This is a genomic window from Micromonospora sp. WMMA1996, assembly GCF_002573675.1.
In the GTDB taxonomy this organism is placed as follows: Bacteria; Actinomycetota; Actinomycetes; order Mycobacteriales; family Micromonosporaceae; genus Micromonospora; species Micromonospora sediminicola.
Genome location: NZ_PDHU01000007.1, coordinates 57,672 through 115,342, shown reverse-complemented (window position 1 = coordinate 115,342; position 57,671 = coordinate 57,672). Strand labels below are relative to the sequence as shown.

At 73.5% G+C, this 57,671-nt stretch carries 46 protein-coding genes (2 of these 46 cut by a window edge); 26 read left to right on the top strand and 20 right to left on the bottom strand.

Annotated features, from left to right (window positions below; genetic code table 11):
* On the top strand, nucleotides 1-4,253 hold the 3' portion of the coding sequence (pulA, locus tag COO58_RS28350; RefSeq protein ID WP_098747980.1) for a pullulanase-type alpha-1,6-glucosidase. 1,246 nt of this gene lie to the left of the window's left edge; only the last 4,253 of its 5,499 coding nucleotides appear in the window; its start codon lies off the left edge, out of view; its stop codon occupies nucleotides 4,251-4,253.
* 68 nt (nucleotides 4,254-4,321) lie between these two features.
* On the opposite strand, the gene COO58_RS28345 is transcribed toward pulA, so the two are convergent.
* The 3 genes from COO58_RS28345 to COO58_RS28335 form a co-directional block, all read right to left on the bottom strand.
* Nucleotides 4,322-6,244, bottom strand: a complete 1,923-nt coding sequence (locus tag COO58_RS28345; RefSeq protein WP_098747978.1) for a hypothetical protein — start codon at nucleotides 6,242-6,244, stop codon at nucleotides 4,322-4,324.
* Between the two features lie 351 nt (nucleotides 6,245-6,595).
* The gene (locus COO58_RS28340; RefSeq protein ID WP_098747977.1) at nucleotides 6,596-8,353 is read right to left on the bottom strand and encodes a hypothetical protein; all 1,758 of its coding nucleotides are present in this window, start codon (nucleotides 8,351-8,353) and stop codon (nucleotides 6,596-6,598) included.
* A 224-nt stretch (nucleotides 8,354-8,577) separates the two neighbouring features.
* The gene (locus COO58_RS28335) at nucleotides 8,578-10,053 is read right to left on the bottom strand and encodes an aminopeptidase P family protein (protein WP_098747975.1); all 1,476 of its coding nucleotides are present in this window, start codon (nucleotides 10,051-10,053) and stop codon (nucleotides 8,578-8,580) included.
* A gap of 112 nt (nucleotides 10,054-10,165) precedes the next feature.
* On the opposite strand from COO58_RS28335, the gene asnB reads away from it, so the two are divergent.
* Nucleotides 10,166-12,127: an asparagine synthase (glutamine-hydrolyzing) gene (asnB, locus tag COO58_RS28330; RefSeq protein ID WP_091573461.1), complete on the top strand. Its 1,962-nt coding sequence runs from the start codon at nucleotides 10,166-10,168 to the stop codon at nucleotides 12,125-12,127.
* A gap of 58 nt (nucleotides 12,128-12,185) precedes the next feature.
* Here asnB and COO58_RS28325 read toward each other — a convergent pair whose 3' ends face one another.
* Nucleotides 12,186-13,310: a lytic polysaccharide monooxygenase gene (locus tag COO58_RS28325; protein ID WP_091573462.1), complete on the bottom strand. Its 1,125-nt coding sequence runs from the start codon at nucleotides 13,308-13,310 to the stop codon at nucleotides 12,186-12,188.
* Between the two features lie 327 nt (nucleotides 13,311-13,637).
* On the opposite strand from COO58_RS28325, the gene COO58_RS28320 reads away from it, so the two are divergent.
* On the top strand, nucleotides 13,638-14,606 hold the full coding sequence (locus COO58_RS28320) for a carbohydrate kinase (RefSeq protein WP_098747973.1): 969 nt from the start codon (nucleotides 13,638-13,640) through the stop codon (nucleotides 14,604-14,606).
* 42 nt (nucleotides 14,607-14,648) lie between these two features.
* Here the strand turns inward: COO58_RS28320 and COO58_RS28315 are convergent, their stop codons facing one another.
* Nucleotides 14,649-15,872 (bottom strand): multidrug effflux MFS transporter, encoded by a 1,224-nt coding sequence (locus tag COO58_RS28315; protein WP_091573464.1) that lies wholly within the window; start codon nucleotides 15,870-15,872, stop codon nucleotides 14,649-14,651.
* A gap of 82 nt (nucleotides 15,873-15,954) precedes the next feature.
* Here COO58_RS28315 and COO58_RS28310 point away from each other — a divergent pair, with 82 nt between their 5' ends.
* Nucleotides 15,955-16,401, top strand: coding sequence for a MarR family winged helix-turn-helix transcriptional regulator (locus COO58_RS28310; protein WP_098747972.1), 447 nt, complete (start codon nucleotides 15,955-15,957; stop codon nucleotides 16,399-16,401).
* Between the two features lie 78 nt (nucleotides 16,402-16,479).
* On the opposite strand, the gene COO58_RS28305 is transcribed toward COO58_RS28310, so the two are convergent.
* Complete coding sequence (locus COO58_RS28305; RefSeq protein WP_098747970.1) at nucleotides 16,480-17,310, bottom strand: MBL fold metallo-hydrolase; 831 nt, start codon at nucleotides 17,308-17,310, stop codon at nucleotides 16,480-16,482.
* A complete protein-coding gene (locus tag COO58_RS28300; RefSeq protein ID WP_098747968.1) occupies nucleotides 17,307-17,711 on the bottom strand; it encodes a thioesterase family protein in 405 nt (134 codons plus the stop codon). The genes COO58_RS28305 and COO58_RS28300 overlap by 4 nt, the downstream gene beginning before the upstream one ends.
* A 127-nt stretch (nucleotides 17,712-17,838) precedes the next feature.
* On the opposite strand from COO58_RS28300, the gene COO58_RS28295 reads away from it, so the two are divergent.
* On the top strand, nucleotides 17,839-18,897 hold the full coding sequence (locus COO58_RS28295; protein ID WP_098747966.1) for a phosphatase PAP2 family protein: 1,059 nt from the start codon (nucleotides 17,839-17,841) through the stop codon (nucleotides 18,895-18,897).
* Nucleotides 18,898-18,986: 89 nt separating this feature from the next.
* Here COO58_RS28295 and COO58_RS28290 read toward each other — a convergent pair whose 3' ends face one another.
* The 3 genes from COO58_RS28290 to COO58_RS28280 all read right to left on the bottom strand — a co-directional run bounded on the left by COO58_RS28290 (nucleotide 18,987) and on the right by COO58_RS28280 (nucleotide 21,398).
* The gene (locus tag COO58_RS28290; RefSeq protein ID WP_091577250.1) at nucleotides 18,987-20,264 is read right to left on the bottom strand and encodes a PH domain-containing protein; all 1,278 of its coding nucleotides are present in this window, start codon (nucleotides 20,262-20,264) and stop codon (nucleotides 18,987-18,989) included.
* Between the two features lie 326 nt (nucleotides 20,265-20,590).
* Nucleotides 20,591-21,118 (bottom strand): PH domain-containing protein, encoded by a 528-nt coding sequence (locus COO58_RS28285; protein WP_091573469.1) that lies wholly within the window; start codon nucleotides 21,116-21,118, stop codon nucleotides 20,591-20,593.
* A 52-nt stretch (nucleotides 21,119-21,170) separates the two neighbouring features.
* Nucleotides 21,171-21,398, bottom strand: a complete 228-nt coding sequence (locus COO58_RS28280) for a hypothetical protein (RefSeq protein WP_098747965.1) — start codon at nucleotides 21,396-21,398, stop codon at nucleotides 21,171-21,173.
* Between the two features lie 239 nt (nucleotides 21,399-21,637).
* Here COO58_RS28280 and COO58_RS28275 point away from each other — a divergent pair, with 239 nt between their 5' ends.
* From COO58_RS28275 to COO58_RS28245, 7 genes are all read left to right on the top strand, one after another.
* Nucleotides 21,638-22,744, top strand: a complete 1,107-nt coding sequence (locus COO58_RS28275; RefSeq protein WP_091573471.1) for a MoxR family ATPase — start codon at nucleotides 21,638-21,640, stop codon at nucleotides 22,742-22,744.
* Nucleotides 22,723-23,715 (top strand): DUF58 domain-containing protein, encoded by a 993-nt coding sequence (locus tag COO58_RS28270; RefSeq protein ID WP_176559001.1) that lies wholly within the window; start codon nucleotides 22,723-22,725, stop codon nucleotides 23,713-23,715. The genes COO58_RS28275 and COO58_RS28270 overlap by 22 nt, the downstream gene beginning before the upstream one ends.
* A complete protein-coding gene (locus tag COO58_RS28265) occupies nucleotides 23,712-24,662 on the top strand; it encodes a VWA domain-containing protein (RefSeq protein ID WP_091573473.1) in 951 nt (316 codons plus the stop codon). The genes COO58_RS28270 and COO58_RS28265 overlap by 4 nt, the downstream gene beginning before the upstream one ends.
* Nucleotides 24,663-25,245: 583 nt before the next feature.
* Entirely contained in the window at nucleotides 25,246-25,950 is a 705-nt protein-coding gene (gene fabG, locus COO58_RS28260; RefSeq protein WP_091573474.1) for a beta-ketoacyl-ACP reductase, read from the top strand.
* A 24-nt stretch (nucleotides 25,951-25,974) separates the two neighbouring features.
* On the top strand, nucleotides 25,975-26,742 hold the full coding sequence (gene fabI / locus COO58_RS28255) for an enoyl-ACP reductase FabI (RefSeq protein ID WP_098747963.1): 768 nt from the start codon (nucleotides 25,975-25,977) through the stop codon (nucleotides 26,740-26,742).
* Between the two features lie 134 nt (nucleotides 26,743-26,876).
* Nucleotides 26,877-27,908, top strand: a complete 1,032-nt coding sequence (locus COO58_RS28250; protein ID WP_091573476.1) for a ferrochelatase — start codon at nucleotides 26,877-26,879, stop codon at nucleotides 27,906-27,908.
* A gap of 36 nt (nucleotides 27,909-27,944) precedes the next feature.
* Nucleotides 27,945-28,724 carry an HAD-IIA family hydrolase gene (locus COO58_RS28245; RefSeq protein WP_091573477.1) on the top strand — a complete coding sequence of 260 codons (780 nt, stop codon included), beginning with the start codon at nucleotides 27,945-27,947 and terminating at the stop codon, nucleotides 28,722-28,724.
* Between the two features lie 9 nt (nucleotides 28,725-28,733).
* On the opposite strand, the gene COO58_RS28240 is transcribed toward COO58_RS28245, so the two are convergent.
* Nucleotides 28,734-29,528 carry a hypothetical protein gene (locus COO58_RS28240; RefSeq protein WP_091573478.1) on the bottom strand — a complete coding sequence of 265 codons (795 nt, stop codon included), beginning with the start codon at nucleotides 29,526-29,528 and terminating at the stop codon, nucleotides 28,734-28,736.
* A gap of 161 nt (nucleotides 29,529-29,689) precedes the next feature.
* Here COO58_RS28240 and COO58_RS28235 point away from each other — a divergent pair, with 161 nt between their 5' ends.
* The gene (locus tag COO58_RS28235; protein ID WP_098748003.1) at nucleotides 29,690-30,502 is read left to right on the top strand and encodes a DUF3097 domain-containing protein; all 813 of its coding nucleotides are present in this window, start codon (nucleotides 29,690-29,692) and stop codon (nucleotides 30,500-30,502) included.
* Nucleotides 30,503-30,649: 147 nt separating this feature from the next.
* On the opposite strand, the gene COO58_RS28230 is transcribed toward COO58_RS28235, so the two are convergent.
* Nucleotides 30,650-31,963 carry a serine hydrolase gene (locus COO58_RS28230; protein WP_098748001.1) on the bottom strand — a complete coding sequence of 438 codons (1,314 nt, stop codon included), beginning with the start codon at nucleotides 31,961-31,963 and terminating at the stop codon, nucleotides 30,650-30,652.
* An 88-nt stretch (nucleotides 31,964-32,051) separates the two neighbouring features.
* Between COO58_RS28230 and COO58_RS28225 the strand changes: the two genes are divergently transcribed.
* From COO58_RS28225 to COO58_RS28205, 5 genes are all read left to right on the top strand, one after another.
* Nucleotides 32,052-32,525 carry an NfeD family protein gene (locus COO58_RS28225; RefSeq protein ID WP_098747961.1) on the top strand — a complete coding sequence of 158 codons (474 nt, stop codon included), beginning with the start codon at nucleotides 32,052-32,054 and terminating at the stop codon, nucleotides 32,523-32,525.
* Nucleotides 32,526-32,530: 5 nt separating this feature from the next.
* Nucleotides 32,531-33,637 (top strand): SPFH domain-containing protein, encoded by a 1,107-nt coding sequence (locus tag COO58_RS28220; RefSeq protein ID WP_091573480.1) that lies wholly within the window; start codon nucleotides 32,531-32,533, stop codon nucleotides 33,635-33,637.
* A gap of 130 nt (nucleotides 33,638-33,767) precedes the next feature.
* Entirely contained in the window at nucleotides 33,768-34,571 is an 804-nt protein-coding gene (locus COO58_RS28215; RefSeq protein WP_091573481.1) for a hypothetical protein, read from the top strand.
* 103 nt (nucleotides 34,572-34,674) lie between these two features.
* Nucleotides 34,675-36,876, top strand: a complete 2,202-nt coding sequence (locus COO58_RS28210) for a transglycosylase domain-containing protein (protein ID WP_098747959.1) — start codon at nucleotides 34,675-34,677, stop codon at nucleotides 36,874-36,876.
* Between the two features lie 236 nt (nucleotides 36,877-37,112).
* Nucleotides 37,113-37,673 carry a dihydrofolate reductase family protein gene (locus COO58_RS28205; RefSeq protein WP_098747999.1) on the top strand — a complete coding sequence of 187 codons (561 nt, stop codon included), beginning with the start codon at nucleotides 37,113-37,115 and terminating at the stop codon, nucleotides 37,671-37,673.
* A 4-nt stretch (nucleotides 37,674-37,677) separates the two neighbouring features.
* Here COO58_RS28205 and COO58_RS28200 read toward each other — a convergent pair whose 3' ends face one another.
* Nucleotides 37,678-39,516: a thiamine pyrophosphate-requiring protein gene (locus COO58_RS28200; protein WP_091573483.1), complete on the bottom strand. Its 1,839-nt coding sequence runs from the start codon at nucleotides 39,514-39,516 to the stop codon at nucleotides 37,678-37,680.
* A 111-nt stretch (nucleotides 39,517-39,627) separates the two neighbouring features.
* On the opposite strand from COO58_RS28200, the gene COO58_RS28195 reads away from it, so the two are divergent.
* The 3 genes from COO58_RS28195 (at nucleotide 39,628) to COO58_RS28185 (ending at nucleotide 43,759) form a co-directional block, all read left to right on the top strand.
* Nucleotides 39,628-40,437: an RNA methyltransferase gene (locus COO58_RS28195; RefSeq protein WP_091573484.1), complete on the top strand. Its 810-nt coding sequence runs from the start codon at nucleotides 39,628-39,630 to the stop codon at nucleotides 40,435-40,437.
* Nucleotides 40,438-40,481: 44 nt separating this feature from the next.
* Nucleotides 40,482-41,933 carry an argininosuccinate synthase gene (argG, locus tag COO58_RS28190; RefSeq protein ID WP_098747958.1) on the top strand — a complete coding sequence of 484 codons (1,452 nt, stop codon included), beginning with the start codon at nucleotides 40,482-40,484 and terminating at the stop codon, nucleotides 41,931-41,933.
* A gap of 74 nt (nucleotides 41,934-42,007) precedes the next feature.
* The gene (locus COO58_RS28185; protein ID WP_098747956.1) at nucleotides 42,008-43,759 is read left to right on the top strand and encodes a PucR family transcriptional regulator; all 1,752 of its coding nucleotides are present in this window, start codon (nucleotides 42,008-42,010) and stop codon (nucleotides 43,757-43,759) included.
* Nucleotides 43,760-43,891: 132 nt separating this feature from the next.
* On the opposite strand, the gene COO58_RS28180 is transcribed toward COO58_RS28185, so the two are convergent.
* A complete protein-coding gene (locus COO58_RS28180; RefSeq protein WP_098747955.1) occupies nucleotides 43,892-45,241 on the bottom strand; it encodes a hypothetical protein in 1,350 nt (449 codons plus the stop codon).
* A 35-nt stretch (nucleotides 45,242-45,276) separates the two neighbouring features.
* Entirely contained in the window at nucleotides 45,277-46,734 is a 1,458-nt protein-coding gene (locus COO58_RS30525) for a transposase (protein WP_255292801.1), read from the bottom strand.
* Nucleotides 46,735-46,935: 201 nt separating this feature from the next.
* Between COO58_RS30525 and murD the strand changes: the two genes are divergently transcribed.
* On the top strand, nucleotides 46,936-48,282 hold the full coding sequence (murD, locus tag COO58_RS28170) for a UDP-N-acetylmuramoyl-L-alanine--D-glutamate ligase (protein ID WP_098747953.1): 1,347 nt from the start codon (nucleotides 46,936-46,938) through the stop codon (nucleotides 48,280-48,282).
* Between the two features lie 2 nt (nucleotides 48,283-48,284).
* Here the strand turns inward: murD and COO58_RS31065 are convergent, their stop codons facing one another.
* The 3 genes from COO58_RS31065 to COO58_RS28155 all read right to left on the bottom strand — a co-directional run bounded on the left by COO58_RS31065 (nucleotide 48,285) and on the right by COO58_RS28155 (nucleotide 50,461).
* Entirely contained in the window at nucleotides 48,285-48,875 is a 591-nt protein-coding gene (locus tag COO58_RS31065; protein ID WP_255292800.1) for a DUF6114 domain-containing protein, read from the bottom strand.
* 1 nt (nucleotide 48,876) lies between these two features.
* Complete coding sequence (locus COO58_RS28160) at nucleotides 48,877-49,506, bottom strand: DUF6230 family protein (protein WP_091573490.1); 630 nt, start codon at nucleotides 49,504-49,506, stop codon at nucleotides 48,877-48,879.
* Between the two features lie 190 nt (nucleotides 49,507-49,696).
* The gene (locus COO58_RS28155; RefSeq protein ID WP_098747952.1) at nucleotides 49,697-50,461 is read right to left on the bottom strand and encodes a TetR/AcrR family transcriptional regulator; all 765 of its coding nucleotides are present in this window, start codon (nucleotides 50,459-50,461) and stop codon (nucleotides 49,697-49,699) included.
* A 313-nt stretch (nucleotides 50,462-50,774) separates the two neighbouring features.
* Here COO58_RS28155 and COO58_RS28150 point away from each other — a divergent pair, with 313 nt between their 5' ends.
* Nucleotides 50,775-51,461, top strand: coding sequence for a Tat pathway signal sequence domain protein (locus tag COO58_RS28150; RefSeq protein ID WP_098747950.1), 687 nt, complete (start codon nucleotides 50,775-50,777; stop codon nucleotides 51,459-51,461).
* 62 nt (nucleotides 51,462-51,523) lie between these two features.
* Here COO58_RS28150 and COO58_RS28145 read toward each other — a convergent pair whose 3' ends face one another.
* Nucleotides 51,524-52,483: a hypothetical protein gene (locus COO58_RS28145; protein WP_091573493.1), complete on the bottom strand. Its 960-nt coding sequence runs from the start codon at nucleotides 52,481-52,483 to the stop codon at nucleotides 51,524-51,526.
* A gap of 261 nt (nucleotides 52,484-52,744) precedes the next feature.
* Here COO58_RS28145 and COO58_RS28140 point away from each other — a divergent pair, with 261 nt between their 5' ends.
* Both COO58_RS28140 and COO58_RS28135 read left to right on the top strand, forming a co-directional pair.
* Nucleotides 52,745-54,046: an aspartate aminotransferase family protein gene (locus tag COO58_RS28140; protein WP_091573494.1), complete on the top strand. Its 1,302-nt coding sequence runs from the start codon at nucleotides 52,745-52,747 to the stop codon at nucleotides 54,044-54,046.
* On the top strand, nucleotides 54,043-55,533 hold the full coding sequence (locus COO58_RS28135; protein ID WP_098747949.1) for a CoA-acylating methylmalonate-semialdehyde dehydrogenase: 1,491 nt from the start codon (nucleotides 54,043-54,045) through the stop codon (nucleotides 55,531-55,533). The genes COO58_RS28140 and COO58_RS28135 overlap by 4 nt, the downstream gene beginning before the upstream one ends.
* Here COO58_RS28135 and COO58_RS28130 read toward each other — a convergent pair.
* Entirely contained in the window at nucleotides 55,505-57,097 is a 1,593-nt protein-coding gene (locus tag COO58_RS28130; RefSeq protein ID WP_098747947.1) for an acyltransferase, read from the bottom strand. The genes COO58_RS28135 and COO58_RS28130 overlap by 29 nt on opposite strands.
* 163 nt (nucleotides 57,098-57,260) lie before the next feature.
* Here COO58_RS28130 and ngcE point away from each other — a divergent pair, with 163 nt between their 5' ends.
* Nucleotides 57,261-57,671 carry the beginning of an N-acetylglucosamine/diacetylchitobiose ABC transporter substrate-binding protein gene (gene ngcE / locus COO58_RS28125; RefSeq protein ID WP_091573497.1) on the top strand. Its footprint extends 1,005 nt past the window's final position, so the window shows 411 of its 1,416 coding nt (coding positions 1-411); it begins with the start codon at nucleotides 57,261-57,263; the stop codon falls past the right edge of the window.

The following is a 57,671-nucleotide window of genomic DNA, read 5'->3' as shown; positions in this document are numbered from 1 at the left end:
ACCTCTACTCCGCCCGCGACACGAACGCGAACCGGCTGACCACGTTCCTCGGCAACCACGACATGGGCCGGATCGGCTCGTTCATCGCCGCTGCCGGCGGGGACGACGCCGCCCAACTGCGCCGCGACCAGCTCGCCCACCAGCTGATGTTCCTCACCCGCGGTCAGCCGGTGGTCTACTCCGGCGACGAGCAGGGCTTCACCGGCCCCGGTGGGGACAAGGACGCCCGCCAGGACATGTTCGCCTCGCGCACGGCGGACTACCTCGACGACGACCTGATCGGCACCACCCGCACCCACGCCGTGGACCAGTACGACACCCGTCACCCGCTCTACCGGACCATCGCCGAGCTGGGCAAGCTGCGGGCCGCGCACCCGGCGCTGCGCGACGGCGTCCAGGTCACCCGCCACGCCGCCGACGGCCCGGGCGTCTTCGCGTTCTCCCGCGTCCTTCCGTCCGATCGGGTGGAGTACGTCGCGGCGGTGAACAACGCCTCGACCCCGCAGACTGTCACCGTGGACACGTGGTCGGCCGGCACCCGCTTCACCGGCGTGTACGGCGGCGCCGCCACCGCCACGGCCGGCGGCGACGGCAAGCTGAGCCTCACCGTGCCGGCGATGTCGGCCGTGGTGCTCAAGGCCGACCGGGCCATCCCGGCGGCCGGCGCGGCCCCGCGGATCACGCTCACCGAGCCGGGTGACGCGCCGGTGCCCACCCGGACCGCGATCACCGCCCAGGTCGAGGGTGACCCGCTGGCCACCGTCACGTTCGCCGCCCGGGTCCCCGGCGGCAAGTGGACGCTGCTGGGCACCGCCGACCGGGCCCCGTACACGGTCCACCACGACCTGACCGGCCTGCCCGGCGGCACGAAGGTCGAGTACAAGGCGGTGGTCCGCGACGGCAAGGGCCGGACCGCCACCGCCCGCACCACCGGCACCGTCGGCACCCCGGCCCAGGGCGCGTCCCGGGACTGGGCGATCGTGCACTACCAGCGCCCGGCCGGCGGGTACGACGACTGGGGGCTCTACGCCTGGGGCGACATCGACCCGGCGTACGCCACCGAGTGGCCCAAGGGGCAGCCGTTCGCCGGTGAGGACTCGTACGGCCGGTTCGCCTGGGTGAAGCTCAAGCCGGGCGCGAAGTCGGTCGGCTTTCTCGTGGTCGACAAAGACGGCAACAAGGACGTGGCGAACGACCGCACCATCGACGTGACCCAGACCGGCGAGGTCTGGGTGAAGCAGGGCGACCCGACGCTCTACCCGACCCGGCAGGCCGCCACCGGCGAGCCCGACCCGCCGGTCGACCAGGGCACCGCGGTCATCCACTGGCGCAAGGCCGACGGCAACTACGACGGCTGGGGCCTGCACCTGTGGGACGGCGCGGCCAACCCGACCGACTGGGCCGCCCCGCTCAAGCCGGAGAAGATCGACGCCTACGGCGCGGTGTTCCGGGTGCCCCTCGCCGCCGGCGCGACCGGGCTGAGCTACATCCTGCACTCCGGCGACGAGAAGGACCAGCCGGACGACCAGCGGCTGGACCTGACCGCCGTCGGGCACGAGGTCTGGCTGCTGGCGGGGGTCAAGGGTCGGCTGCTGCCGGCCGCCACCACCGGCACCGCCAAGGACCTCGACCTGACCAAGCAGAAGGCGCAGTGGATCGACCGGTCCACCGTCGCCTGGGCCACCGGACCGACCGACGGCAAGCGGTACGCGCTGGTCGCCGCCCCGGCCGGCGGGATCGGCATCGCCGACGGCGAGCTGACCGGCACGTACACCACGCTGCCGCTGCGGGCGCAGCGCAACGGGCTGACCGAGGCGCAACGGCAGGCGTACCCCCAGCTCTGGACTTATCGCGCGTTCACGCTGGACCGCGCCGACCTGGCCAAGGTGCCGGCGGCGCTGCGCGGGCAGCTCGTGGTCACCGAGCGGGACGCCGAGGGCGCCCTGCTCGGCGCCACCGGGGTGCAGATCCCGGGCGTGCTCGACGACGTCTACGCGGCGGCCACCGGGGCGAAGCTCGGCCCGACGTTCGCCGGCCGGGTGCCCACCCTGGCCGTCTGGGCGCCGACCGCCCGGAAGGTGTCGCTGCAGCTGTTCGACTCGCCGACGGCACAGCCGAGCACGGTGGCGATGAGCCGCAACGACCGCACCGGCGTCTGGTCGGTGCGCGGCACCAGGGCGTGGACCGGCCGCTACTACCGCTACCAGGTCGAGGCGTGGCAGCCGGCGGCGCAGAAGGTGGTCACCGCGTCGGTGACCGACCCGTACTCGGTGGCGCTCGCGCCGAACTCGACGCACAGCCAGATCGTCGACCTGAGCGACCCGGCGCTCGCGCCGGCCGGCTGGTCGAAGCTGCGCAAGCCCGCGGCGGCGCCCGCGTCCAAGGCGCAGATCTCCGAGCTGTCGGTGCGCGACTTCTCCATCGCCGACAGCACGGTCCCGGCGGAGAGGCGGGGCACCTACCTCGCCTTCACCGACCCGAAGACCGCCGGGATGACGCACCTGCGGGCGCTCGGCGACGCCGGGGTCAACTACCTGCACCTGCTGCCCGCGTTCGACTTCGCCACCATCCCGGAGAAGCGGGCCGACCAGGCCCGGCCCGCCTGTGATCTGGCGAAGCTTCCGCCGGACTCGGAGGAGCAGCAGAAGTGCGTCGCGGCGGTGGCCGAGACCGACGGCTACAACTGGGGGTACGACCCGCTGCACTACACCGTCCCGGAGGGCGGCTACGCGGTCGACCCGAGCGGCGCGAAGCGGACCACCGAGTTCCGGCAGATGGTCGCCGGGGTGAACCAGGCCGGCCTGCGGGTGGTCATGGACGTGGTCTACAACCACACCTCGGCGGCGGGGACCGACGGAAAGTCGGTGCTCGACCAGGTGGTGCCCGGCTACTACCACCGGTTGCTGGACGACGGCGCGGTCGCCAACTCGACCTGCTGCGCCAACACGGCCCCGGAGCACGCCATGATGGGCAAGCTCGTGGTGGACTCGCTGGTCACCTGGGCCAAGGCGTACAAGGTGGACGGCTTCCGGTTCGACCTGATGGGTCACCACCCGAAGGCGAACATCCTGGCCGTGCGGGCCGCGCTGGACAAGCTCACGCTCGCCCGCGACGGGGTGGACGGCCGGAAGATCCTGCTCTACGGCGAGGGTTGGAACTTCGGCGAGGTCGCCAACGACGCCCGGTTCGTCCAGGCCACCCAGGCCAACATGGCCGGCACCGGGATCGGCACGTTCAACGACCGGCTCCGCGACGCGGTGCGCGGCGGCGGACCGTTCGACGCCAACCCGCGCGTGCAGGGCTTCGCCTCCGGCCTGTTCACCGACCCCAACGGGGACGCGGTGAACGGCTCGGCGGCCGAGCAGAAGGCCCGGCTGCTGCACGGCCACGACCTGATCAAGGTGGGCCTGACCGGCAACCTGCGCGACTACCGGTTCACCGACTCCTCCGGGAAGACGGTCACCGGCGCCCAGGTCGACTACAACGGCTCCCCGGCCGGCTACACAGCGGCGCCGGGCGAGGCGGTCACGTACGTCGACGCGCACGACAACGAGATCCTCTACGACGCGCTGGCGTACAAGCTGCCGCAGGGGACCTCGGCGCAGGACCGGGCGCGGATGCAGGTGCTGGCGCTGGCCACCACCGCGCTCGGGCAGGGCACCGGGTTCGTGACGGCCGGCTCGGAGCGGCTGCGCTCGAAGTCGCTGGATCGCAACTCGTACAACTCCGGTGACTGGTTCAACCAGATCCGCTGGGACTGCGCCCAGGGCAACGGGTTCGGCGCCGGCCTGCCGCCGGAGCAGGACAACAAGGACAAGTGGCCGTACGCGAAGCCGCTGCTGGCCGATCCGAAGCTGGTGCCGGACTGCGCGGCGATCGAGCTGGCCGACGCCCGGTACGCGGAGCTGCTGCGGGTCCGGCGCTCCTCGCCGGTGTTCGGCCTGTCCACCGCCGAGCAGGTGCAGAAGCGGGTCGCGTTCCCGCTGTCCGGGGAGAAGGAGACCCCGGGCGTGCTCACCATGACCCTGGACGCCCGCGGGCTGGACGGGAAGTGGAAGTCGGTGACGGTCGTCTTCAACGCCACCCCGGAGACGGCGAAGCAGACCGTGAGCGGTCTGCGCGGGGCGACCGTGGCGCTGCACCCGGTGCTGCGCGAGTCGGCCGATCCGGCGCTGCGGACGGCCTCGTTCGACCGGGCCAAGGGCACGTTCACGGTGCCGGCGCGCAGCGTGGCGGTCTTCGTCCAGAGCTGATCCACCAGCGGACCGGCCCCCCTGCCACGAGTGGCAGGGGGGCCGGTCCGTACCCCGGGACCGTCAGGTCAGTTGAAGCAGTCCTCGACGGTGTTGGCGCAGTTGGTGGGGTCGTTGTTGCTGATGAGGGACTCGTCGTCGAGCTTGACGTGTCCTTCGTTGTTGAGGACGCCGCCGGCGACGCGGTGCAGCTTGCTGGAGTCGGTGGCGGTGTTCTTGGTGACGTGGGTCTTGGTGAGGGTGATCTTCGCCTTGTTGTTGAAGATGCCGCCGCCGTTGAGGGCGGTGTTGCCCTTGACCAGGGTGTCGCGGATGGTGAGGGTGGCGTTGTCGTCCTCGTCGTGCTCGCGGGTGAGGAAGCCGTCCTCGATCTTGACGAGCCACTCGCCGTTGAAGATGCCGCCGCCGAAGCGGTTGGCGGTGTTGTCGACGATGACGCTGTCCGAGATGGTGGCGCTGGCCTCGTCCTTGTTGTTGGGGTAGCCCCAGTGCTTGCCACCGGTGACCACCACGCCGCCGCCGTTGCCGTCGGCGTGGTTCTTGGCGACGTGGACCTTGTCGAGGTCGAGGTCGGTGTTCTCGGCGTAGACGCCACCGCCGTTCTCGCAGGCGGTGTTGTCGGTGATCGCGGTGAAGGAGACGGTGACGGTGCCGCCGCTGCTGAACAGGCCGCCGCCGTTCTTCCCGGCGCGGTTGTGCGACAGGGTGGACTTGACGCCGTCCTTGCCGTGGTCGGAGCCGATGATCTCGACCGTGCCGGCCTCGTCGTGCTTGCCCTTCGGGTCGTAGCCCTTGAGCGCCGAGGCTTCGGCGTCGTGCTTGCCGGACAGGCCGTTGCCGTTGGCGATGCCGCCGCCGTTGCCGCCGGCGGTGTTGTCGTCGACGTGGGACTCTTCGACCTTGAGTACGCCCTGGTTGAAGATGCCGCCGCCGTCGCCCTGGGCGTGGTTGTCGTAGACCTTGCTGTCCTCGACCCAGACGCGGCCGTAGTTGGCGATCGCGCCGCCGTTGCCCTCGGCGTTGTTGTGGGTGAGCTTGACGTGGGACAGGTGGGCCTTGCCGCCGCGCTCGACCAGCAGCGCGCCGCCGTCACCCTCGCCCCGCTTCTCGTCCTTGCCCGGCGCGTCCGCGACCGGAGCGGCCACGGCCACCGGAGCGGCTGCGACCACCGGAGCGGCCGCCGCCATCGGAGCGGCCTGCGCCGGCGCCGTGGCGGCCTGCGCGGCGGCGGCGCCCTGAGCCCCCGCGACCGCCGGGGCGGCCGGGGCGGCCGGCTGGGCCGGCGTGAGCGCCGCCCCGTCGACCGGGGCACCGTTGGCCGGGGCCGGCGGCTGCCCGCCGCCGCCGTACTTGAACTCGTTGGCGTTGCCGCCCTTGACGGTGAGGTCCTTGAGGGTCAGGGCGCCGCCGTCGACGACGCGGAAGATCCGGAAGGTGTCCTCGGCGTCGCGCTTGATGGTGGAGCCGTTGCCCTTGATGGTGACGTCCTGCTTGATCTCGGGCAGGGCGGCGCCGAACTTGCGGTCCTTGACGCCGACCTCGTAGGTGCAGTTCTCGGCCAGCTTCAGGGTGCCGCCGTGGTCCCGGTTGGTCAGGTCGAGGGCGTCGACCAGGGCGTCGTCGTCGCAGGGCACGTCACGGACCTTGCCGTGGTCGCCCTTGTCGCCCCACTCGCCCCACTCGCCCTTGGCGCGGCCTTCCTGGCCACGGTCCTTGCCGTCCTTGCCGTGCTCGTCCCGGCCGTACTCGTCCTCGCCGTACCCGCCCTCGTCGTCGCCGTGGGCGTCGTCGCTGAGCTGCTGCGCGGTCGACCACTTCACGTCGGCGAGCCGGTGCGGACCGGTGACCCCGGTCGTCGCGTAGGCCACGCCGGCGAGGCTGACCGCTCCGGTCAGGCCCACGACGCCGGTGGCGAGCCAGAGCCGGCGGCGCCGGAGCGGGGAAACGGTCTCGCGGGTGGCGTCATCGTTATTGCGAAGGTAGTTGGACATCGGAGCTCTCTGCCCTCTCCTTGTACCTGACAAGGTCGCTTCGCCACAGCGAGGCGGCCTTCGCTACAAATCGGTTGTAGCTGCTGAACACGACCGTATGAGAGCCTTCTTCGCCTCGTGGCCATATACGAAAAAAACCCGCATAAGGGTGCGGGTGGGTCGGGGTGGCGCAGCAGGGACGGGAGGCCCCGGTCGGGGACACCGTGCCGGGACGGGCGGTGCGGGAGGTGGCGACGGTCGGTCGGGAGGCGAGCGGCGGGCGGCGGGCAGGAACCGCGACAGCGATGCCGGGTCCGGAGCCCTCCTCCCGCCGCGGTGGCGGGAGGAGGGCTCCGGCGGTTATGTGGTGGTTCAGTTGAAGCAGTCCTCGACGGTGTTGGCGCAGTTGGTGGGGTCGTTGTTGCTGATGAGGGACTCGTCGTCGAGCTTGACGTGTCCTTCGTTGTTGAGGACGCCGCCGGCGACGCGGTGCAGCTTGCTGGAGTCGGTGGCGGTGTTCTTGGTGACGTGGGTCTTGGTGAGGGTGATCTTCGCCTTGTTGTTGAAGATGCCGCCGCCGTTGAGGGCGGTGTTGCCCTTGACCAGGGTGTCGCGGATGGTGAGGGTGGCGTTGTCGTCCTCGTCGTGCTCGCGGGTGAGGAAGCCGTCCTCGATCTTGACGAGCCACTCGCCGTTGAAGATGCCGCCGCCGAAGCGGTTGGCGGTGTTGTCGACGATGACGCTGTCCGAGATGGTGGCCCCCGCCGCGCCGTGGTCCTTCCCGGCCCAGTGCGTGCCGCCGGTGACGACCACGCCGCCGCCGTTGCCGTCGGCGTGGTTCCCGGCGACGTGGACCTTGTCGAGGTCGAGGTCGGTGTTCTCGGCGTAGACGCCACCGCCGTTCCCGCAGGCGGTGTTGCCGCCGATCGCGGTGAAGGAGACCGTGACGAAGCCGCCGCTGCTGAACAGGCCGCCGCCGTTCCTGCCGGCCCGGTTGTGGCTCAGCGTGCTCAGGGAGGCGTCCTTGCCCTCGTGCGCCCCGATGATCTCGACCGTGCCGGCGTGGTACTTGTCGTGGCCGCCCTTGGCGTCCTTCTCCACCTCGGCGCCGGCGAGGTCGGCCGGACCGTGCCCGCCGTGCTGCTCGCCGTTGCCGTTGGCGATGCCGCCGCCGTTGCCGCCGGCGGTGTTGTCGTCGACGTGGGACTCTTCGACCTTGAGTACGCCCTGGTTGAAGATGCCGCCGCCGTCGCCCTGGGCGTGGTTGTCGTAGACCTTGCTGTCCTCGACCCAGACGCGGCCGTAGTTGGCGATCGCGCCGCCGTTGCCCTCGGCGTTGTTGTGGGTGAGCTTGACGTGGGACAGGTGGGCCTTGCCGCCGCGCTCGACCAGCAGCGCGCCGCCGTCACCCTCGCCCCGCTTCTCGTCCCCACCCATCGGGCCTGACGCCATCGGCGTGAGCGCCGCCCCGTCGACCGGGGCACCGTTGGCCGGGGCCGGCGGCTGCCCGCCGCCGCCGTACTTGAACTCGTTGGCGTTGCCGCCCTTGACGGTGAGGTCCTTGAGGGTCAGGGCGCCGCCGTCGACGACGCGGAAGATCCGGAAGGTGTCCTCGGCGTCGCGCTTGATGGTGGAGCCGTTGCCCTTGATGGTGACGTCCTGTTTGATCTCGGGCAGGGCGGCGCCGAACTTGCGGTCCTTGACGCCGACCTCGTAGGTGCAGTTCTCGGCCAGCTTCAGGGTGCCGCCGTGGTCCCGGTTGGTCAGGTCGAGGGCGTCGACCAGGGCGTCGTCGTCGCAGGGCACGTCACGGACCTTGCCGTGGTCGCCCTTGTCACCCCACTCGCCCCACTCGCGGCCTTCCTGGCCACGGTCCTTGCCGTGCTCGTCGCCCTTGCCTTCCTCGCGGGAGTCCTTGTCGGAGTGCTGCGGCGCCGCGGCGTGGTTGTCCGCCACCGGCTCCGTGCCGCCGGACTTGTCGTCCCGAGCGGCGAGGCCACCCAGCGCCGCCAGACCGACGACGCCGGTCAGCCCGGCCACGCCGGTGGCGACCCAGAGCGCCCGCCGCCTGCTCGTCGGCGGGGTGCCCATCGGGGCCCCGCCGTCGGGTGTCGTTACGTCGTTGGACATGAGAGCCTTCCGCCCTTTCGGTTCTTCCCAAACGGGTCGCACCGCCCCAGGCCGGGCGACCAGCTACAAACCGGTTGTAGCCTCTGTTCGACACCGTATGAGAAGGTTCCTCGCGAGGAAGACGTATCCGAAAAAAGCCCGCATTCGGACCTTGAAGGCGCAAAAGGCGGGCCCCACCACCGTCCTGCGGTGGTGGGGCCCGCAGTGGAACGCGGCCCGGAGGCTCAGCCGGGCAGGCGGGGTCCTGCCTCACGCTGCTCGGCCAGCCAAGTCTCCACCTCGTCCGAGCGGCGCGGCAGCCCGGCCGAGAGGTTCACCGGACCGTCGGCGGTGACCAGGATGTCGTCCTCGATCCGCACGCCGATGCCCCGCAGCTCCTCGGGGACCAGCTCGTCCTCCGGCTGGAAGTAGAGCCCCGGCTCGACGGTGAGCACGTAGCCCTCGCCGAGCGGGCCGTCGCGGTAGGTCTCCTTGCGCGCGTTGGCGCAGTCGTGCACGTCGATGCCGAGCATGTGGCTGGTGCCGTGCAGCGTCCACCGGCGGTAGACCGTGGAGGCCGGGTCCATCGCCTCGTCCACGCTCACCGGCAGCAGGTCGAGGTCCTTCAGCGCCTCGGCCAGCACCCGCATCGAGGCCAGGTGCACGTCGCGGAAGCCCACCCCCGGCTTGCACATGTCGATGCCGGCCTGCTGGGCGGCGTACACGGCGTCGTAGACCTGGCGCTGCAACGGGGTGAACCGGCCGTCGACCGGCAGCACCCGGGTCACGTCGGCGGTGTAGAGGTTGCGGTTCTCCACGCCCATGTCCATCAGCAGCAGGTCACCCGGACGGGTGGCGCCGTGGTTGTGCACCCAGTGCAGGATCGTGGCGTGCTCGCCCGCCCCGACGATCGAGCCGTAGCCCACGTCGTTGCCGTCGTGCCGGGCGCGCAGGGCGAAGACGCCCTCCAGCAGCCGCTCGGAGACCGCCCGGTCGGCCGGCAGCGCGCGGGCCACGTCCTCGAAGCCCCGCACGGTGGCGTCGCACGCCTCCTGGAGCTGCGCGATCTCCCACTCGTCCTTGACCAGCTTCAGCTCCGAGATGGCGATGGCCAGCTCCCGGTCGCGGCCCGGCTGGCCCTCGGCGCGCGGCCCGTCGTACCGGCGCACCGCGGCGTCCACCCGGGCGTCGAAGCCGCGCAACACCCGGGTCCGCCCCGGGGCCAGGTCGGCCAGCGCCGCGTCCAGCTCGCTCAGGTCGGCCGTCGGCAGGCCCAGCTCGGTCGACTTCTCCCGCAGCGTCGGCCGCCGGCCCACCCACAGCTCGCCGTGCCGGCTGCGGAAGAACTCGTCGGTCGCCCGGGACGAGCGGGGCCGCATGAACAGCGTCGCCTCGCCGCCCGGCCGCAGCACGAGGACGCTGTCGGGCTCCAGGTCGCCGGTCAGGTAGGCGAAGTCGCTGCCCGGCCGGAACCGGTGGTCGGTGTCGTTGGCGCGTACCTTCTCGGTGCCGGTGGGGATGACCAGCGTCTCGCCCGGGAAGGCATCAGCCAGCGCGGCCCGCCGCTTGGCGTGGTTGGGCACCTCGGGCCTCGGGGTGACCGACAGCTCGGTGTCCCGCCAGCCCTGCCGCATGAAGGACAGGAACGCCTCCGGGAAGTCCGGGTCGTGCGACTCCGTGCCGTCCGCCGGCTTGCCCTGCTGCGTCCGCTCCTCGGCCATGATCCGCCCTCCCTGAGCCTCGTCGCTGGTCCAGACGGTACCGCGCGCACGGGAGCGGGAGGTGCCTGCGGTGCCGCGACGGTGGCTTCCGGCGCGTGGAAAGATGGCCCCCATGTGCGGACTCCTGGCCTTCTTCAGCGCGCGCGGCGACGCCGCCGCCCACCGCGACCACATCGCCGGCGCACTGGAGTGCCTGCACCACCGTGGCCCGGACGAGACCGGGGTCGAGGTGGTCGGCGACGCCTCCGGCCGGTACGCGGACGGCGTGTTCGCGCACAAGCGCCTGGCCATCATCGACGTGGCGCTCAGCCACGAGCCCCTGCCCTACGCGGGCGGCCGCTACCTGCTCACCTTCAACGGCGAGATCTACAACTACATCGAGCTGCGGGACGAGTTGATCCGCGACTACGGGGCCCAGTTCGCCACCAACGGCGACGGCGAGGTGATCGTCGCCGGCTACCACTACTGGGGTGAGCAGGTGCTCACCAAGCTGCGCGGCATGTTCGCGTTCGTGATCTGGGACCGGCAGGAGCGGCGGGCCTTCGGCGCCCGGGACTACTTCGGCATCAAGCCGCTGCACTACCTGGAGACTCAGGACGGCCTCTACCTGGCCTCGGAGAAGAAGGCGCTGCTGCCGTTCGCGCACTCCGCCTACCAGGGCGACGCCGGCATCGACACCGCCAACCTGAGCCACTACCTGACCCTGCAGTACGTCCCGGAGCCGGGCACGCTGCACAAGGGGATCAGCCGGATCGGTTCGGGGGAGTACCTCACCTGGACCCCGGGCGGCCGGATCGAGGTGCGCCGCTGGTACCGGCCGGTGTTCCGCCCGGCGCCCGTCTCCGACGAGCAGAAGCTCTACCACGAGATCCGGGAGACGCTGCGCGAGAGCGTCCGGATGCACATGCGCTCGGACGTGCCGGTCGGTTCGTTCCTGTCCAGCGGCATCGACTCGACCGCGGTGGTGGCGCTGGCCCGCGAGTTCAACCCGAACATCCTCACCTTCACCGTCGGCTACGACGTGCCCGGCTACTCCGAGATCGACGTGGCCCAGGACTCGGCCCGGCACCTCGACGTGACCACCATCCCGACCAAGATCGGGCCGCAGGACATGATCGACGCGCTGCCGAAGATCGTCTGGCACCTGGACGACCCGGTCGCCGACCCGGCCCTGGTGCCGCTCTACTTCGTGGCGAAGAAGGCCGCCGAGCACGTCACCGTGGTGCTCTCCGGCGAGGGCGCGGACGAGTTCTTCGGCGGCTACACGATCTACCGCGAACCGCTCTCGCTCAGCTCCGTCAACGGCCTGCCGGACGGCGTGCAGAAGGGGCTGCGGGCGGTCTCCAAGGCCATCCCGCAGGGGGTCAAGGGCAAGAGCTTCCTGGAGCGCGGCACCACCCCGATCGAGCAGCGCTACTACGGCAACGCGCGGATGTTCACCGAGGAGGAGAAGCAGCACCTGCTGCGTCGCTACGACCCCTCGGTGCGCTACACCGACGTCACCGCGCCGATCTACGCCGAGTGCACCGAGCTGGACGACGTCACCAAGATGCAGTACGTCGACCTCTACACCTGGTTGCGCGGCGACATCCTGGTCAAGGCCGACCGGATCTCGATGGCGCACTCGCTGGAGGTCCGGGTGCCGTTCCTGGACCGGGAGGTGTTCAACGTCGCCGCCGGCATCCCGGTCGACCTGAAGCTGCCGCCCCGCTCCGAGGCCACCAAGTACGCGATGCGCCAGGCGCTGCAGGGCGTGGTGCCGCCGGCCATCGTCAACCGCAAGAAGCTGGGCTTCCCCACCCCGACCCGGGTGTGGCTGCGCGGCGAGATGTACGAGTGGGCCCGGCACGTGCTGTCCACCTCCGGCGCGGGCGACCTGGTCGACCTGTCGTACGCGCTGCGGCTGCTGGACGAGCACAAGCGGGAGGAGGCCGACCACTCCCGCAAGGTGTGGACCGTGCTGATCTTCTGCATCTGGCACGCGATCTTCGTGGCGAAGACGCTCGACCCGGGCATCCAGCGCAACCAGTCCGCGCTGCTGACCAAGCCGGTCGTCGGCAGCATGGTGCGCTGACCCGTACGCGGTGAAGGGCCCCCGGGGTGTTCCCCCGGGGGCCCTTCTCAGTGCGGGGTCACCGACCGGTGCAGGTGACCGTCGGCAGGGTGTTGGTGCCGGAGGTGTTCGCGGTGAAGCCGAACGTGGTGGTGCCCTCCGGTGGGACGCTGCCGTTGTAGGCGGCGTTGGTGACAGTCACCGACGCCCCGCTGCCGCTCAACGTGCCGTTCCAGACCTGGTTGATGGTCTGGCCGCTCGGCCAGGTCCAGTTCGCGGTCCACCCGGCGTACGTCCGGGTGCTGTGGTTCATGATCATGACCTCGCCCTGGAAGCCGCCCTGCCAGGCGCTGACCACCTTGTACACCGCCATGCAGGTGCCCGCCGGCATGGTCGGCGTCGAGGTGGGCGTGGGCGTCGGCGTGGTGGGCGTGGGCGTCGGGGTGGTGGGGGTCGGCGTCGGGGTGGTCGGCGTGGGCGTCGGCGTGCCGCCGCCCGAACCGATCCCGGTCACCTCGCCGTTGCCGCCGTCGAACGTCACGTCGGAGCAGCCGAAGAAGTTCTCCTGGCTGTCCGAGCGGACCCAGCGTGAGTAGATGATGTGCCGGCCGCTCTTGTTGGTCGGCAGGTTCCCGGTGAAGTAGTAGTGCCCGTCGTTGGTGCCGACCGCGCCGCGCTGCGGCGGGTTGGTCACCTGCAGGAACGGCTGCTCCTCCAGGTCGCTCCAGGCCAGCGGGCGGGTCGGGCTCCAGCTGTCCTTGGTGACGTAGAAGTAGAACGTGCCCGGGTGGTGGGCCCAGTTGCTGTAGCGGAACTCCATCGACCGCCCGGCCGTCAGGTGCGTGATCGGCCAGTCGTTGCGCGCCGCGTCGTAGCCGCTGAAGTTGGGGTTCCCACCGCTGCACAGCTTGCCGTCGGGGATGAACCCGACGGTGCGTCCGCCCGCGTCCGAGCGCAGCACGCTGAACCAGTTGTAGAGCGAGTTCGCCCCGTTCGCGGCGACCGCGGCGGAGCAGGCGGGGTTGTTCGGGCGGATCTCACCGGTGCCGGAGAGGCCGTCCTTCCAGCACAGGTAGGTCCGGGCGCCCGGCGTCATGGCCGCGCCGTGCGCGGCGGCCGGATCGGAGTGGGAGGCCAGGGCGAACGCGCCCAGGGCCAGGGTGAGGGCCGCGGTGACCAGCGCGGCCGTACGGGATCGGTGCACGGGGATCTCCTGACTGGCGGAGCGCGACCTGCTCTCGGCCCGCCCCGCTGCGACGAGCGGATGCGACGATCGCGGTGCCCGCGCCCGGCGGTCGGCGTGCGGCCGGAACCGTCGGGGGACGCGCACCGCCTGCGGTCCGTGCCACGGACCGTGGGTGCCCTCGCGTCGGCTCGACCCGGCGGCGCGGCAGCCCACCGCGCCCTCCCGGCAGCGCCATCCCATCACGTCCGGCCGCCGCGCGCAATAGCCGCTGGTCGATGCCCGGGTCCCGTCGCGCCGGATCCCGGCATGCGCCAGGATCGGGGGAGGACGAGGAGAGGAGCCAGGATGGGGTACGCGGTGGTGCTCGGCGAGGCGCTTGTCGACCTGCTCGACGCCGAGCACGACGGGGAACCCGTCTACCGGCAGGCGGTCGGCGGCGGGCCGCTCAACGTGGCGGTGGCGGTCGCCCGGCTCGGCGGGGACGTGCAGTTCGTCGGCTCGCTCGGCGACGACGCGCTGGCCGGACGGATCCGGGCCTTCCTCACCGGGGCCGGCGTGGGCGTGGCCGGCGCGGTGACCGTGCCCGCCCCGACCGCGCTGGCGGTGGCCACCTTCGCCGGGCCGGAGCCGGAGTTCCGCTTCTACGGCGAGCCCCGCTCGTACGCCCTGCTCGGCCCGGACGACCTGGACGTGGCGCTGGTCGAGGGCGCCGACGTGCTCTACTGCGGCTCGATCGTGCTGCTCGACCCGCCGGTGCTGGCCGCCGCCCGCCGCGCCTGGGCGGTCGCGGGCGGCCTGCGGGTGTTCGACCCGAACGTCCGCCCCAGCCTGCTCACCGCGCCCGACGCGCTGGACCGGCTGCGCGGGGTGGTCGCGGAGTTCGCCGCCGGGGCGCACCTGGTCAAGCTCAGCAGCGCCGATGCCCGGGTGCTCTACCCGCACGAGCCGGTCGCGGGCGTCGCGGCGTACCTGCGGGAACTGGGCGCGACCACCGTCGTGGTTACGCTCGGCGCGGACGGCGCCCTCGTCGCCGCCGCCGACGACGTGGTACGCGTGCCCGCCCCGAAGGTCGAGGCGGTGGACGCCACCGGCGCCGGCGACTCGGTGATGGGCGCGCTGGTGGCCGAGCTGCTCGCCGCCGGTGAGCCGCCCGACGCGCTCGGCTGGCGGGAGCGGGTGGCGTTCGCGCTACGGGTGGCCGGGCTGGTGTGCGAGTCGCCGGGCGGCGCCACCGCCATGCCCACCCGTAGCGCCGTCACCGCCCGCTTCGCTTCGCGTGAAAGGAGGGGCCCCTTCTTAACGCCTCCGGTATAGGAAGGGCCCCCTGTTAACACACCGGCCCTCGGGCGGCGGAGGTCAGCGGGGGCGGGTGAGGGTGAGGACGGCCGTCAGGGAGAGGGTGGCGGCGCCGGCCAGGACGGTGGCCATGGGGAGGGCGCTGCCCTCGCCGCCGAGGCCGACCAGGGGTGCGGCGAGCGCGCCGACCACCGACTGGACGCCACCCATCAGCGCGGCGGCGGTCCCGGCGTGGCGGGCGTGCGCGTCCAGCGCCAGCGCGGTGCTGTTCGGCATCACCATGCCCAGCGAGCCGACGAAGGCGAACAGCGCCACCGCCGTCACCGCCAGGCTGCCGGCGAGCGCGCCGGTCAGCACGCCCGCCGCCGTGACCAGGCCGACCACCAGCGTGGTGACCAGCAGCCGGCGTGGACTGAACCGGTCGAGCAGCCGGGCGTTGAGCTGCCCGGTGGCGACCAGGGCGAGCGCGTTCACCCCGAAGATCACGCTGAACACCGTGGCGGAGACGCCGAAGACGTCCTGGAACACGAACGACGACCCCGAGATGTACGCGAACAGCCCGGCGAACGCGAAGCCCTGGGTCAGCGCGTACCCGAGGTAGACCCGGTCGGCGGCCAGCGACCGCATGGTGCGGGCGGTGGCGCCCAGGCCGCCGGTGCTGCGGCGCTGCACCGGCAGGGTCTCCGGCAGGCGCAGCGCCACCGCGACGGCGAGCAACGCGCCGATCACGGCCAGGGCGACGAAGACGGCCCGCCAGGAGCCGAACCGGAGCACCAGGCTGCCCACGCTGGGCGCGGCCACCGGCGCCACGCCGAAGACCAGGGTGAGTCGGGAGAAGTACTTCGCGGCGTCCCGACCGGAGTAGAGGTCCCGGACCACCGCGCGGGCGACCACCACGCCCATGCCGCCGGCCACGCCCTGGACGAACCGCGCGGCGGCCAGCAGGGGAGCGTTCGGCGCCGCGGCGCAGGCCAGCGCGAGCACGGCGTACGCGACCACGCCGACCAGCACGGGACGGCGCCGTCCCCAGCGGTCGCTGAGCGGGCCGGTGACCAGTTGGCCCAGCGCCAGGCCGACCAGGCAGGTGGTCAGGGAGAGCTGGATGCCGGCCTGGTCGGCGCCGAGCTCGCGGGTCATCGCCGGGAACGCCGGCAGGTACATGTCCAGCGAGAGCGGACCGATCGCGGTGAGCGTGCCGAGCAGCACCAGCAGGGTGATGCCGCCGCCTGCCGCGGCGGGCCGGTCGACGGTCGGGCGCGCGGCGGCCCGCACGGTCTGGCTCACGAAGGTTCCCCCTGGATCTGGTGCGTTCCGGGTAACCTTATCTCTGTAGTCAGAACTATTGCGATGTGAAGCAGGTGACTCCGTGGCGACCGACGAGGAGATCGCGCGCTTCGGCGCCGTGCTCGGGGAGCTGCACCGGCTGCTGCGCCGCCGGACCGTCGCCCGCGCCGCCCGGGAGCCACTGCCCGAGGCCCAGGTGGAGCTGCTCCTGCTGGTGCGGGCCGCCCCGGGCATCAGCGGCAAGGAGGTGGCCCGCCGGCTCGGCACCGCGCCGAACACGGTCAGCACGCTGGTGCGCGACCTCACCGACGCCGGGCTGCTGGCCCGCGAGCGCGACCCCGCCGACCGCCGGGTGGTCCGCCTGCACGTCACCGAGGCGGCCCGCCGGCGGATGGCCGACTACGAGGTCCACCGCGCCGCGCTGCTGACCGAGTCCCTCGCCGAGGTGGATCCCGCGGCCCGCTCGGCCGTCCTGGCCGCCGCCCCGCACCTCGACGCGCTGCTCACCGCCCTGCGCAACCGCCCCTGAGGCGCGATCACCGCCGCCGCATCGACCGCTGCCGCGCCGACCGCTGCCGCGCCGACCGCCGCCGCGCCGGCCGCGCGCTCAGGCGGTGCCGTCGAGTTCGGCGTAACCGCGGCGGGCCGCGATCAGGCCGGGCCGGGCCCCGAACGGCGACTCGGCCGCCACCCGCTCCGGCGGGGCGCTGCCGGTGTGCCCGGCCCGGATCAGCCACGCCTGCCGCGCGAGCCGGGCGTGCTGCTCGCGGACGAAGTCCGCGTCGACCGGCTCACCGTGGCCCGGCACCACCACCGTGGCCGGCGTGGTCAGCCGCAGCAGGTCGGCCACCGCGTCCGGCCACTGCAACGGGTACGACTCCTCGAACGCCGGCGGCCCGCTCTGCTCCACCAGGTCACCGGCCACCAGGACGTCCGCGTCCGACACGTGCACCACCAGGTCGGCGTCGGTGTGCCCGTGCCCGGGGTGGCGCAGCAGCACCCGCCGCCCGCCCACGTCCAGCACGGTCTGCTCGTGCACCGCGTGCGTCGGCGTCGCCAGCTCGGTGCGCGCCAGCTCGTCGGCGAGTGCCGGCTGCTCGGCCCGCATCTCCTCGTACGCCGCCCGGCGCAGCGCGTCGGGGTGGTCCCGCAGCACCGCCACCGCCTGGGCGTGCGCGTACACCTCGGTGCCCGGCTCGGCGGCCAGCGTGACGTTGCCGAAGCAGTGGTCGAAGTGGTGGTGGGTGTTGACGATCGTCCACGGGTGCGGGGTCACCGCCCGGGCGGCCGTGGCCAGCTCGCGGGCCTGCCCGGTGGTGGAGAGCGTGTCCACCAGCAGCGCGGCGCCGTCGCCCACCACCAGCACCACGTTGACCCGCAGCAGCGGCTCGCGCAGCAGGTGCACGCCGGCGGCGATCTCCTCGAAGCGTGCGGTCATGACGCGCCGACGGCCCGCTCGACGAAGCGCTGCCGGTCGACCAGCGCCCGCTCGACGCGCCCCTGCGCGGCGACCGTGTGGCCGTCGGTCACGGTCACCTCGAAGACCAGCCGGCGACCGTCGACCTTGACCAGCTCGGCGTGGGCGGACACGGACCGCCCGACCGGGGTGGCCGCGCGGTGCTCCAGCTCGACCCGGACTCCGACGGTGGTGGACCCGGCCGGCATCCGGGGCGCCAGGGCCGCCACCGTGGCCGCCTCGGCCAGCGCCAGCACCCGGGGGGTACCGAGCACCGGCACGTCCCCCGAGCCGAGCGCCCGGGCGGTGTCGGCGTCGGTCACGGTCAGCTCGACGCGGGCGGTCAGGCCCGGCGCGAACGGCGACTCCGGCTGCTCCTGCATGCGGCCGAGCCTAGTGCAGCCGACGGCGGACCGTCCGGCGTCCGGGGCCCCCGCCGACCCCGCTCCGGGCCGGCCCCCCGACGGTCGGCGTCGGTCCGCCGGTCGCCCGCCGTTAACCTTGTCCGCGATGGCCGTGCTGACAGATCCCCCGCCCCCCGCCCCCGCCGGACCGACCGCGTCCCCTGACGGCGGGCGTCGCCGTGTGATCGCGATGACCGTCTGGGGCATCGCCTTCGTGGCCGCGTGGCTCGCCATCGGCCTGCCCACCGACCCGGCGTACGCGTTCCTGTGGATCTGGGCCGGCACGGTCGCCTGGAACTCGGCCCGGCCGTGGCGCAGCCACCTGCGCTTCGCCCGGGACTGGATCCCGGTGGTACTGCTGCTCGCCGCGTACAACCTGTCCCGCGGGTTCGCCGACAACGGCGCCACGCCGCACGCCATGGAGCTGATCGTCGCCGACCGGTTCCTGACCGGGTGGTTCACCGGCGGCGAGGTGCCGACGATCTGGCTCCAGCAGCACCTCTACGACCCGGACCAGGTTCGCTGGTGGGACGTGCTGGTGAGCTGGATCTACTTCTCCCACTTCGTGGCGACGCTCGCCGCGGCCGCCGTGCTGTGGATGCGCAACCGGGGGCGCTGGATCGCGTACATGTCGCGGTGGGGTTTCCTCTGCGCGGCCGGCCTGGTCACCTACTTCGCCTACCCGGCCGCGCCGCCGTGGTGGGCGGCGCAGAACGGGCTGCTCACCGAGGTGGCGCGGATCTCCACCCGGGGGTGGAAGGAGATCGGCATGCACGGCGCGGGCAACCTGCTCAACGCCGGGCAGATCGCCTCCAACCCGGTGGCCGCCATGCCGTCGCTGCACACCGCGTTCGCGCTGTTCGTGGTGCTGTTCTTCCTGCGCTCGGTGCGCAAGCGGTGGTGGCCGCTGATGCTGGCGTACCCGCTGGCCATGACGTTCACCCTGATGTACAGCGGCGAGCACTACCTGATCGACGTGCTGGTCGGCTGGGCGTACGTGGGGATGACGTTCCTGGTCGTCGGCCTGGCCGAGCGCTGGTGGCGGGCCCGACGGTCCCGCCGGGACGGGACCCCGACCGCCGTGACCGGCGTCACCGCGCCCGCCGCCGGCCCGGACGCCACACCCGGGGCCGACCGGGACGCCGTTCCCGCCGAACGTCGCTGACCGTCCTCCGGGCGGCCGGACCGGCGATACGCCTGGAGGGCGGTCAAGAAGGGGCCGGCTCCACCGACTGCGGCACGCAGGCCCTTCCCCTACGCCCCCCGGCGCGCGTGGCGCGCCCGCGCGGTCAGCTCGGCCGCCAACTCCCAGGCGTCGGTCAGGTCCCGGTCGACCGCCGCCGCGCCGGCCCCGCCGGCGGTGTCGGCGTGCACGGTGGCCAGCCGTAGCCGGCGCTGTGCCGGGCCCTGGGTGACCCGCACGCTCTGGATCCGGGCGTACGGGACCAGCGTCAGCCGGCGGGTCAGCAGCCCGGAGCGGGCCACGAAGACCTCGTCGTCGAGGCCGGCGCCGACCGCCGCCCGGCTCAGCGGGCGCAGCCAGCGAGCACGCGGGGGCGGCGGCGTGGCGGGCAACGCCCCCAGCCGTACGCCAGGTAGCACCTCCGCCACGACCAGCTCGCCGGTGCCGGTGTCGCCGACCGGGAGCAGCCGGTCCGGGCGGTTGCGGTCGTCCGGCTCACCGGCCGAGTAGCCGGCCACCTCCAGCCGCAGCCGCAGCCAGCCCCTGACCCGCCAGAGCAGCGGCCAGGTCACCCCGACGGTCTGCACCCGGTGCAGCGGCACGGTCTGCATCCGCGTCTCCAGCAGCCCGTTGTGCACCCGCAGGGTGCCGTCGTCGCGGTCCAGCCGGAAGCTCCAGTCGTCCAGCACCCGGCGGATCGGCTGGAGGAGCACACCGGCCATCGCGGTCAGCGTGCTGGCCACCGCGATGAACGACCAGGAACCCTCGGACAGGAACTGCGCCACCACGAACGCCAGACCGAACGGCAGCAGGAACGCCTGCGGCGTGAGCAGCTGGCTGACCAGCAGGTCCCGGTTGCGCACGGCGTGCAGCCGGCGGCCGGCCGGGGCGGGCGCCGGCGGCGTGGCCGGATCGGCGGGCGCGGACGCCGGCGCGCGACCGGCCACGGCGAGCAGCCGCTGCCGCAGCGCGGTGGCCTCGGCCACGCTGAGATAGGCCAGCGGCGCCTCGGTCTTGCCCCCGCCGACCACCTCCAGCCGCAGCTCCGCCAGGCCGGTGAGCTGGGCCAGCAGCGGTCGGACCACCTCGACCGCCTGCAACCGTTCCAGCGGGATGGCCCGGGTGCGCCGCCACAGCAGCCCCTCGTGCACCCGCAGCTCCCGGCCCACCACGTGGTAGCCGGTGTTCCACCAGCTGATCACCGACAGCACGGTGGCGCCGAGGACGAAGACCGCGACGAGCGCGGCGAACCAGCCGAACCCGACCCGGGACAGCGTCGACCAGGAGAGCCCGGCGATCACCACGACCAGTGACTTCGCGCCGTGCACGGCGGGGCTCAACGGGTGCAGGCGCTGCCGCGGCTCCTCGCCGCCGGCCGGCGGACCCCACGGGCCGGGCGGGGGCGCGGCCGGCGCGGCCCACGGCCCGGCAGCCGGTCGCGGCCCGTATCCCGGTTGCGGCCCGTACCCCGGGTGTTGCGGCCCGTACCCCGGTTGCGGTCCGTGACCGGGCGGTGGTTCGTGGCCGGGCGGTGGTTCGTGGCCCGGCGGCGGGGCGGGCGGGCCGTAGCCGGTCGCGGGCGGCCAGGGGTGTCCGTTCGTCGTCGGCTCCGGACCGGCGGGCCGGTCCTCCCGGGGCGGGGGAGCGCCGCCGGACCCCGGCTCGCTCCGCCCGCTCACAGGCCCTCCGCCCGGTCCTCGCCCAACGCGGTCAACCGGTCCCGCAGCCGGGACGCCTCGGCCGGGCGCAGGCCGGGCACCCGGGCGTCGCTGGCCGCCGCGGCGGTGTGCAGCTGCACCGTGGCCAGGTCGAAGGCGCGCTCCAGCGGACCCGCGCTCACGTCGACGAACTGCATCCGGGAGTACGGCACGATGGAGAGCCGCCGGACCAGCAGCCCGTGCCGGACGAGCAGGTCGTCGTCGCGTTCGGCGTATCCCCAGGCGCGGACCGCGCGCACGATGGTGACCGCGCGCCACGCGGACAGCAGCAGCGCCACGCCGATCGCGGCGCCGAGCAGCCAGTGCCCGGCGACGGCCCAGATCACGCCGAGCACCACCAGCGCCACGGCCAGCAGGATGCCGAGCCGGATCAGCTCCACCCAGATCAGGTCGCGGGAGATCGGCTGCCAGCGGACCGTCTCCGGCCAGGGCTCCAGCGGCCCGGGCGGAGTGGGCGGCGGGCCGGCGCGGTCGGCACCGGTCACCGGGCGGACCCGCCGTGGCGGCGGACGGCGCGTGGTCGGACGGTCTGCTCGTTCACGATTCGAGCGTAGGCGATTCCGGCAGCGGCACCACCTCGCGCAGGAAGCCGCGCGCGTCGAGGAAGTCACCGAGCGAGGCGCGGTGCGCCGCGCAGGCCAGCCAGGTCTTGCGCCGCTCGGGGGCGTGCAGCCGGGGATTGTGCCAGCGCAGCTGGAACACCGCGGGGGCGCGACATCCCCGCGCCGAGCAGATCAGCGCCTGGTCCGGGATGGGAGTCGTCACCGGGGCGAGTCTAGGGCCGCACGCCGGAAGTTTGAGCGCCGGGCGGCCACGGGGGGAGCCGCCCGGCGACGGGGTGAATCGTACACACGCCGGACCCCTTGTTGTCCACCCGTGTTCAGCGTTTTCCGCGCGGTGGGACGGCGCGGCGGAATCGTGCCTCTCCCGCCCTCGGCTCTCAGCTAGGCATGACAGTCTTAACGCGCACCACGCCACGACGACGACCCAGCTGTGGAGGACCGGTGGCCCAGCCGACCACGCCCGACGTGCCGAACCCGACCGAGGCGGCGCCGGACGCGCCGCCGCCGGCGACCACCACGCCGGCGCAGGACGCCACGCTGCTGGAGCGGGCGCTGTTCGAGATCAAACGGGTGATCGTCGGCCAGGACCGGATGGTCGAGCGGATGTTCGTCGCGCTGCTGGCCCGCGGGCACTGCCTGCTGGAGGGCGTGCCCGGGGTGGCCAAGACGCTCGCCGTGGAGACCCTGGCCCGGGTGGTCGGCGGTTCCTTCGCCCGGGTGCAGTTCACCCCGGACCTGGTGCCCGCCGACATCATGGGCACGCGGATCTACCGGCAGTCCAGCGAGAAGTTCGACGTCGAGCTGGGCCCGGTCTTCGTCAACTTCCTGCTCGCCGACGAGATCAACCGCGCGCCGGCCAAGGTCCAGTCGGCGCTGCTGGAGGTGATGAGCGAGCGGCAGGTCTCCATCGGCGGCGAGAGTCACCGGGTGCCCGACCCGTTCCTGGTGATGGCCACCCAGAACCCGATCGAGCAGGAGGGCGTCTACCCGCTGCCCGAGGCGCAGCGGGACCGCTTCCTCATGAAGATCGTGGTGGGTTACCCCACCGACGCCGAGGAGCGCGAGATCGTCTACCGGATGGGCGTGGCGCCACCGGAGCCGACCCGGGTGTTCGACACCCCGGACCTGATCGCCCTGCAGCACAAGGCCGACCAGGTCTTCGTGCACAACGCGCTGGTCGACTACGCGGTCCGGCTGGTGCTCGCCACCCGCGCCCCGGCCGAGCACGGCATGCCCGACGTGGCCCAGCTCATCCAGTACGGCGCCAGCCCGCGTGCCTCGCTCGGCCTGGTCCGGGCCACCCGCGCGCTGGCGCTGCTGCGCGGCCGGGACTACGCCCTGCCGCAGGACGTGCAGGACATCGCGCCGGACATCCTGCGCCACCGGCTGGTGCTCAGCTACGACGCGCTCGCCGACGACGTGCCGGCCGACCACATCGTGCACCGGGTGATGTCGACCATTCCGCTGCCCGCGGTCGCGCCCCGCCAGCAGGCCACGCCACCACCGGTGGCCGTGCCGCACAACGGTTGGCCCGGGCAGCGGCCGTGACCCCGCCCACCCGGCTGCCGGCCACCGGCGACCGCTCGGGCGCCGTGCTGGCCCGGCTGCAGCTCATGGTCACCCGCAAACTGGACGGGCTGCTCCAGGGCGACTACGCCGGCCTGCTGCCCGGCCCGGGCAGCGAGGCGGGGGAGTCCCGGGAGTACCGCCCCGGCGACGACGTCCGCCGGATGGACTGGCCGGTCACCGCCCGCACCACGATGCCGCACGTGCGGCGTACGGTGGCGGACCGCGAGCTGGAGACCTGGCTGGCGGTCGACCTGTCGGCCAGCCTCGACTTCGGCACCGGGCGGTGGCTCAAGCGGGACGTGGCGGTCGCCGCGGTGGCCGCGCTGGCCCACCTCACCGTGCGCGGCGGCAACCGGATCGGCGCGGTGGTCGGCACCGGGGCGCCGGCGACGCCCGGCCGGTGGCGGGGCGGCTCCCCGCCCGCCGGGCCGGGCTCGCTGCACCGGCTGCCCGCCCGGGCCGGGCGGAAGGAGGCGCAGGGCCTGCTGCGGGCGGTCGCCGGCACCGAGATCCAGCCCGGCCGCAGCGACCTCGGCGCGCTGGTGGACATGCTCAACCGGCCGCCGCGCCGGCGGGGCGTCGCGGTGGTGATCTCCGACTTCCTGTCCCCGCCGCAGCAGTGGGGTCGCCCGCTGCGCAAGCTGCGGGTCCGGCACGACGTGCTGGCCGTCGAGATCGTCGACCCGCGTGAACTGGAACTGCCCGACGTGGGCGTGCTGCCGGTCGTCGACCCGGAGAGCGGGGAGCTGCACGAGGTGCAGACCGCCGACCCGGGGCTGCGCCGCCGCTACGCCGAGGCGGCGGCCGCCCAGCGCGGGGCGATCGCCGCCGAGCTGCGCGCCGCCGGCGCGGCCCACCTGCGCCTGCGTACCGACCGAGACTGGCTGCTGGACATGGTGCGTTTCGTCGCCGCGCAGCGGCACGCCCGTACCCGAGGGACGACCCGATGATCCGATTTCTGCAACCGTGGTGGCTGCTGGCCGTGCTGCCGGTGCTCGCCCTCGCCGCCGCGTACGTCTGGCGGCAGCTGCACCGCCGGCAGTACGCGTTGCGCTTCACCAACGTGGACCTGCTGCGCACGCTCGCGCCCAAGGGGCTCGGCTGGCGGCGGCACGCCGCGGCCACCGCGTTCCTGCTCTGCCTGCTGGTGCTGGCCACCGGGCTGGCCCGGCCGGCGATCGACACCCGGGAGCCGCTGGAACGGGCCACCGTGATGCTCGCCATCGACGTGTCGCTGTCCATGCAGGCCGACGACGTGGCGCCGAACCGACTGGAGGCCGCGCAGGAGGCCGCGAAGCAGTTCGTCGGGGAGCTGCCGGAGAGCTACAACCTGGGGCTGGTCTCGTTCGCCAAGTCGGCCAACGTGCTGGTGCCGCCGACCAAGGACCGGGGCGCGGTGACCACCGCCATCGACGGGCTGGTGCTGGCCGAGGCCACCGCCACCGGTGAGGCGGTCTTCACCTGCCTGGAGGCGATCCGGTCGGTGCCGGCCGACGGCGCCGCCGGCATCCCGCCCGCCCGGATCGTGCTGCTCTCCGACGGCTACCGCACGTCGGGCCGGTCGGTGGAGGAGGCGGCCGCGGCGGCGCAGGCGGCGAACGTGCCGGTCTCCACCATCGCCTTCGGCACCGACTCGGGCCAGGTCGACATCGGCGGCCAGCTCCAGCGGGTGCCGGTGGACCGCAGCGCGCTCTCCCAACTGGCGGAGACGACCCAGGGCTTCTTCTACGAGGCCGCGTCGGTGAGCGAGCTGAAACAGGTCTACCAGGACATGGGCAGCTCGATCGGCTACCGCACCGAGCCCCGCGAGATCACCCAGTGGTACGCGGGGATCGCGTTGCTCCTGGCGCTCTGCGCCGGTGGGCTGAGCCTGCTCTGGACGTCCCGCCTGATCTGAGCCGGGCGCGGGTCGGCGGCGGTCAGTGACCGCCGCCGGCCAGCACGAACAGGACGGCCACCCAGACGGCGGCGAGGGTGAAGCCCAGCGGGGCGGCGTAACGGCTCATGATTGTGCTCCGTGGCGACGGTCGGCCCGGTGACGCGGGCCGCAGGGTGGACCGGGAGGGACGCACACGAAGTCGTGACCGGGTGCTCCGCCGCGCGGCAGGGCCGATCCCGGCGCGGGCCGGGGAGCGGATGCGGTGCGGGGGGCGGGAAGCGGGTCAGCCGCGTCGACCGAGCCGTGGCTCAGCGGGGCTGACGGTGGGCCCGGCCACGACTGGGAGGATCGCTATCTCGCACAGCGATCACCTCCTGCGTTCGGCGGGGCCCGGAGCGCGGGCGCAGAACGGCCCGCAGACGCGATCATCGTACACCGGGGGTGGGTCGGGCGCGCGCTCGGCCGACCGGCCCCGGGTGACCCCCGCCGAGCGGTGGATGCCCGCCGGCCGCGCGCGCCGCTGACCTGGTCGGGTTAGCGCTTACCTGTCGGTAACCCCTAGGCTCCGACCGACCGAGAGATCAGGAGCAGAGGGGGACCCGTGGCCCGTACCGTGCTGGTGACCGGCGGAAACCGGGGGATCGGCCTGGCCATCGCGCAGGCCTTCGCCAAGCAGGGCGACCGGGTGGCGGTGACCTACCGCAGCGGCGAGGCTCCCGAGGGGTTCTTCGGGGTGCGCTGCGACGTGACCGAGGCCGACTCCGTCGACGCCGCGTTCGCCGCCGTCGAGGCCGAGCTGGGCCCGGTCGAGGTGCTGGTCGCCAACGCCGGCATCACCGACGACACGCTGATCATGCGGATGTCCGACGAGCAGTTCACCCGGGTGGTGGAGACGAACCTGACCGGCTCGTTCCGGGTCGCCAAGCGGGCCTCCACGAAGATGCTCCGGGCCAGGTGGGGCCGGATGATCTTCATCTCCTCGGTGGTCGGCCTCTACGGCGGCGCCGGTCAGGTCAACTACGCCGCGAGCAAGGCCGGCCTGGTGGGCGTGGCCCGCTCCATCACGCGCGAGCTGGGCAGCCGCAACATCACCGCGAACGTGGTGGCGCCCGGCTTCATCGACACCGACATGACCGCGGCGCTGCCCGAGGAGCGCCGCACCGAATACCGCAAGGCCATCCCGGCCGGCCGGTTCGCCGAGCCGGAGGAGGTGGCCGCCGTGGTCACCTGGCTGGCCTCGGACGCGGCCGGCTACATCTCCGGCGCCGTCATCCCGGTCGACGGCGGCCTGGGCATGGGTCACTGAGAGAGAGCACGGAGGAACTGCGCAATGTCCGGACTCCTGGCCGGTAAGCGGCTGCTGGTCACCGGCGTCATCACCGACGCCTCGATCGCCTTCTCCGTGGCGAAGCTCGCCCAGGAGAACGGCGCCCAGGTCGTGCTCACCGGCTACGGTCGGCTCTCCCTGGTGGAGCGGATCGCCAAGCGCCTGCCCGAGCCGGCCCCGGTGATCGAGCTGGACGTCACGAACGACGAGCACCTCGCCGGTCTGACCGACCGGGTACGCGAGCACGTCGACGGCCTGGACGGGGTGGTGCACTCGATCGGGTTCGCCCCGCAGAGCTGCCTCGGCGGCGGCTTCCTCGACGCGCCGTGGGCGGACGTGGCGACCGCGCTCCAGGTCTCCACCTACTCCTACAAGTCCCTCGCCATGGCGGCGCTGCCGCTGATGTCCTCCGGCGGCTCGGTGGTGGGCCTCACGTTCGACGCGACCAAGGCCTGGCCGGTCTACGACTGGATGGGCGTGGCCAAGGCCGGCCTGGAGTCCGCCTCCCGCTACCTGGCGCTGCACCTGGGCAAGCAGGGCATCCGCAGCAACCTGGTGGCCGCCGGGCCGCTGCGCACCATCGCGGCCAAGTCGATCCCCGGGTTCGACCAGTTCGAGGAGGCGTGGGCCCAGCGGGCCCCGCTGGGCTGGGACCTCACCGACCAGGAGCCGGCCGCGCGGGCCTGCCTGGCGCTGCTCTCCGACTGGTTCCCGGCCACCACCGGCGAGATCGTGCACGTCGACGGCGGCTACCACGCCATCGGCGCCTGAGGTGTAAGGAGGGGCCCCTTGTTAACGCATTCTGCATAACAAGGGGCCCCTCCTGACATTGCCCGCTCGGGCGTTACCGCCATGAGCCGGGGGCGTCGCACGAGCGTCACGGCGGGCGGGGAAGAATAGGGGCCATGGCGTACGACGCGTTGGTGCTGGTCTCCTTCGGTGGTCCCGAGCGGCCCGAGGACGTGCTCCCCTTCCTGCAGAACGTCACCCGGGGGCGGGGCGTGCCGCCGGAGCGGCTGGCCGAGGTGGCCGAGCACTACCTGCACTTCGGTGGGGTGTCCCCGATCAACCAGCAGTGCCGCGACCTGCTCGCGGCGATCCGGGAGGACTTCGCCGCCAACGGCGTCGACCTGCCGGTCTACTGGGGCAACCGCAACTGGGACCCGATGCTCGCCGACACGGTGGCGCGGATGCGCGACGACGGGGTCACCCGGGCGCTGGCGTTCGTCACCAGCGCCTACGGCGGCTACTCCTCCTGCCGGCAGTACCAGGAGGACATCGCCTCGGCGCGGGCCGCGGTCGGCCCGGACGCCCCGCTGATCGAGAAGCTGCGCCAGTTCTGGGACCACCCGGGCTTCGTCGAGCCGCACGCCGACGCGGTCCGCGCCGCGCTCGCCCAGCTCGACCCCGCGAAGCGGGACAGCACCCGGCTGGTCTTCACCGCGCACTCGATCCCGGCCTCGGCGGCCGCCACCGCCGGCCCGCACGGCGGCCGGTACACCGCCCAGTTGGAGGAGACCGCCCGGCTGGTGCACGCCGCCGCGGCCCCGGACCTGCCCTACGACCTGGTCTGGCAGAGCCGGTCCGGCCCGCCTCAGGTGCCGTGGCTGGAGCCGGACATCAACGACCACCTGACCAGCCTGGCCGAGCAGGGCGTGACCGGCGTGGTGGTGAGCCCGATCGGCTTCGTCTCCGACCACCTGGAGGTGGTCTGGGACCTGGACACCGAGGCGCTGGAGACGGCCAAGCAGCTCGGCCTGGACTTCGTCCGCGCCGGCACGCCGGGCACCGACCCACGGTTCGTGGCGATGGTCCGCGAGCTGGTCGCGGAGCGCACCGCCCCCGACGGGGAGCGGCTGCGCCGCCGCCTCGGCGAGCTGCCGGCCTGGGACACCTGCCCGGCGCTGTGCTGCGTGCCCGCGGCCCGCCGGCCCTGAGCCCAACCGACCACCGACACCCCTGGGGACGACACGATGCATGACCGCAAGCCGGTGCAGAGCTGGCTCACCGACATGGACGGCGTGCTGGTGCACGAGGGGCAGCCGGTGCCCGGCGCCCCGGAGTTCGTCCAGAAGCTGCGCGCCTCCGGCAAGCCGTTCCTGGTGCTGACGAACAACTCCATCTACACCCCGCGCGACCTCCAGGCCCGGCTGGCCCGGATGGGGCTGGACGTGCCGGAGGAGGCGATCTGGTCGTCCGCGCTGGCCACCGCGCAGTTCCTGGCCGACCAACGGCCGGGCGGCACCGCGTACGTGATCGGTGAGGCCGGCCTGACCACGGCGCTGCACGCCGTGGGCTACGTGCTCAGCGACTTCGCCCCGGACTACGTGGTGCTGGGGGAGACCCGCACCTACAGCTTCGAGGCGATAACCAAGGCGATCCGGCTGATCAACGACGGCGCCCGGTTCATCTGCACCAACCCGGACGCCACCGGCCCGTCGGTCGAGGGCGCGCTGCCGGCGGCCGGCTCGGTGGCCGCGATGATCTCCAAGGCGACCGGGGTGGATCCCTACTTCGTCGGCAAGCCGAATCCGATGATGATGCGCTCGGCGTTGAACACCATCGACGCGCACTCGGAGTCCACCGCGATGATCGGTGACCGGATGGACACCGACATCCTCTGCGGCCTGGAGGCCGGGCTGGAGACGATCCTGGTGCTCACCGGCATCAGCAGCCGGGTCGAGGCGGAGCGCTACCCCTACCGGCCGTCCCGGATCGTCGACTCGGTGGCCGACCTCATCGACGAGATCTGAGCCGGGGCGTCACAGCCGCAGCGGGGCGTTGCAGGCGGCCACCAGGGCCTGTCGGCAGGCGGTGGTCAGCGGCCGCAGCGCCGCGTCCCGCTGCTGGGCCTCGAACGTGTTCACCGCGCCGCCGGGGGCGCTCTCTCCGGCCAGGGCGAGCACCCGGTCCAGCACGGCCGCGCGGGCGAACAGCCGGCGCGCCCGCGGGTCGAAGCCCGGGGGAAGGTCGGTGGTGCCGTCGGGGCGGCGCAGCGCGGCGAGCGCGCCGGCCAGCTCCGGGCGCCACTGGGCGACGTCCAGCCGGGTCAGCGCCGCGGTCGTCTCGGCCAGCGCGGCGGCCAGCTCCGCCTCCGCCTCGGCCGCGCCGGGCGAGGTGAGCGACGCCTTCGGCGCGTCGGCGGGCAGCGGGTGCACCCGCCAGAGCACCGTCTCCCAGGTCATGCCCGAGCCGGAGGTGTGGGTGCGGACCTCCGGCACCAGCCCGAGCCCGCTGGCCACCACGGCCTCGCCGGCGAGCAGGGCCGCGCCGGTGAAGTCGCCGGGGCCGGGCAGGCCGCGCGGGTCGCCGGGCGCGGGCAGCACCAGGCGGATCTCGTCCGGGGAGTGCCGGGCCAGGCTGGGCAGCGCCTCCCGCAGGGACACGTCGGTCCAGGTGCCGGGCGCGTCCGCGACCAGATGCTCCTCGTCGCCGGCGATGGCGTCGGCGACCTCGTCGAAGGGCACCAGACCGGCGCGCCAGGCACGTACCCAGGCGACGAACCGGCTCGACCGGCGCGGAGCCAGCGTGGCCGCGCCCGTTGCGGGGGAGGACATGCGGAAAGGGTACGTGCTCCCCGCCGCCGCTGTCTCGGCTGCCGCTCCGGCGGCGTGACCTGCCCCCAACTACCCCCTTCGCACCGTTTCGTGTCGCCCGGTGGCGTCACGGTCGGCGCGTCGGCGAGCGACACGCCGGGCCGGTGGTTAGCGTGATCGTCATGGCGGGGCGATACGACGGGGACGTGCTGGCGGGCGACTGGCGGCGACGGAAGGCGATCCCGGAGGTCGACGCCGAACCCGACCTGGTGGTCGAGGACGCCGACTCCGGGTTCTGCGGCGCGGTGGTCGGCTTCGAGTCCGGCGCCGTGGTGCTGGAGGACCGGCACGGGCGGCGGCGCAACTTCCCGCTGCTGCCCGCCGCGTTCCTGCTCGACGGCCGCCCGGTCACCCTGCGCCGGCCGGCCCGCGCGCCGGTGCCGGCCGCCCGGCGGCGCACCGCGTCCGGCTCGATCGCGCTGGACGGCGTACGGGCGCAGGTCGCCAAGGCCAGCCGGATCTGGGTGGAGGGCGTGCACGACGCCGCGCTGGTGGAGCGGATCTGGGGCGACGACCTGCGGATCGAGGGCGTGGTGGTGGAGCCGCTCGACGGCATCGACGACCTCCCCGCGGAGGTGCGCGCGTTCGCGCCCGGCCCGGATCGGCGGCTCGGCGTGCTGGTCGACCACCTGGTGGCCGGCTCCAAGGAGAGTCGGATCGTGGCGCGGGTGGACTCGCCGTACGTGCTGGTCACCGGGCACCCCTACGTCGACGTGTGGCAGGCGGTGCGGCCGGCGGCGCTGGGCATCGCGGCGTGGCCGGTGGTGCCGCCCGGCCGGCCGTGGAAGGAGGGCGTCTGCGCCGCGCTCGGGGTGGCCGAGCCGGCGGACATGTGGCGGCACATCCTGTCCCGGGTGGACAGTTTCGCCGACGTCGAGACGCCGCTCATCAACGCCATGGAGCGGTTGATCGACTTCGTGACCTCGCCTGCGTAGTGGTTTCAGTGCTGCCGTCGACCACGAGACCGTGGCCCAGCCGGCCCGATCCCCGCCCCGCCCTCCCTGCTCCGTGATCAAGGAGTTCACGCCCGCCTGGAGATCCACACCGACCCAAACCCCTTGATCACCGCCCTCGCGGGTGGGTCAGGGGGTCTGGTGGGGGGTGCGGGTCAGGACGAAGGTGGCGATGTCGAGGGCGACCGCCGTTCCGGTCTCGTCGCGGATGACGGTGAGGATCTCGCCGTGCTGGGAGCCGGCGTGGCCGCGCCAGCGGTCCGGTCCCTCCGGGGTGAAGCGCAGCGGCGCCCGCCCCGCCGGACCGCCCACCAGGTCGCCGGCGGCGTCGACGTGGAACTCGTGCGCCAGGCCCATCCACCACCAGTGACCGGTCAGCTCGGCCGCCTCGGCGCCGGGCGGCGGGGCCGGGCGCCACGGGGCGGGCAGCGGCGGCTCGGCGTCGAGCACGTGGGTGAGCACGTCGCGGCCCAGCCCGGAGACGTGGTGCCCGCCGCGCAGGCCGTACGAGTTGGCGAAGTCGACCACGGCGGTGCCGGTGGGCCGGTGCACGGTCAGGCCGGCGACGTAGCCGGGCATGGAGCCGCCGTGGCCCACGTAGACCCGGTCGCCGACCCGGTAGAGCTCCACGCCGAGGCCGTGCCCGCCGGTCCAGGAGTCCAGGTCGCTGATCGACACCGGCGCGCACATCTCGGTCAGGGTGGTGGGATCGAGCAGCCCCGGGTCCGGGTCGGCCAGGAACGTCGCCCAGCGGGCCAGGTCCGCGACGGTGGACCAGAGCTGCCCGGCCGGCGCCATCGCCCCGGTGTCGGTGCGCGGCTCCTCCCGCAGCGTGTCGTGCCAGGGGTGCACGACGTAGCCCGGGGCGTACGGCTCGGTCGGGTGGTAGGTGGTGCGGCGCATGCCGAGCGGCTCCAGCAGCCGCTCCCGCACCAGGTCCGCCCAGGGCGTGCCGGTGATCCGCTCCAACGCGCCGCCGAGCAGCCCGTACGCCAGGTTCGAGTAGTGATAGACGCGGTGCGGCGGGTGGGCGATCTTCGCCGGCGTCAGACCGGCGAGCAGCGTGTCCAGGTCGGCGCCCTCGGCGCGTTCCCACCAGTGGCCGTCCGGCTCGCGTTGCAGGCCGCTGGCGTGCCCGAGCAGCTGGCGCACGGTGAGCGCGCCGACCGGGGTGCCGGGCAGGTGGGTGTCGAGTGGGTCGTCCAGCGCCAGTCGCCCGGCGTCGCGTTGCTGCATCACCAGCACGGCGGTCATGGTCTTGGTGATCGAGCCGATGCGGTACTGCAGGTCGCCGTCCGGGCGGGGCTGCTCGCCGGCGACCGCCAGGTGTGCCAGCCCGCCGTCGCGGACCACGCCGAGGGCGAGCGACGGGGCGTGCCCCTCGGCCTGGGCCCGGGCGACCAGCAGGTCCACCCGGCGTGCGGTCTCGGGCAGCAGAGCCATCTCGTCCTCCTCGTCGGCGGGCACTGGGCCGAGCCTAGCGATCATGACAGTTCGATGACACGTGCGTTGACGTGTCACGATTGGTCTCGTGGACGCCGTGTTCTGGATCGTGCTGGGTGTGGTGCTGGCGGTCGCCGAGATCTTCACGACGACGCTTTTCCTGATCATGTTCGGCGTCGGCGCATTCGCCGCCGCCGGCGCCGCGGCGCTGGGCGCGCCGGTGGCGCTCCAGGCGGTGATCTTCGCCGTGGTCTCGGCGCTGTCGGTGGCGGTGGCGCGGCCGGTGATCCGCCGCAACGCCCGCTCGGCGCTGGAGACCGGCGAGCAGCCGTTCGGGGTCGAGGCGATCGAGGGGTCGAGCGCGGTGGTCCTGGAGCCGGTGGACGCCGACCACGGGATGGTCAAGATCGATGGTGAGCTGTGGACGGCCCGGTCGTACGACGCGACGCAACGCTACGCGCCGGGTGAGCGTGTGCAGGTGATAAAGGTCCGGGGCGCGACCGCCCTGGTCTGGCAGGACGACATTTCCGCCCCGGGCGAGCTGCCCGAAGCGAGAGGGTGAACCATATGGAGTTTGCAGCGATCCTGTTGATCGCCGTGGCGGTCATCGTGGTGGTGACGCTGGCCAAGGCGGTGCGGATCGTGCCGCAGCAGCGTCAGGACGTGGTGGAGCGGCTCGGTAAGTACAAGCGGACGCTGAACCCGGGTCTCAACCTGTTGGTGCCGTTCGTGGACGCGGTGCGCACCAAGGTCGACCTGCGCGAGCAGGTGGTCAGCTTCCCGCCCCAGCCGGTGATCACCTCGGACAACCTGGTCGTCTCGATCGACACCGTCCTCTACTTCAAGGTGGTCGACTCGGTCCGGGCCACCTACGAGATCTCCAACTTCCTCCAGGCGATCGAGCAGCTCACCGTCACCACGCTGCGTAACGTGATCGGCTCGCTGGACCTGGAGCGCGCGCTGACCAGCCGCGAGGAGATCAACCGGCACCTGTCCGGCGTGCTGGACGAGACCACCGGCCGCTGGGGCATCAAGGTGACCCGGGTCGAGATCAAGGCGATCGAGCCGCCGCCGAGCATCCGTGACTCGATGGAGAAGCAGATGCGAGCCGAGCGGGACCGCCGCGCCGCCATCCTCAACGCCGAGGGGCACAAGCAGTCGCAGATCCTCACCGCCGAGGGTGAGAAGCAGGCCGCGGTGCTGCGCGCCGACGGTGACCGGCAGGCCAGGATCCTCCAGGCCGAGGGTCAGGCCAAGGCCATCCGCACCGTCTTCGACGCGATCCACACCGCCAACCCGAGCCAGAAGGTGCTGGCCTACCAATACCTCCAGGCGCTGCCGCAGATCGCCAACGGCACGGCCAACAAGGTGTGGATCGTCCCGACCGAGCTGACCAAGGCCCTGGAGGGCATGGGCGGCGCGCTGGGCGGCCTGGCCAACATGGCCGGCGACGCGCCGGCGCCGGGGGCCAGCCAGACCGCCGGCGAGGTCGAGCGGGAGGCCGCCGAGGCGGCCCAGGCCGCGGCCGTCGCGGCCCAGGAGATCCACGACGAGGTACGCGTCGCGGAGGCGCAGGCCACCGGTGGCAACGCCCCCCAGGGCCTGCCGGCCCCGGAGCCGGTCTCCCCGGCGAGCCTGCTCAACGACCCGTCGGACCAGCGCGAGCGGGGCTGACCGGCAAATCCGAGAATCGCTCATACGGCGCTCCGGCGCCTGCCACCATCGGTGCAGAGGACGGATGGTGACCAGGCCCGGAGCGCCGTTTGCGTGTCCCGGGCGGCCCGTGGCGCGAGCGAGGTGACGCATGAAGGAACCGGCGAACCGGCTCTTCTCCCGGACCCCGGTCCCCGGCGCGCACGATCCCGGTGGACCGCTCGGCTCGCGGCGTACCGGGGGTGGGTTCGGGGTCCTGCCGTTCGTCTCCGAGCCGGGGCGGGGCGCGCCGGCCACGGACGCGAGCTGGGCCTGGTCGGTACGCCGGTTCGCCCGCGCGGCGGTCTGGCTGCTGCCCGCGTACGCGGTCCTCTACGGCGTGGTGGCGATGGCCAGCGACGGCGGGGTGGGCAACGACCCCTACCCGGCCGACGGGCAGCCGCTCTACCTGGTCGGCTGGGTGGCGTCGGTCTGGCTCGGGCTGCTAGCCCTGCTCGCGCTCACCGGCCTGCTCGCCGCCACCCGCTGCCGCCGGATCGCGCTGGCCGGGCTGCTGGCCAGCATCGGCGGGATGGTGCTGATGCTGCCGTTCGCCGGGCTGGCCGAGCAGACGCCGGTGTTCGGGCTGACCGCGCGCGGCATCGTGCTGTTCGGGGCGACCTGCTACAGCGTGGGGTGGTTCCTCACCGGCTGGTCGGTGGCCCGCTCGGGGATGTTCTCCTACGGCGACGGCACCATGCTGATGATCGCCGCTCCGCTGCTCGGTCTGGGCGGCGCGTTGATCGGTTCGCTCCAGACGTTCGGGGCGATCTTCGTGCTGGTCGCCGGCATCGGCATCGGCTACCGCTCGGGTCGCCTCGTCCCGGAGACGATCGCCCGGGACGCGGCCACCGCCAGCGTCGCCGCCGCCCCGGCCGCGCCCTCGTCACCGGACGGCCCGCTTGCCGCCGGATGACCGGTTCGGCGCGGGCGGCGGAAGCTGAGCGGTTGCCGTGAGGTAACTGACAGTTGCCTGGCGAAGTGGCCGGTAGGCGGCTTTCGCGGCAATCCTGGAGCCCATGCCGTCTCCCCGGTCGCCGCTGTCGCGGCTCCTCACCGTGCTGCTCGCCGGCGTGCTCGCCGGGCTCGTCCTCGCGCTGGCCGCGCTGCCGACCGGCCTGCTCGGCGGGCTCGTCGCCAAGGCGAGCCTCGGGGCGTACGAGGAACTGCCCGACGCGCTGCGCACCCCGGTCCAGCCGCAGCGCTCCTACCTCTACGCGAACGACGGCAAGACCCTGATCACCACGTTCTACGACGTGAACCGCACCGACGTGCCGCTGGCCGAGATCGCCCCGGTGATGCGGCAGGCGATCGTCGCGGCCGAGGACCGGCGGTTCTACTCGCACGGCGGCGCCGACCTGCGCGGCATCGCCCGCGCGCTGGTCGCCAACGTCAAGGGCGGCGGCACCGAGCAGGGCGGCTCCACGCTGACCATGCAGTACGTCCGCAACGTGCTCAAGACCGACCCGACCCGCACGGCCGAGGAGCGGCAGGCGGCCACCGAGCAGACCGTCGGGCGCAAGCTCCAGGAGATCCGGTACGCGAACGCGCTGGAGCAGTCGCTGAGCAAGGATGAGATCCTCAACCGCTACCTCAACATCGCGTACTTCGGCTCCGGCGCGTACGGGGTGGCCGCCGCCGCCCAGCGCTACTTCGGCAAGGCCCCGGCCGACCTGACGCTCGGCGAGGCGGCGCTGCTCGCCGGCCTGGTCCAGTCGCCGGACGCGTACAGCCCGATCGACGGCGACAAGAACCAGGCCACGGCCCGCCGGGCGTACGTGCTGGACTCGATGGCGGAGACCGGCGCGATCACCGCGCAGCAGGCGGCGGCGGCCAAGGCCGCGCCGCTCACCCTGCGCCCGACCGCCCAGCCCAACGGCTGCACCGCGACCGCGCAGGGCCGCGACGACTGGGGCTTCTTCTGCGACTACCTGCGCCAGTGGTGGCTCACCCAGCCGGCGTTCGGCAGCACCCCGGAGGAGCGGGAGCAGGCGCTGCGCCGCGGCGGCTACCGGGTGACCACCACGCTCGATGCCAAGGTCCAGCAGACCGCGCAGCAGCAGGCCACCAAGGTCTACGGGTACGACGACAAGCGCGCGCTGCCGATCGCGGCGGTCGAGCCGGGCACCGGCCGGGTGCTTGCCATGGCGGTCAACCGGCACTACAGCCTGGCCGACAACCCGGCCGGGCAGGCCAACCACCCGAACACGGTCAACCCGCTGATCTCCGGTGGCGCCAGCGTCGACGGCTACCAGGCCGGCTCGACGTTCAAGCTGTTCACCATGCTGGCCGCGTTGGAGGCCGGCAAGCCGCTGGCGACCGGTTTCGACGCCCCGAGCAAGCTGCCCACCCGCTACGCCTCCGACGACGAGGGCAACTGCGACGGCACGTGGTGCCCGGCCAACGCCAACCCGGAGTGGATGGACGGCTACCGGATGATGTGGGACGGCTTCGGCCGCTCCGTCAACACGTACTTCGTCTGGCTCGCCGAGCAGGTCGGCGAGGACAAGGTGGTGGAGATGGCGCAGCGTCTCGGCATCACCTTCCGGGCCGACTCGGATGCCGCGTTCGCCCGGAACGACGCCGCGGACTGGGGCGCGTTCACCCTCGGCGTGGCCGCCACCACGCCGCTGGACCTGGCCAACGCGTACGCGACGGTGGCCGCCGAGGGCACGTACTGCTCCCCGCTGCCGGTGGTCTCGGTGACCGCGCCGGACGGCGGGAAGGTCGACGTCGGGCAGCCGAACTGCAAGAAGGTGCTGGAGCCGGACGTGGCCCGGGCGGCCACCGACGCGGCCCGCTGCCCGGTGGGCCAGCAGTCGGCGTACGGGCAGTGCAACGGCGGCACCGCCACCGGCGTCGACCGGATCGTGGACCGTCCGGTGGCCGGCAAGACCGGCAGCTCGGAGCGGAACGCCACCGAGACGTTCGTCGGGTTCACCCCGCAGGTCGCCGTCGCCGGCATCGCGGCCAACCCGGACGACTCCACCGACCTGGTCGGCTCCGCCGTGCAGGCGAAGGTGATCGACGCGGTGGCCCGGACCATCAAGGCGGCCGTCGCCGGCAAGCCGGTGCGCGACTTCACCGCGCCCAGCCGGGAACTGGCCGGTGAACCGCGGCGCCCGCAGCCGCGCGAGGAACCCCAGCGTCCCACCCCGCGCGACGAGAACCGCGACAACCTCCCGTCGGACCTGCTCCGCTGGCTCCAGGGCCGCGGCTAGCGGTCAGGCGGGTTCCCGCCGCTCACCGCGTCCGGTAGCGGCGGGGGCCGCCTGACCCGGCAGGGCGGCGTCCCGCGCGCAGGTGCGCCGGAGCCCCGATGTCGGTGCGGGTCACGCACCCGGAGGCCGGCCGTCCTGGACAAGAATCGTCGCGGGGGTGTCGGATCCGTCGCGGCGGCTCCGACCCACCGGTGAGCGCGCCCGTCGGGGCGCACCGGTACGCGGAGGAACACACCATGGGCAAGATCATCTACTGGGTGCACCAGTCGGTCGACGGCTTCATCGAGGGGCCGAACGGCGAGTTCGACTGGCCGGAGATGGGGGAGGAGCTGTCCGCGTACTCCCAGAAGCTGTCCAAGCGGGCCGGCGCGTTCCTCTACGGGCGGCGGGTGTGGGAGATGATGTCCTCCTACTGGCCTCGGGTCGAGTCGATCTCCGACCACCCGCACGACCTGGCGTTCGCGCCGATCTGGCGGCGTACCCCGAAGGTGGTCGTCTCCCGCACGCTCGCCGAGGCCGACCACGGCGCCCGGGTGGTCGGCGGCGGCGACCTGGCCGCGGAGGTGGTCGAGGTGCGCGACCAGCTCGACGGGGATCTGCTGCTCACCGGCGGCACCGGCGCGGCGACCGCGTTGGCCGCGCTCGGGCTGGTCGACGAGTTCCAGGTGGTGGTGCACCCGGTGCTGCTCGGCGGCGGACGGCAGGTGCTGCCCGACCTGGCCCGGCAGGACCTGCGGCTGGTCGACACGCGCGGTTTCGACGGCCGCTCGGTGCTGCTGCGCTACGCGCGGGCGTGACCGGTCACCGGCCGCGGCGGCGGGGGCGGTAGGTGGCGAGGGCGGCGGGCACGCCGCGACGGAGGATGCCGGCGCGGTCGCTGTCCCCGCGCAGCACCGCGGCGGCCGTCTTGCGGGCCTGTTCGGCGGTGAAGTGCGGCGGCAGCATCAGCTCCGCCGGGTCGACCACCGCGTTGATCACGGTCGGCCGGTCGGCGCGCAGCACCCGCTGCCACATCTCCGGCACCCGGTCCGGGGAGTCGACCAGCTCGCCGCCGAGCCCGAGCACCTCGGCCCACCGGTGGTACGCCACGTCCGGCAGGTCCTGGCTGTCCGGGAACATCGGCGTGCCCTCGCTCGACCGCTGCTCCCAGCTGACGAACGCCAGGTCCCGGTTGTTGAGCACCAGCACCACGAACCGGGGGTCGGCCCACTCCCGCCAGTACTTCGCCACCGTGATCAGCTCGTTGACGCCGTTCATCTGCATCGCCCCGTCACCGATCAGCGCGATCACCGGGCGGTCCGGGTGGGCGAACTTCGCCGCCAGCGCGTACGGCATGCCCCCGCCCATCGACAGCAGCGTGCCGGAGAGGCTGGCCAGCATGCCCGGGCGGACCCGCAGGTGCCGGGCGTACCAGGCGGTGGCGGTGCCGCAGTCGACGGCGAGCATGGCGTCGTCGGGCAGCGCGTCGTCGAGCGTGGCGAACAGCAGCTGCGGGTTGAGCGGCTCGGCCGGTTGCTCGGCCAGCTCGCGCTGCGCCGCCCGCCACTTTCCGGTGGCGTCGGCGATCGTGGCCCGCCAGGCGGTCGGCGCCGGGCCCGGGCCCAGCTCGTCCAGCAGGGCGCGCAGCGTCGGCCCGGCGTCGCCGGTCAGGTTGACCTCGGTGGGGTAGCGCAGCCCCATCCGGCTGCCGTCCCGGTCGATCTGCACCGCCCGGGCCTGCCCCTCCGGCGGATAGAACTCGGAGTACGGCATCTGGCTGCCGACGATCAGCAGCCGGTCGCACTCCCGCATGAGCTGCCAGCTCGGGCGGCTGCCGAGCAGGCCGATGGCGCCGGTGACCCAGGGCTGCCGGTGGTCGACGGCGGCGAAGCCGAGCAGCGCGGTGGCCACCCCGGCGCCGAGCCGGTCGGCGATCCGGCGTACCTCGTCCTCGGCGCCGAGCGCGCCCTGGCCGACCAGCATCGCGACCCGTTCGCCGCCGCGCAGCACCTCGGCCGCCCGGCGGACGTCGTCCGCCGGTGGCACGGTCGGCGGGCTGCTCGGCACGGCGCTGGTGTGGTAATAGCCGTGCGCGTGCGGCGGCTGCGGCACCGCCGGTTCGTCCTGCACGTCGGAGGGGAGGACCAGGGCGGTCACGGTACGCCGGGCCAGCGCCGTGCGGCAGGCCCGGTCCACCAGGTGCCGGGCCTGGGACGGGTCGTCGAGCTGGGCCAGGAACGCCGACGCCACGTCCTTGTAGAGCGCGAGCAGGTCCACCTCCTGGTAGTAGCCGCCGCCCTCGGCGGGCAGCGCGGTGTGTCCGAGCAGCGCCACCACCGGCTGGTGGTCGAGCTTGGCGTCGTAGAGGCCGTTGAGCGCGTGGATCGCGCCCGGGCCGCTGGTCACCACCACGCAGCCGAGCGGGCCGCCGCCGTACTTGACGTGCGCGCCGGCCGCGAAGCCGGCGGTCTCCTCGTGGCGCACCTGGATGAACCGGGCGCGGTCCTGGGCGCGTTGCAGGGCCGAGGTCATCCCGTTGATCCCGTCGCCCGGGTAGCCGTAGTAGCGGTGCACCCCCCACTCGGCGAGACGGGCCACCAGGTAGTCGGCGACCGTGGCGTTGCGGGGCAGCCCGCCGTCCCCGCTGTGGTCCGCGCCCATCGTGGTGGTCCCTTCGTCGCCGCTGTCCGCTTCCCCGGTCCCTTCCCCGCCTCGGGCGGGGGAAACCGGCCCGCGCCGGGGCGGCCGGGCGGGTCGGGGCAGAATCGTCGGGTGCCCGTCCACGAGATCACCGACCCCGACGACGACCGGATCGCCGACTACCGCGCCCTGACCGACGTGGAGCTGCGGACCCGCTGGGAGCCCCCGCACGGGTTGTTCATCGCCGAGGGGGAGCTGGTGCTGCGGCGGGCGCTGCGCGCCGGCTACCCGGCCCGGTCGTACCTGGTCGACGCGAAGCGGGTGGACCAGCTCGCCGACCTGGACACCGGGGACGCGCCGGTGTACGCCGCGACGCCGGACGTCCTCCAGCGGGCCACCGGCTTCCACGTGCACCGGGGGGTGCTGGCCTCGTTCCACCGCCGGCCGCTGCCGTCGGCCGACGAGGTGCTGGCCGCCGCCCGGCGGGTGGTGGTCCTGGAGGACGTCAACAACCACACCAACCTCGGCGCGATCTTCCGCGGGGCGGCGGCGCTCGGCGTCGACGCGGTGCTGCTGTCGCCGACCTGCGCCGACCCGCTCTACCGGCGCAGCGTACGGGTGAGCATGGGCGAGGTGTTCGCGGTGCCGTACGCGAAGCTGGAGCGGTGGCCGGCGGGCCTGGACCAGGTGCGGAAGGCGGGTTTCACGGTGCTGGCCATGACGCCGGCGCCGGACGCGGTGCCGATCCAGCGGCTGACCCCGGCGCAGCGGGAGCGGGCCGCGTTGCTGCTGGGGGCCGAGGGGCCGGGCCTGACCGAGGCGGCCCAGTCGGCCAGCGACGTGCGGGTGGTTCTGCCGATGCGGCGCGGAGTGGACTCGCTGAACGTGGCCGCCGCGGCGGCGGTGGCGTTCTGGGAGCTGGGTCGCGACGACCCGCTCTGAGGATTCGCTTGCATGACCATGCGCCTTGACGCATAATCTTTCCTGTGTCCAAGGTTCTCACCTCCCTGCCCATCGGTGAACGCGTCGGCATCGCCTTCTCCGGCGGCCTCGACACCTCCGTCGCGGTCGCGTGGATGCGCGACAAGGGCGCCGTGCCCTGCGCCTACACCGCCGACATCGGCCAGTACGACGAGCCCGACATCGCCTCGGTGCCCGGCCGCGCGCTCAGCTACGGCGCCGAGGTCGCCCGGCTGGTCGACTGCCGCGCCGCCCTGGTCGAGGAGGGACTCGCGGCGCTGACCTGCGGCGCCTTCCACATCCGCTCGGGCGGACGGGCCTACTTCAACACCACGCCGCTCGGCCGGGCCGTGACCGGCACCCTGCTGGTGCGGGCGATGATCTCCGACGACGTGCAGATCTGGGGCGACGGCTCCACCTTCAAGGGCAACGACATCGAGCGGTTCTACCGCTACGGCCTGCTGGCCAACCCGCAGCTGCGCATCTACAAGCCGTGGCTCGACACCGAGTTCGTCACCGAGCTGGGCGGACGCACGGAGATGTCCGAGTGGCTGCTCGCCCACGGCCTGCCCTACCGCGACAGCACCGAGAAGGCCTACTCGACCGACGCCAACATCTGGGGCGCCACCCACGAGGCGAAGACGCTCGAACACCTCGACACCGGCATCGAGACGGTCAGCCCGATCATGGGGGTCCGGTTCTGGGACCCCGCCGTGGAGATCCCCACCGAGGACGTCACGATCGGCTTCGACCAGGGCCGCCCGGTGACCATCAACGGCAAGGAGTTCGGCAGCGCGGTCGACCTGGTGCTGGAGGCCAACGCCATCGGCGGCCGGCACGGTCTCGGCATGTCCGACCAGATCGAGAACCGGATCATCGAGGCCAAGAGCCGGGGCATCTACGAGGCACCCGGCATGGCACTGCTGCACGCCGCGTACGAGCGGCTGGTCAACGCCATCCACAACGAGGACACGCTGGCCAACTACCACACCGAGGGCCGCCGCCTGGGCCGGCTGATGTACGAGGGACGCTGGCTGGACCCGCAGGCGCTGATGCTGCGCGAGTCGTTGCAGCGCTGGGTCGGCACCGCCGTCACCGGCGAGGTGACGCTGCGGCTGCGCCGCGGCGAGGACTACTCGATCCTGGACACGAGCGGTCCCGCGTTCAGCTACCACCCGGACAAGCTGTCCATGGAACGCACCGAGGACTCGGCGTTCGGCCCGGCCGACCGGATCGGCCAGCTCACCATGCGCAACCTGGACATCGCCGACTCGCGCGCCAAGCTGGAGCAGTACGCCTCCCTCGGCATGGTCGGCGGCGCGACCCCGCAGCGGATGGTCGGCGCCGCGCAGGCGGCCTCGACAGGGCTGATCGGCGCGATGCCCGAGGGCGGGGCGGAGGCCATCGCCTCCCGGGGCGTCCCCTCCGCCGAGGACGCGGCGCTCGACCGCGCCGCGATGGAGTTCGGCGTCGACTGAGCGGGGCGCGGTGCGTCGACGGGCGGGCCGGCTCCCGGGGCGGGCCTTCGGCAGCGGCGGTGACGCAGGGTAGCGTGTCGCCCGTGTTCCCTACCGTGCGTGAGGTGCTCGCCCTGGTGCCGGTGCGCCACGGCGCGCCCCGCCTGGTCGCCGGCGACGCCGGGCTGGACCGCCCGGTGCGGTGGGTGCACGTGGCCGAGGTGCCGGACATCGCCACCCTGCTCGGCGGCGGGGAACTGGTGCTCACCACCGGCATCGGGCTGCCCGCCGACGACGCGGGGCTGCGCGCGTTCATCGGCGACCTGGCCGACGTCGGGGTCTCCGGGCTGGTCGTCGAGCTGGGCCGCCGTTACGTCAGCGGGGTGCCCCGGGTGATGGCCGCCGCCGCCGAGCGGCGCGGACTGCCCCTGGTCGAGCTGCGCCGGGCCACCCCGTTCGTGCGGATCACCGAGGCGGTGCACGCGCTGATCGTGGACGCCCAGCTCACCGAGCTGCGCGCCACCGAGGAGATCCACCAGCGGTTCACCGAGCTGTCCGTGGAGGGCGCCGAACCGACCGAGGTGCTCCGCCAGGCCGCCGAGCTGGCCGGCTGCCCGGTCGTGCTGGAGAACCTGTCCCGCCAGGTGCTCGCGTACGACCCGGCGGGAGAGAGCGCGGAACTGCTGCTGGACGGCTGGGAGCAGCACTCCCGGCAGATCCGCCCGGCCGGCCGGACCGCGTACGACCCGGACAGCGGCTGGCTGGTGACCACCGTCGGCGCGCGCGGGCAGGACTGGGGACGGTTGCTGCTGCGCTGGCCGGCGGCCGAGGCGACCCCGCCCACCCGGCTCACCATCCTGATCGAGCGGGCCGCCTCCACGCTGGCCCTGGGCCGGCTGATCCGGCGCGACGCCGAGGGCCTGGAACGGCAGATCCACCGCACCCTGCTGACCGCGCTGATCGACCATTCCCGCCCGGTGGACGAGGTGGCCCTGCGCGCCAAGGCGCTCGGCGTCACCCTGGACCGCCGGCACCTGGTCGGCGTGGTGGTCCGGCACCGCGCCGACGACGCGGCCGGCGACGCCGCCGACCTGCCCGAGGACTCCGGCCCGGCCCGGTTGCGCGACCTGGCCGAGGCGGTCGGCGCGGCCCTGCGGGAGGCCAAGCTCACGGCCCTGACCAGCGCCGTCGACGACCAGGCGGTGGGCGCGCTGCTGGCGCTGGCCGACCCGGCCGACGAGGAGAAGGCACTCGCCGCGTTCGCCGCGGCGTTGCGCCGGGTACGCCTCGACGCCGCCCCGGCCCGCCCGCCCGCTGTCCGCCCGACCCGCCAGGGCGACCCCGGTGGCCGGGGCGGATCGTCTGGGGCGGCGCGGTCCGTCGACGCGGTGACCCGCCCGTCGGTGGTCGTCGCGGCCGGGTCCGGCGTGGGCAGCCTGCGCGAGGCGCGCCGGTCACTGGTCGAGGCGCGGCAGATCGCCGAGGCGGCCCGGCGGGACCCCCGCGACCTGCCCTGCTTCCGGCTGCCGCACGTCGGGCTGGCCGGTCTGCTGCACCTGCTGCGGGACGAGCCCCGGTTGCAGACGTTCGTCGAGCGTGAACTCGGCCCGCTGCTGGCGTACGACGCCCAGCACCCTCGGGAGCAGTTGCTCGGCACGCTGCGGGCGTACCTGGAACAGGGGCGGAACAAGTCGGCGGCGGCGTCGGCGGCGCACCTGTCCCGGCCGGCCTTCTACGAGCGGCTGGCGCGCATCGGCCGCATCCTCGACGCCGACCTCGACTCCGTCGAGCAGTGCCTCTCCCTGCACGTGGCCCTGCTGGCCCTAGACGCCGTCCGCACCCCCTGACCCCCACCCCCCGCCCCCGCCCCCGCCCCCGCGCGGACCGACGGTCGATCATGAAGTTGGCCGGGACGAATCGGGCGTAACGCCGGCTCAACTTCATGATCGACGGCGGGGGTCGGGGTGGGGCGGGGTGGGTCAGGCGAGCGCGGTGAGGGCCTTGGCGTAGGGGGCGGGCACGAAGTTCGGGCCGCCGGGGGTGAAGACGTCGGAGGTGGACGCCGCCTGCCAGGCGGTGTTCGGCAACGCCGTCACCAGGGCCCGGACCACCGCGGCGTCGCGCCACTGGTCCTGCTGGGCGAGCAGGCTCAGCGCGACCACCGACTCCTCCACCTCGCCGACGCACTCGAACGGCTTGTGGCCGTCGACGCCGAGCAGCTCCCGGTAGCCGGGGATCTGGGACTCGTCGGCCAGCAGGTCGCCGCCGAAGATGCCGGTGAGCCGCTCGCGGGGCATGAACGGGGCCATGGCCAGGAAGACGAAGCGGCACTTCGGGCAGTCGCGGCACCAGCGCTCGCTCGCGTCGCGCAGCTTGAACGCGGCGTTGCAGCTGGTCACCACCGCGTCGTACCGGTCGATCTCGGCGAAGAGCCGGGCGATGTGCAGCTCGGACAGGGAGCGCAGGAGCGAGAAGTACGGCTCGGTCAGCCCGGCGTGCTCGGCCAGCGCCGCCCGCAGCAGCCCCTCCGCCTCGACGCCCTTGGACCACTGGTGGTTGATCTCATGGCCCTGCCAGACCAGGTTCGGGTCGGACGCGGACCGCTCGTTCGACATCACCACCGGGCCGAGCCCGTGCAGCACGGCGGTGGCGACCGCGATCAGCGAGTTGATCGCGGTGACCGGGATGTGCCCGTTGCGCGCGCCGGCGGCGTTCAACTCGAACAGCACCGGGTCGAGCCGACGCCGGGCGGCCAGCGGCACCAGGTCGGACGCCTCGTTGACCGAGACGATCACGTGGTTCGGGTTGACCGAGAACGGCACCGGGTCGAGGCCGGCCCGGCGCAGCGCCTCCAGCGTGACGATCGAGTCCTTGCCACCGCCGACGGCGGACAGCGGGCGGCGGTCGGAGTTGTCCAGCGGCGTCGCCGGGTCCACGGTGCCGGAGGGCACCTCGGGGCGCAGCTCCAGCACGTGCGGCAGCTGGTTGCGGTACGCGTACTCGGCGAGGCCCTTGCGGTAGACGGCGGTGACCAGCTCGACGGCGGCGGCGCCCAGCGGCGCCGGCAGCACCAGCCGGGGCGGCGCGGCGGCCTTGTAGTAGCTGACGCCGGCGACCACGTGCAGCAGCTCCAGGACCCGGGCGAGGGTGGCCGCGGTGGCGTCGGACACCGGCTCGGCCGGCAGCGGAAGCGTGATCACCTCGGTGAACCGCTGCTCGCCGTCGGGACCGGTCAGGGCGTAGTCGAACAGGACCTCGCCGGTGGCGAAGTCGATCGAGTAGGACGGGAAGGTGAAGGCGTCCATCCGCCGCAGCTGCTCGTTGGGCACACGCAATACTACAGCGCGTCTCAAGGTCCGTTGGGTCATGAGACACCGCCCTTCTCGGGCGTCCCTGCCGTTACGGGTGTTCGTGGCGGCGGGGTTCCTCCGTCGTCAGGGCTGGTTGCACCGGCGCGTGAGCGCTGGCCAGAGCCGGTCCCTCGGGAGGCGTTGGTGATCGGGCCTCGTGCTTCGGGGTCCCGAGTCCGGGCATGGTGTTGCTCGGCCCACACGGCGAGGTTGACCGCTGCGTTGACGTCCCGGTCCGCCGTGTGCCCGCACTCGTCGCAGCGGAAGACCCGCACGGACAGGGGTAGGGCGGGGCCGGTGACGCGGCAGGCACTGCACATTCTGGTGGACGGGTACCAGCGGGGTGCCCGGATGGCCTGCCCGCCCCGCCAACCTTGTTTGTAGCCGATGATGCGGGCCAGTTCAGCCCAACCCGCATCGGATATGGCGGCGGCAAGACGCCGGTTGCGCAGCAGACCGGCGATGTGCAGATCTTCCAGAGCCAGCCGGTCGTGGGTCTTGACCAGCTGGTTGGCGACCTTGTGCAGAAAGTGACGACGCACATGCGCAACACGATGGTGGGCACGAGCTAGCCGGGTGACAGCCTCGGCCCGATTGCGGGAGCCTCGCCGTTTGCGAGTGACCTGGCGCGACAGCCGGCGTAGCCGAGGCAGGGCCGTCCGCAGCGGGCGCGGTGGATCAGTGACGCGTAGCCGCTGTCGGCCGGTGGTGTCGGCGGCCACCACGAGGGCAGTGAGGCCGCGGTCGATGCCTACCCAACCACCGCTGTCGGCGTCGGGGCGTGGCGGGTGCTGGCGGGCGGGATGCAGGTCCGCCGCCTCCACTGTCACGGTGATGGTCCATCGGCCGGCCCGGCAGGAGACGGTGGCATACCGGATGTGCGCTCGGCCTCCGCGAATCATCCGCCGTAGTCGGCGGGTGTCTTCCCGTACCCCCAGGACTCCGATCCTCGGCAGACAGATACTCCGAGGACCCGCCATCGGATCCCCCACCCGGATGCTCGCCCGACCCGCCTTGGTCTTGCAGCGGATCCGGAACGACGGCTGGGTGCGGCTCTTGCGTTTGAATGTCGGGAACCCCACCCGACGACCTGGCCGCTTCCCCGATCGCGAGTCGGCCCAGGCGGTCAGGGCGCGGCCCAGGTCGACAGCGGCTTCCTCACACACCTGCTGACACACCTGTGCGCGCCACGACAATCCCGTCGCCGCGATCTCGGCCGAACCCGCCGAGTCGACTACAAAGCGGCGGCCCGCCTGCGCCGAGATCTTCCACGAGTTGAACGCGTTGATCAGGTCGAAACCCGACCACGGCACCACCACCGACCCGCCCCGGTGCCTCGCATCCAGGGCGCCCTTCACCAGAGCCAGGCACTGGTTGAACGCGAACCGAGCCGCCCCCGTGTGACGGACCAACACCATCACCTGCGACGGTGACGGGTCAGCTGTGAACCGGAACGCAGTAAACCTCCCCACAGCCCCACAGCATGCCTGCCACCTACGACACAACAGTCCGCGGGCGGCAGGATGGGGCGGAAATCCCGGCCCTGACGAACGGCCGGTGCCGGGAGGGGCAACAGCGGGCGCCCAGGCGTTCGAACGCCCGTGAACCTCAGCCTGTATAGGCTGCAATCGCCCTCATCCTTCATGAGGGGAGGATGTCAACGAGGAGAGCCTGTGCGACTGTCTGATCTGCGCGGACGTCAAGTCGCCGTCTGGGGCGCCGGCCGCGAGGGCCGGGCGGCGGTGACCGCGATCGCCGCGCACGGCCCGGCCGGCCTGGTCGCCGTGGACGACAGCGCGAACTTCCTCGCCCTGCCCTGGGAGGGCCCGCTCGCCGAGGCGGCGCCGCTGGTCACCGGCGAGGAGGGCTTCGCGCGGCTGGCCGCCGCCGACGTGGTGGTCCGGTCGCCGGGGGTGCCGAACACCCACCCGTGGATGGTGGAGCTGCGCCGCCGGTCGGTGCCGGTGACCCAGGGCAGCGCGCTCTGGATGGCCGACCACGCGGACCGCACCGTCGGGGTGACCGGCAGCAAGGGCAAGAGCACCACCTCCAGCCTGATCAGTCACCTGTTCACCGCGATGGACCGGCCGAACGTCTTCGGCGGCAACATCGGCGTGCCCCTGCTCGACCTGCCCGAGGCGGAGCTGTACGTGCTGGAGCTGTCCAGCTACCAGTGCGCCGACCTGACCGACTCGCCCCGGGTGGCGGTGGTGACCGCGCTGTTCCCCGAGCACCTGGACGCGCACGGCGGCGAGCGGGAGTACTACCGGGACAAGCTGAACCTGGTCGCGCACGGCCCGCACACGGTCGTGGTCAACGGCGCCGACCCGCGACTGGCCGTGGAGCTGGGCGACCGGGCGGCGGTGCGGGCCGGGTCGCCGGACACCACCCACGTGGCCACCGGGCCGGACGGCACGCGGTGGTTCCACCTGCGGGACACGCCGCTGTTCCCGCGCGCGGTGCTGCCGCTGGTCGGGCGGCACAACGAGGGCAACCTCTGCGTGGCGCTCGCCGTGCTCGACGCGCTCGGCGTCGACGTGGTGGCGCGCAGGGACAGCCTCGCCGTGGCGGTCGCCGAGTTCCAGGGCCTGGCCCACCGGCTCACCGAGATCCCCGACCCGTCCGGGCTCACGTTCGTCGACGACACGCTCGCCACCAGCCCGTACGCGGCCATGCACGCGATCGACGCGTACGAGGGCCGGCCGCTGACCGTGATCGTCGGCGGCACCGACCGGGGGCTCGACTACACCCCGCTGCGGGAGCACCTCGCCGAGCGGGAGATCACGGTGATCGGCATCCCGGACAGCGGTCCCCGCATCGTCGAGGCGCTGGCCGGGCTGCCGGCGGTCCGCACCGAGCTGGCCGAGGACCTGGTGGCCGCCGTCGGCCTGTCCCGCAAGCTCACCCCGGCCGGCGGCGTGGTGCTGCTGTCCCCGGCGGCGCCCAGTTACGGGCGGTTCCGCAACTTCGAGCACCGTTCCGAGGTGTTCGCCCAGGCGGTCGCCGACACGGGCCGCTGAGGTCAGCCCCGGTCCGCCGGTCCGCCCCGCGACTCCGCCGGCACCGCGTCGCCGACCGGTGGCGCGTCGGCGGCCGGTGGCGCGTCGGCGGCCGGTGGCGCGTCGGCGGCCGGCGGGGTGTCGTCGCCCGGCACCGTGTGGTCGCCGGGCGGCAGGGTGTCGTCGGCCGGCTCGCGGGGGGCCGGGGGCGCGGCCTCGGCGGCCCGTCCGGACCGCTGCTTGACCGGTGTCCAGGCGAACGCGAGCGCGCCGCCGACCAGTGCCAGCAGCATGCCGACGAGGAAGCCGCCGAGGTTCGAGGTGAGCCAGGAGACCAGCCCGAGCAGCAGCGAGAGCAGCGCGTAGAACACCCGCTGCTGCGGGGTGGCGATCAGCAGCACCCCGCAGAGCACGAGGACCGCCGGGACCAGGTACGCGGCCAGGCCCTGCGGCCCGACGTGCAGCAGCACCCCGAGTGGCGCGCGCAGCGTCACCAGCATCTCCGCGCCGCCGAGCGCGATGAGCAGCCCGGCGGTGAACGGCCGGGCCCGTCGCCAGCGGCGCCAGCGCCCACGGGTGCGGGCGGCCGGCGCCGCGTGCTGTCCGCCGGTCACGTCAGCACCCGTCGGAGCTGAAGCCCATACGCAGGTTGGGCAGCGTGAAGATCGCGGCGGTGGTGGCGTAGTTGTTCTGCCGCAGGTTGGTGATGGTCACCGTGTCGGCCTGCTGGGCGAAGACGCCCGGGTTGCCAGTGACGCCGGGGACCTGGTCGACCGTGCTGGCGTCCTGCCCGACGTTGATCTTCTTGAACGAGGCGTTGCCGGCGATCTCGTCGCCGTCGACGACGAGCGTGCGGGCGGTGACCGGCTTGCCGGAGCCGCCGGCGGTGATCCGCAGGTTGGTCCCGCCCAGGTTGATGCTCTGGCACAGGTTGGTCAGCTCCGCCTTGTCGATGGCCGAGACGATCACGAGCACCTGACCGCCGGTGTCGCCCTGGTTCGGGCTGTCCGGGATCATCTGGTCGAGCGTGGCGAACTGCTCGAACCCGGTGCCCTCCAGCCGGTCGGCGGTGACGGTGAACGGCATGCCGGAGATGGCGAACTGCGCGCCGAGCACGCCCTGCGCGGTCAGCACCACCATGCCGGCGGCCCCGGCCGCCACCGCGCCGAGGGTGACGGCGAACCGGCGCCAGCGGACGCCGCTGCTCGGCTGGTCGGCCTCGATCGGTGCGGTCTGCTCCGACATGGCGGCTCCCTTTCGAGATCAATTCATTCGCGACGATGTGAATTGGCTTTGCGGGGTTTCCGCGCCACGGAGGCGCAGGCCGAAGTTACCGCTGGGTAAAGGGGCGGTCAACAGCCCGTAGCAGCGAGTTGGGCGGCATGTGCGAATTGCGGCCAAAGTGAAAAACCGCAGCGGTTTCCCACCGGGTCGGTCAGGGTTGGCCGGTCGGCGCGCAGGGCGCGGTCGTGCTCGGGCCGTCGTCCGGGCGGGTCGGTCGGGTGGCCCGCCGGGCGCCGTCGGGTCCCAGGAACGGCGCGGTGGCCGCGTACGTGAGCACCGGCAGCAGCGCCGGCAGATCCTCGGCCCGTCCCTGCGCCACCCGGCCCCGGATCGTGGCGTGGATGCCACCGACCACAGTGGACACCAGCACGTCCCGGTCCACCCCGGTGACCGCCGGCCCGGGACCCGCGTCGGCGAAGAACCGGCGGAAGCTGTGCAGCAGCGCGTCGCGTTCCCGGCGGGCGTCCGGACCGGCCGCGTCCACCTCGACCAGCGCCATCCGGGCGAAGGCGGGCACGCTGGCGAGCACGTCGAGCAACGTGCGCAGCGCCGCCCGGGCGGCGTCCGGCCAGTCCGGCCCGGCGTCCCGGTAGGCGCCCTCCATCAGCTGCGAGACCACCGAGATGCCGTGCCGGTACGCGGCGAGGAACGCGTCCTGCTTGCCGCTGAACAGCGCGTAGAACGCGGGCCGGGTGACCCCGGCGGCGTGGCAGATGTCGCTGACCCGGGCGGCGTCGTACCCCCGGGTGGCGACCTCCCGCACCAGCCCGTCGAAGAGGCGGTCGCGTTGGGTCGCCGCCACCTCCTCGGCCGACACCCGCCGCGGGCCGCGCTTGATGGCGCGGTCGGGGTCGCGGCCGTGCCGCGCGCCCGGCAGTGGGGCGGGCGCCGGCGGTGGCGGGCTCTGCGTGGTCAAGATATCGGCCTTCCTTGATGCGTTGACTTTACGACCCTCTGAGGTTTATAACTTTCGACACGCTCAGTCCACGCCCCGTCACCGCTGGTGATCTCTCGAACGGTCACCCCTGTCGCGTCGAAGGAGGGCCCGAATGGCCGCCATTATCGCCGCCCACGGGCGTCCTCCCAAGGGCGGAGAGAAGCAGGTGACGCGGCGTCGCCGCAGTGCCCCACGCCGCCGGTCCCACTGAGTCGCGGCGGCTCACCACCCCCGGCGCGTCCGTCCCGGACGCCGCCGGCACGTCCCCGTCCCACCCCCGGAAGGAACCCCCATGCCCAGGTACGGACGCATCGGCGCGGGCCTCGCCGCCCTGGCGCTGCTGACCGGTCTGGTCGGCGCCGCCCCCGCCACCGCCGCCCCCTCCACCTCGCTGGCCAGCGCCGTGCTGACCTACCCGACCGTCGCCGGCACCGCCGTGTCGGTCAACGACGTCATCCAAGCCAGCCTGAAGAGCGGCACCAACGCCACCTTCTACTCGTCGGCCAGCGGCACCAGCGGCATCAAGTGCGCCGCGTCCAGCTTCAGCGCGAAGGTGCTGAGCAACCCGACCGCTCCCGGCACCGCCACCGAGAGCCTCACCGCGCAGACGTTCAGCAGCTGCACCACGAACGTCTTCGGCACCACCGGCGTGCAGAGCGTGACCGTCAACAACCTGCCCTACACCACGTCGGTCACCAGCGCGGGCGTGGTCACCATCTCCGGCACCGCGGCCGCGCCGATCCAGAGCACCGTCGTACTGAACTCCCTGCTCGGCCCGATCACCTGCGTCTACCGGACCAGCACGAACACGCTCACCGGCACGGCGGCCAACGCCACCAACTCGATCGCCTTCACCAACCAGACCCTGACCAAGTTCTCCGGCCCGTCGCTCTGCTTCGGCACCGCGTACTTCACCGCGACCTACTCGCCGGTGAAGGACACCAGCAAGACCGGCAGCCCGGCCGTCTTCGTCAACTGAGCACCCGACCCATCGGCCGGCGCGCGGCGGTTCGCCGGGCGCCGGCCACCGGTCCGGGCCGGTCAGCCGGTCGTCAGCGCCGCGTGCAGCGCCCGCATGGACCGCAGTGCGGAGCGGATCTCCTGCAGATAGCGTCCCGGGGTGAGGGTCGGCTCCGGCACCGGAACCGGCTCGCTCGCCGCCGGGTCCACCCCGACCGTCTCGATGCCGCACCCGTACGGCACGGCCAGCGTCCGCAGCGCGTCGCAGTGCTGGAACGGCACGTAGATCGGTGCGGTCACCATCAGCACCGGGTCGCCGGCGCGCAGCCGGACGTGCTCGGCCCAGAACCGCTGCGTGTCGGCGGTGTGCGCCCGGCGGCGGTCCGGCTCGCTCGACGGCGCGGCGAGCACCCGGACCGGGGGCAGCCCGGCCGGCCGGTAGGTGCGTGACGACCAGGCGCGGTGCGGGTGGTCGGCCGGCCCGCCGCTCTCCCGCGCCGGCTCGTCCACCCCGAACGCCAGCCGTACGCCGGCGTCCAGGACGTCCACCTCGGTGGCGCACCCGGGCACCCCGGCCCCGGCCAGCATCGCCGACTCGGCCGGGGAGAGCGGCCGGAAGCTGCCCAGCACCGCCACCTCGCCGGCCACCCGGGCCGTGCGGGCCAGCAGGGCCGCGTACGCGGTGCGCCGCAGGCACGCGTGCGCCAGCCCGCCGAGCACCAGCAGGTGCGCGTACCCCGAGCGGGCCGGCGGGGTGGCCCGGACCAGGCCCAGCGCCGTGGCGGCGGCCAGCACCAGTCCGGCGGTCCCCGGGTCGAACGCCGGTTCCCGGGCGTCCGGACGTTCCCGCCCCTGGCGGAAGTCCCAGCGCCGGGCGGAGAACACGTCCAGCCCGGCCAGCACCGCCGCCAGGTCGCCGGCCGGCCAGTCGCCGCCGAAGTGGGCCACCAGGCCGCGCAGTGGCGGTGACTCCACCCAGGACCGCACCCCGGACAGCAGCTCCGCGTGGCTCGTCCCCGCCGCGCCGGCCGGCAGCTCCACCTGAGTCGTCCGCACCCGGCGGATGCTACCGGCGGCGCCTGTCGGTCGCGGCCGTGACGCGACCGCGCTGCGGATCGCGTGGTAGAGCACGCCGACCGGCGACGGGAAGGCCGGCGGATGGCCCGTTTCACTCCGGAAAGCGCAACGACCGCTTGACGTGGTGTCAGGTCGGGGGCGTCGCCGCGCGACACAGTGACAGTTGTCCCTGTCCGGGCGCGGTGGGAGCGTGCGGGGACCAGACCGCCGCTGAAGGGTGCGCCGATGACGTCCGACGACCTCCTCGCCCGGCACCGGGCCGTACTCCCGTCCTGGATGCCGCTCTACTACGCCGAACCGCTGGAACTCGTCGCCGGCTCCGGTCGCCGGGTCACCGACGCGGCCGGGCGCAGCTACCTGGACTTCTTCGGCGGGGTGCTGACCACCATGGTCGGCCACGACATCCCGGAGATCCGGGAGGCGGTCGAGCGGCAGCTGCGCACCGGCCTCGTGCACACCTCCACGCTCTACCTGATCCGGCAGCAGGTGGAACTGGCCGAGAAGGTCGCCCGGCTCTCCGGCATCCCCGACGCCCGCGTCTTCTTCACCAACTCCGGCACCGAGGCCAACGAGGCCGCCCTGCTGGTCGCCACCAACCACCGGCGCTCGCACCAGATCCTCGCCGTGCGCAACAGCTACCACGGCCGGTCGTACGCGGCGATGGGCGTGACCGGCAACCGCGGCTGGTCGGCCAGCGCGCTCAACCCGTTGCAGGTGGCGTGGCTGCACTCTGGCGAGCGGTTGCGCGGCCTGCTGGCCCGGCTCGACGCCGACGACCGGGTCGACGCCGCGGTCGAGGACCTGCGCGAGGTGCTCGCCACCCAGACCGCCGGCGACGTGGCCTGCCTGATCGCCGAGCCGATCCAGGGCGTCGGCGGCTTCGTGCACGGCCCGGACGGGCTCCTCGCCGCCTGGAAGAAGGTGCTCGACGAGCACGGCATCCTGCTGATCAGCGACGAGGTGCAGACCGGCTGGGGGCGCACCGGCGAGCACTTCTGGGGCTACCAGGCGCACGGCGTGACACCGGACCTGCTCACCTTCGCCAAGGGCGTCGGCAACGGCTTCGCCCTGGCCGGCGTGGTCGGCCGGGCCGAGATCCTGGAGTCGGTGCCGGCGATCAGCTTCTCCACCTTCGGCGGCAACCCGATCTCCACCGCCGCCGGCAACGCGGTGCTCGACTATCTGCTCGACCACGACCTGCAGGCCAACGCGGCACGGGTCGGCGCGATCCTCGCCGACGGCCTGCGCGCGGCCACCGCCGAGCTGGACCAGGTTGCCGAGGTACGCGGCAAGGGCCTGATGCTGGCCGTCGAGTTCGTCCGCCCCGGCACCGTCGAGCCGGACGCGGAGCTGACCACCCGGGTCTTCGAGGCGTGTCGCGCCGGCGGCCTGCTGGTCGGCAAGGGCGGGCTGTACGGCAACGTGGTGCGGATGGGTCCGCCGCTGACGCTGACCGAGGACGAGGCCCGCGAGGGCCTGGCCATCCTTCTCGACGCGATCCGGGCGTCGGTCGGGGAGGCGGCGTGAGCGTGATCGGGCACTACGTCGACGGCAAGCCGACCGCCGGAGAGTCCGAGCGGCGCGGCGACGTCTTCGACCCGGCCACCGGCCGCCGTAGCGCCCAGGTGGCGCTGGCCGGCGCGGCCGACGTGGCCGGCGCGGTGGAGGCCGCCGAGCGCGCCGCCCGCGGCTGGCGGGACGCCTCGCTGGCCCGACGCACGGCGGTGCTGTTCGCGTTCCGGGAACTGGTGCACGCCCGCCGGGACCGGCTCGCCGAGGTGATCACCGCCGAGCACGGCAAGGTGCTCGCGGACGCCGCCGGCGAGGTGCAACGCGGGCTCGAGGTGATCGAGTACGCCTGCGGCATCCCCTCGGCGCTGCGCGGCGGGTTCAGCGAGAACGTCTCCACCGAGGTCGACTCCTACAGCCTGCGGCAACCCCTGGGCGTGGTCGCGGTGATCTCCCCGTTCAACTTCCCGGTGATGGTGCCGCTCTGGTTCGTGCCGGTGGCGGTGGCCTGCGGCAACGCGGTGGTGCTCAAGCCGAGCGAGAAGGACCCGAGCGCCGCCCTGCTGCTCGCCGAGTGGTTCACCGAGGCAGGCCTGCCCGACGGGGTGCTCAACGTGGTCAACGGCGACAAGGAGGCGGTCGACGCCCTGCTCGACCACCCCGGCGTACGGGCCGTGTCGTTCGTCGGCTCCACCCCGGTGGCCCGTTACGTGCACCAACGCGGCGCGCTGGCCGGCAAGCGGGTGCAGGCGCTGGGCGGGGCGAAGAACCACATGGTGGTGCTCCCCGACGCCGACCTGGACCTGGCCGCCGACGCGGCGGTCAACGCCGGGTTCGGCTCGGCGGGGGAGCGGTGCATGGCGATCTCCGCCCTGGTGGCGGTGGAACCGGTGGCCGACGCGCTGGTCGAGCGGATCGCCGAGCGGATGGGCCGGCTGCGCACCGGGGACGGTCGACGTGGCTGCGACATGGGTCCGCTGGTCACCGCCGCGCACGCCGAGCGGGTGCGTTCCTACGTGGAGTCGGGGATCGCGGCCGGCGCGGTACCGGTGGTGGACGGGCGGGACGTCACGCCGGACGGCGAGCCGGGCGGCTTCTGGCTCGGCCCGACGCTGTTCGACCACGTCACCCCGGACATGTCGATCTACGCCGACGAGATCTTCGGCCCGGTGCTGAGCGTGCTGCGCGTCGGCTCGTACGACGAGGCGGTGGAACTGGTCAACGCGAACCCGTACGGCAACGGCACGGCGATCTTCACCAACGACGGCGGGGCCGCCCGGCGGTACCAGCACGAGGTGGAGGTCGGGATGGTCGGGATCAACGTGCCGATCCCGGTGCCGATGGCCTACTACTCGTTCGGCGGATGGAAGGCGTCGCTCTTCGGCGACCTGCACGCGCACGGCGCCGACGGGGTCGCGTTCTTCACCCGGGGCAAGGTGGTCACCAGCCGCTGGCTCGACCCGCGCCACGGCGGGGTCAACCTCGGCTTCCCCACCCAGACCTGAGCAGCCGCAGCAGTCCCGCCCCGGCCAGGTACGCCACCAGCGCCGGGGCGGGCAGGCCGAGCGGCTCGGCCGCCTCCTTCGGCGCGAGGCTGTTCAGCAGCAGACCGGCGACCAACGTGGCGTACCCGGCGACGGCCAGCGCGGTCGACACCCCGCCGTGCGCGCGGAATCGACCACGGCCCCCGGACCCGGCCGCGGGCGCGTTACCGGGCCGGCGGGGCGCGTTGCCGGGCCGGCGGGGCGCGTTGCCGGGGCGGCCGGGCGCGTTGCCAGGGTGGCCGGGCGCGTTGATGGGCCGGCCGGGCGGACCCGACGGGCGGCGGGTGCGGGCCTCGATCGGGCCGAAGACCGCGACCAGGGCGGCCAGCACCACGGCCAGGCCGAGCAGCCACGGGACGCGCCAACCCCACCAGGCGGCCGAGCCGACCGCGGGCGTGGGCAGCACGCCGAGCGCGTCGAGCAGGCCGACCAGCAGGATCGCGGCGGTCAGGTGCCAGAGGAAGACGGTGAGCACCACCGCGTTGACCGCGATCACCGCCTGCCACGGGCCGGAACGGCGCAGCCAGCGCCCGGCCGGACCGCGCAGCAGCAGGATCAGCCCGAGCTGGGCGGCGGCCGCGGCGAGCAGCGCCAGGCTCGGCGGCGCCGCGTTGTCCAGCCGCTCGCCGGGCACGTGCAGCATCGCCACCGGGTACGGCCCGACGACGGTGAGCAGCACCAGCGCGACCAGGCCGCCGGCCAGCAGGATCGTGCCGGCGCGGGGGGAGAGCGGCAGCTCGCGTCGGCGCAACCCGGCCCGTTCGTGGCCCTGGCGGCCGTCCGCGCGGCCGACGGCGTCGTGCGGTCCGACGCCCGTCGCCGCCGATCTGCCGGGGCGGCCGGCTCCGGGCGTGTCGCCGGCCGGGTGCGCCGGTCGGCTCGCGTCGTACCAGGCGAGACCGAGCTGGTGCACGGCCAGCCAGGTGAACAGGTAGTTGCCCTCGGCAAGCCCGGCCGGACCGAGGAGCCGGCCGAGGTCACCGAGCGCGACGAGCGCGACCAGCGCCACCGGCACGACCAGCCCGAACCGGCGGTGCAGCGCCACCATCGGCGGGGTCAGCGCCACCACCGCGACGTACGCCACCAGGAACCACAGCGGAATGGTGGCGAACCAGACCACGGTGCGCACCTGCGTCGCCTCGGCGCCGCGCAGCGTGGCGACCGTGGCGCCGGCGGCGAGCACCAGCAGCAGCGTGGTGGTCGGTCGGACCAGGCGGGCGCTGCGGTCCACCAGCCAGCCGGTGGCGGATCCGCCGCGACGCCGGCGGGCGGCCAGCGAGGCGGCGTTGGCATAGCCGCCGACCAGGAAGAACACCGGCATCACCTGGGCCACCCAGGTCAGCGGCCAGGCCCAGGGCAGGTCGGCCAGCGCGGAGCGGCCGGCCGGGCGGCCCTGGTCGTAGCCGATCACCGTGACGCCCCAGTGGCCGAGCACGACCATGGTGATGGCCAGCGCCCGGAGCAGGTCGACGTAGCGCTCCCGCCCCGGCGGCGTGTGCTCGGCGAGCTGCCGCAGGCGGCGCATGGGGCCAGGCTATGCCAGCCGCCGGCGACCGGTACGGATAACGGATCGGTCGAGAAGTCTTGTGATCCGCGTCGCGCCAGCGTAGAAATTCTTCAGCAACAACAGCCGATGTGAAGACAAGCGACAGATCCGCCACCCCGCGTACCCGAACCGAGGAGTTGCGATGAACAGGCGTGAGATCCTTCGGCGCAGCGCCGCCGCCGGTCTGCTGGCCACCCCCGCCGCCGGCCTGCTCGCCGGCTGCGCCACCTCCGGTGGCGACGACAAGGGCGACGGTGGCGCGTACCAGGGCACCAAGAGCGAGCAGAACCCGCTCGGGGTGAAGGAGGACGCGCCACTGGAGGTGGTGATCTTCAACGGCGGCTTCGGCGAGGAGTACGCCAAGGCGCACGAGGCCATGTACAAGGAGAAGTACCCGAAGGCGGAGATCAAGCACTCGGCCACCGCGGAGATCAGCAAGACGCTCCAGCCCCGCTTCGTCGACGGCAGCCCGCCGGACGTGGTCAACAACTCCGGCGCCGGCCAGATCGACTTCAACGGCCTGGTCTCCCAGAACGCGATCGCCGACCTGGGC

Coding starts and splice junctions, on each gene's coding strand:
- COO58_RS28345 (WP_098747978.1), bottom strand. CDS start 6,244: ATGTCCAACTACCTTCGCAATAACGATGACGCCACCCGCGAGACCGTT.
- COO58_RS28340 (WP_098747977.1), bottom strand. CDS start 8,353: ATGTCCAACGACGTAACGACACCCGACGGCGGGGCCCCGATGGGCACC.
- COO58_RS28335 (WP_098747975.1), bottom strand. CDS start 10,053: ATGGCCGAGGAGCGGACGCAGCAGGGCAAGCCGGCGGACGGCACGGAG.
- asnB (WP_091573461.1), top strand. CDS start 10,166: ATGTGCGGACTCCTGGCCTTCTTCAGCGCGCGCGGCGACGCCGCCGCC.
- COO58_RS28320 (WP_098747973.1), top strand. CDS start 13,638: ATGGGGTACGCGGTGGTGCTCGGCGAGGCGCTTGTCGACCTGCTCGAC.
- COO58_RS28305 (WP_098747970.1), bottom strand. CDS start 17,310: ATGACCGCACGCTTCGAGGAGATCGCCGCCGGCGTGCACCTGCTGCGC.
- COO58_RS28300 (WP_098747968.1), bottom strand. CDS start 17,711: ATGCAGGAGCAGCCGGAGTCGCCGTTCGCGCCGGGCCTGACCGCCCGC.
- COO58_RS28295 (WP_098747966.1), top strand. CDS start 17,839: ATGGCCGTGCTGACAGATCCCCCGCCCCCCGCCCCCGCCGGACCGACC.
- COO58_RS28265 (WP_091573473.1), top strand. CDS start 23,712: ATGATCCGATTTCTGCAACCGTGGTGGCTGCTGGCCGTGCTGCCGGTG.
- fabI (WP_098747963.1), top strand. CDS start 25,975: ATGTCCGGACTCCTGGCCGGTAAGCGGCTGCTGGTCACCGGCGTCATC.
- COO58_RS28250 (WP_091573476.1), top strand. CDS start 26,877: ATGGCGTACGACGCGTTGGTGCTGGTCTCCTTCGGTGGTCCCGAGCGG.
- COO58_RS28245 (WP_091573477.1), top strand. CDS start 27,945: ATGCATGACCGCAAGCCGGTGCAGAGCTGGCTCACCGACATGGACGGC.
- COO58_RS28240 (WP_091573478.1), bottom strand. CDS start 29,528: ATGTCCTCCCCCGCAACGGGCGCGGCCACGCTGGCTCCGCGCCGGTCG.
- COO58_RS28235 (WP_098748003.1), top strand. CDS start 29,690: ATGGCGGGGCGATACGACGGGGACGTGCTGGCGGGCGACTGGCGGCGA.
- COO58_RS28230 (WP_098748001.1), bottom strand. CDS start 31,963: ATGGCTCTGCTGCCCGAGACCGCACGCCGGGTGGACCTGCTGGTCGCC.
- COO58_RS28220 (WP_091573480.1), top strand. CDS start 32,531: ATGGAGTTTGCAGCGATCCTGTTGATCGCCGTGGCGGTCATCGTGGTG.
- COO58_RS28215 (WP_091573481.1), top strand. CDS start 33,768: ATGAAGGAACCGGCGAACCGGCTCTTCTCCCGGACCCCGGTCCCCGGC.
- COO58_RS28210 (WP_098747959.1), top strand. CDS start 34,675: ATGCCGTCTCCCCGGTCGCCGCTGTCGCGGCTCCTCACCGTGCTGCTC.
- COO58_RS28205 (WP_098747999.1), top strand. CDS start 37,113: ATGGGCAAGATCATCTACTGGGTGCACCAGTCGGTCGACGGCTTCATC.
- COO58_RS28200 (WP_091573483.1), bottom strand. CDS start 39,516: ATGGGCGCGGACCACAGCGGGGACGGCGGGCTGCCCCGCAACGCCACG.
- COO58_RS28160 (WP_091573490.1), bottom strand. CDS start 49,506: ATGTCGGAGCAGACCGCACCGATCGAGGCCGACCAGCCGAGCAGCGGC.
- COO58_RS28150 (WP_098747950.1), top strand. CDS start 50,775: ATGCCCAGGTACGGACGCATCGGCGCGGGCCTCGCCGCCCTGGCGCTG.
- COO58_RS28140 (WP_091573494.1), top strand. CDS start 52,745: ATGACGTCCGACGACCTCCTCGCCCGGCACCGGGCCGTACTCCCGTCC.
- COO58_RS28130 (WP_098747947.1), bottom strand. CDS start 57,097: ATGCGCCGCCTGCGGCAGCTCGCCGAGCACACGCCGCCGGGGCGGGAG.